Genomic DNA, 41,953 nt, shown 5'->3' with positions numbered 1-41,953 from the left:
CCCAAATTTGCCAACATGCGCGTCGCCGCGCGCGAGGCCGGCGAACCCACCGCCGAAACGGTGCCGGCCAATCGTCAAATCACGATTCAGGATCTGATGCGCCACACGTCCGGCCTGATCTACGGCGGTCGCGGCACCAGCTTGGTGCACAAGATGTATCCGGCGGGAAGCGTCGATGCGGCCCGCGACTATGATGGCGCGGCTTTTCTGGACAAGCTGGCCTCGCTACCGCTTTTGCATCAGCCGGCAACCGTGTGGGATTACGGCTTCGGGCTCGACGTGCTCGGGCTGACGATCGAAAGCATCACCAAGCAGACGCTCGGACAATATCTGCAGGCCAACCTGTTTTCGCCGCTGGGCATGACCGATACCGGCTTCTCGATTTCCGCCGAAAAGGCCACCCGCTATGCCAAACCGTTGCCTGCCGATCCCGACACCGGCAAGCCGCAAGCGCGCAGTCCGGAGCTGACCCAGCCGATCAAATTCGAATGCGGCGGCGGCTGCGCGGCTTCTACGGCCTCGGACTATTTGCGCTTCGCGATGATGCTGATGAACCGTGGGAGCGCGGGCGAAGCCCGCCTGCTCGGCCCCAAGACTATCGACTACATGTTGTCGGACCAGCTCGGGTCGAACATCAAAAATCTCGTCGGCAATGCTGACCCGACCCGCGCCGATTACGGTTTTGGACTGGGACTTGCGGTACGCACCTCTCCGGGTGTGGTTCGCATGATGGGATCGGTCGGGCAATTCTCATGGCCGGGCGCGAGCGGCACCGATTGGTGGGTCGATCCGAAAGAGCAACTTGCCGTTGTGTATCTGTCGGCTGCGCCCGGCCCGATCCGCTGGCACTACCGGCAAAAAATCAACGCGCTGGTCTACCAGGCGATCGTCGACTAGTGCGCAAAGCTTTACGAAACGCTCGCATTAACCTTTGCGTCAGCCATTGCTGAACATCCGTTCAGAATTCTCTCCTGTTTTCGGGGGAACGTTCCCTAACCTGCGCTGTTTTATTTCCGTTCATATGAGGAGGACGAAATGAAGAAGCTTGGTTATGTCATTGCAGCGCTTGGTGCGATCGCCGTCGCCGCGCCGACCATTGCAAGTGCCGAAACGGTGGTGATCAAACATCGCGATCATCATTTCGGCCCGCGCGCCGAATTCCGCATGCATCGTGATCACGGCTGGCACGAAGGCTGGCGGCATCGCGCCGACAAGAAGGTGATTATCAAGAAGCGAGAATACTGAAGGCTGACACAGGAATGGCCCCGCAAGGGGCCATTTTCTTGTTCAGTCCCACGTCGGAGCAAAACCGGGATTCACGCATCGCTTGTCTTTCGGCAATGCGGCGATGGCTTGCCGGTCCTCGTCATCGAGTTTCAGTTTCAGAGCGTCTAGATTGGCCTTCTGACTCTCACGGCGGGATGCTTTCGGAATCGCTGCAACGCCATCCTGATCGAGCAGCCATTTCAGCGCTACCTGTGCGGCAGTGCCGCCGTGCTTGCGGCCGATCGCCGATAGCGTCTGGTCGGAAGCCGCCCGGCCTTGCGCCAGCGGACAATAAGCCACCAACGGGATCGAGCTCGCTGCGAGATAGTTGGTGAGCTTCGTCTGATCCAACATCACGTGATATTCGACCTGGTTGCACGCGATCGGCGCTTTGATCTCTTCAACCACGGTCTTCAACAGCGGGATGTTGAAATTGGCGACACCGATTGCTCGGGTGCGGCCCTCCGCCTTCAGCTTCATCAACGTTTCAAATATCGCGGGCAAATCCATATGCCTGGACGGCCAGTGCACGAGGTAAAGATCGACCTGATCGAGCCTGAGCTTTTTCAGGCTGCTGTCAAAGGCTCGCCGGATTGAATCTGGCGCGAGATTTTCGTGCCATACTTTTGTGGTGACGTGCAGATCCGCGCGCGCAATCCGAGCGGCGGAGATGGCGGCGCCGATCGCATCTTCGTTGCCGTACATTTCCGCGGTGTCAATATGCCGATACCCGAGAGCGAGCGCGGATTCGACCGCAGCGCGACAGGCGTCGCCCTGCATGCGAAACGTGCCGAGGCCGAGCCGCGGCAGGCTGATGTCCTGGGTTTGCAGATATTCCATGATCAGTCCTGAATTTGTAGCGATGCGTGTCGGCGACGCTGCGCGAAAATGATAATGGGTGAAACGGCGGGTGAGAAAGCGTGGCGCGGCTTGATAATCTGCCCGTGACGCGATGTCCAACTCGAGATCAAGCCGGATGAGATCGGTCAACCCCGTCAGAAACGGCAACGCTAGTGCAACGAAGGCAAACCGGTGAGTGTTGAGACACGATCAGCCGAACCGCAGCCTGCTCATATGCACTATCACTTCCAGTTGCAGATGCCGCCTGATCTGCACGGCCAGACTTGGATTCGCGTGTCCAATGCCTGGGCGTCGAGCGGATTGCGGTGTCGGCGCGCGAGCCTGATATGCGGCGCTGGATGCGCATGCGACGCCGGCTGAGGCTTCGTGCTTACCTGCGCGAGGCGCGCCTTGGGCTTTGCATGAAGTTTGGGCTGGCTGATGGCTATCCTGGACCGGGCGACATGAACTCGGGGGTGCCTGATGTGTTCCGCCTCGGCCTGCGGTCCTTCGCTGCCGTGATCTGTCTTGGCCTCGACCGGCACCGGCGCGAACGCGGCCGGCGGGCCGAGCGGCTTTGGCGAAAGCACGGCCTTTGAAAGGTCGAGCCCCAGAAATTGTTCGGGCCGGTATTCGTCCCCCAGCGACGCACCGCTCCAGGCCAACAGCATGGTGCAGGCGCCGGCGAGGCAGACACTTTTCAGAACCATCCGAAGCCTCCCCGAATAAACAAAGGAGCAGCAACGGGTTATTTAGGAACTGCCATCGCCCAAGTCCAGCCGATGTGGCCGGCAAGATTACTGGCCAATGCGCCAAAGCTAATTTTGCACAAACTTGATCGTCGATACCGGCCACTTTCCGTCATGACCTGCGATCGAGATTCGCAGACCGTGCAGTTCGTCGAGTGAGACCGCAACGACCGTTCCCGCTTTTCCGTCGGTGAGAACGACCGCTTTTCCGATCAGCTCGGCTTCCGCTTCCTCCAACGCATGCAGGATCAATGATGCGCGAAGGTTGACCGCCGGCATGAGAACTCCGTTGGATGATGGGCAATCCAGGTGCGCGTGGTCTGGGTACATGAGAAGGATCCTCCCTCTCTCAACTCTTCCTGGCAACTGTTCGGAATCTAATCGTGCGATGCGGCCATTCTCGGGAAAGCGCCGCCATAAAGCCGTCGAAATTTTTGCCGCGGGTTCCATTCGCACCAGTCCAGCCGTTCAGTCGACAATCCGGTGGAGTGAGCAGGCGACGCAGCACGCCGTGCTAGCCGCGGCCGGTTTCACTGGCCTCGGTGGAACGGCTCGACCAGGGCATAACGCGGTTGCGCAAACCTACATAGCCAGCCCACAGCCTTGCGAACCAGCCGAGTGTCATCAACCTTGGTCGGACGACCCTGAATAGCCGTTCCAAGATCAGGAGACTGACGGCATACGCCGCAACAATCATCCCCGTTCCAGTGAGCCAATGGCCCTTGCCTGCGACGAACAAGGATACGAATTTCAACGGCTCCACAACCGCCACCGGGATCGCGAGCAGCACCATCGATTGATAGGGACCCAATCGCTGGATTCGACGGCGCACACCAGCAACCAGCGTCATTTCTCGTCGTCGGCGTGGGCGTGGAATTAGCGGCATGATGTTTCTCGTCCGACGATGACGCGCAGGCCTAACAACCTGCCGGGTTCATTCGTTCCGCGTTTCGATGCGGAACACTGCAGCAAATGACGCGTTACGGCTTCGAGGAGCACGTTATGACTTCGAAAGCAACCACGGGTTCGAACACTCAAAAAGACCCGGACGAGTGGGTCTCCGGTGACGAGCCGATGACCGGAGCTCAAGCATCTTATCTCAAAACGCTTTGCGAGCAGGCCCATCGTCCCGAGGCTTTCGATGAGAACCTCACGAAAGCCGAGGCTTCAAAACTGATAGACGAGATGCGGAAAGAGGCGGGCGTGAGCGACCGCAGATAATCGCGCCCGGCTCATCGCCGAGGAGGTCGCCGCATGCTGTAGGCATCCGGCCCGATACCGCGCTCGATATCTTTCCAGGTCACCGGAGCTGCCACAGGAAACCCCTCGCGCGCACGGGGCGAGTAGGCGCCGACCGCTGTGGTGCCGCGGCCGTTGCGCATGTAATCGAGAAAAATTCGATTGTTGCGGCGCGCCGGCACAGCCGACAGCGTGTATGCGTCCGGTTTACCGGCTGCTAGCCGCTCGGCAAGCGATCTGCAGTAGAGCCGCGCCTTGTCGTGGCTCAGGCGTCGATGCAGAGGCACCATCAGATGCAGGCCCTTTCCGCCTGTCAGTTTGGGCCAGCTCTCATGGCCTTCATCGTCGAGCAGGCGCTTGAGATCGAACGCGGTCTCAACCACGAAATCCCAGGACGCTCCCGGACCGGGATCAAGATCAAACACCAGCTGGTCGGCATGCTCGATATCATCGACCGTTGCTGACCACGGATGCAGCTCGACAGCATCCATCGCCACAAGCCCGAGCAATCCTTCGATATCATCCACCCACACGCGCACGCCCTCGCCGCCCTCCCGCTTCCGGATGCGAAGTTGATGCACGCTATCGGGAATCGGGGGCAATCTGCCCTTGTGATAAAACGTCGTGCCATAGGTATGCCGCACCAATTTCAGCGGCCGGTTGCCGAGGAAGCGAAGCGCGCGCTTGCCCACCTTCTGCCAGTAGCGCGCCAATTCTTCCTTTGAAGGCGCAACGGCATCGGGCAGCAACTGCAAAATATTTTCTCGCGGCACGCCGACGCGAGCTTGCTTGCGGGTTGGTGCGGCAGGCTGGATCGGCGGCGAAGCCACTGTCCTCAGGTCGTCGCGGACCCCTTTGAACACCGCCGCGCGCAGCAGCCCATCATCCGTAAAGCCGCTGTACTCGATTTCAGCCTCTACCGCAGGTTCAACCCATGTCGCCTTTGGCTTGTTGACGGGCTGCGAAAGCGGCGACTTCCTGACGATCAACGGATCGAGCTGTTCTCGCAATTCGCGGGCCGTGCGCTCGGTATATCCGGTACGTGCCTTGCCCGCATATACCAGCTTGCCCTGCTTGTGCCGGCCAAGATAGAGCGAGGCGATGCGGCGTGGATGGGCGCCCAATTTCTCAACAAACGCAACAATCGGGAAGTTGTCGCTCTTGCTGCACTTCAGTTTGACCCAGTCATCGGAAGGTCCCGAACGGTAGAGCGAGTTGCGGCGCTTGCCGACGACGCCCTCCAGCCCCAGGCTGCAGGCGTGCTGAAACACGCGATCGCCGTCGGCTTCAAGGTATGGGACATAGATCAGCGGCTCAGGCCCGCCGGCGAGCACCTGCTTGAGCAACTCCTTACGATCCGCATAGGCGACACGTCGCAAATCGTAGCCATTGAGATACAAGAGATCGAAAGCGTGATAGCGCAGGCCGCCCAATCGTTTTCTGCCGAGCTCTCGGCGGAGCGCCTGAAAATCCGGGAGGCCGGTCGCGCCGTAGACGACGGCTTCGCCATCAAAAACCGCTTGCCGCACCTTCAGCTGTTCGGCTGCTTCAGCGATGAGACTGAACTGGTCGGTCCAATTTAATCCCGTCCGTGAATATGCTTTGACGGACCCTGCATCGATGTGGATCTGCGCGCGATACCCATCGGCCTTGATCTCGTAGAGCCAGTCGTCGCCCGCCGGCGCGCGTTGTCGCAAAATCGGATCACATGGCTTAATGAAATCCGGAAACTCTGCCTTGCGTGAGCCCCGTGCACCAGCCAAGGCCTTTTTCGAACGCGAACGCAAAGCAACTGCACACATGCAACCTCAATGAAATCCGAGCCCTCGCGGTTCCTCTTGATCCCTGTTGGTAAGCTTATAGCCGGCGGCCGCGCGGCGCGTTGTGACCCGGTACAAACGACGGATTGCTGCGGATAGATTTACGCGAGCGTCGTCGGCCTGGGCGGATGCGCCGTTCTTGGATGCAGGTCGTGCAGGAAAATCGCCATTCGGTTTCGCAATGCCGGATCGAGCGGAACTGCCGCCTCAAACAAACTCTCCTGCACGTCGCGGGGCAGATCGGGCCAAAGCTGAAGGGCTGCGCGACCCAGCAGCAGTTCCAGTTGGTTGGCGGCAGCGTTCATTTCTTAAACTTCCTTCTCGCGGTCACCTAGCCAAACTGCACATCGCTGGCGTTTGTTCCCGTCATGGCACGGTGAAGCGAGCGGCCCGGATGTTGTTCGCAAAACCGATCAGGCGAACTATATTGTTTCAACCCGCCATCCAACCTGCCTTTATCGTGAAAAGATATTTGCTGATTTTTCTGCTTTTGATCCTCGCGCCTGTGATCGTCTCTGCTGTCAATTATGTCCTCGGCGATCGCAGAGGCAACTGGCAAACCGCGGATCGTTCAAGCGCCGGGCTTCTGCCGTCCGCCTCCGAACATCCGGAAGCCATCGTGAGAGTTTTTGCAGCGCGCACGGTACGCTGGCGCGGAATTTTTGCGGTTCACACCTGGATCGTCGTCAAGGAACGGGATGCGTCACGCTACAGCCGCTATGACTACACGGCGTGGGGCGAACCGATACGCATTGATGGTTTTGCGGCTGATGGCCGATGGTTCGGAGCCATTCCCGAAACCATCGCAAGCGCCGACGGCGATGAGGCTGAAAGACTGATCCCGAAAATCCGCGCGGTCGTCGAAAATTACAAATTCCGCGCCTATGGCGATTACAGCCCATGGCCCGGTCCGAATTCCAATACCTTTGTCCAGGCCGTGCTTGATGCGGTGCCCGAGTTGAACGCGGTGCTTCCGCCGACCGCGATCGGCAAGGACTATCCGTACGCAGGCAAGTGGTACGGCCTCACGCCATCTCGTACAGGCATATTCGTTTCGCTTGGCGGTTATGTCGGCGTGATTGCAGGCTGGGTTGAGGGCATCGAGCTTAATATCCTCGGAGGCGTGCTCGGCCTCGACATCCGTCGTCCTGCGTTGAAACTTCCAGGCATGGGACGGCTCGGCATACCCTTTGCCGAGTGAGGCCGGCCGAAACCTTAGCCGTGCCGCAACGAATGCCAGCTCGTGCTAAGGCGTTTTCGAACGAAGGCGACGGCGGTTCGCGTGAGCAAAACGCGTCAAAAAATACGCTAGAGTCCGCCTCTGATTCAATCAGAACCGGTGGGCTCTAGTCCACCTTCACCCCTGCAAACCTGACCACCTTGCCCCATTTCTCGGTTTCATCGGCCAGCAGTTTTCCGAAATCGGCGGCCGATCCCGACAGAAGAAACGCCCCGAGCTCCGCGAACCGCTCCTTCGCCGCCGGTGCTGCCAGAACGGCGTTGGTCTCCTTGTTCAGTCTGTCGATGATATCGGCCGGTGTGTTCTTGGGTACACTGATCCCGTACCAGGCGCTCGCCTCATAGCCCGGCAGGAAATCCGCCACGGTAGGCAGGTCCGGCAACACCTCCGAGCGCGTCGTGCTGGTGACCGCGAGGCCGCGCAGCTTGCCTGATTTCACGTGCTCCGCGCAGGTCGGGATGTTGTCGAACATCACATGCACCTGCCCCGCAAGCAGGTCGGTGAGCGCGGGCGCGCCACCGCGGTACGGCACATGAACCATATTGGTGCCGGTGAGCATCTTGAATAGTTCGCCCGACATATGGATCGTCGATCCATTGCCGGAGGATGCCATGTTGAGCTTGCCTGGGTTGGCTTTGGCATAAGCGATCAATTCCGGAATCGATTTGACCGGAACTGACGGATGTACCACCACCACGTTGGGAAATCGGATCAGACCTGCCACCGGTTCGCTATCGCGCAGGAAATCGAAATTGAGCTTGTTATAAAGCGTGGCGTTGATCGCGTTTGCCGGCGCGGCAAGAAGTAACGTGTAACCATCCGGCGGCGAACGTAGCGCCGCCTCGGTAGCGATATTGGTGCCTCCGCCCGGCCGGTTCTCGATGACGAATGACTGCCCTAGCCTTTCGGACAGCCATTGCCCCATAAGACGCGCGGTGAGGTCCGCCGAGCCGCCGGGCGTATAGCCGACAATCACTCGAATAGGGTGCGCGGGATAAGCCTGAGCGCGTGTGAGTTTTGAAAATGCTGGCACACCAGCCGCGCCGGCGGCCAGCTGCAAAAAGCGACGACGGGCAAGTCTCATCATGTCTCCCCCACAAATGCTCAGCGGCAAGCGATCAACTTCCAAAACATACAGTTGCTCGGAACTCCGTCGCAACCAGTCGCACGATCTCAAGATCAAAATAGTCCCGTAATCTTTTACGCGCGATGTCGGCCGCAGGCTCCCTCACCCGTCTTTCAATCAACCCTCATTTGTGGAAGCGTGGCATCATGGGAATAATCAGGACTTCGGCCTTCTCGGTCTCGATCGACGGTTTTGCCGCCGGCCTTCATCAAACCGTCGACAATCCCTTCGGGGACCGCGGAATGGCGTTGCCGGAATGGATGCTCAAGACGCGGATGTTCCACACGATGACCGGTCGGGACGGCGGCAGCACCGGTGTCGACAACGGATTCGCCGAACGTTCGATGGAAAATATTGGCGCCTGGATCTTGGGGCGAAACATGTTCGGCCCGATCCGCGGTCCATGGCCGGATGACTTGTGGAAGGGCTGGTGGGGCCCCAATCCGCCCTATCACACGCCGGTGTACGTGCTCACCCATTACGCGCGGGCGTCGATCGAGATGGAAGGCGGCACCGTCTTCCATTTCGTGACCGACGGGATCGAAGCCGCGCTGAAGCAGGCGCGCGCGGCTGCGAAGGACCGGGATATCAGGATCGGCGGCGGCGCCTCGGTGGTGCGCCAGTTCCTGCAAGCGGGGCTGCTCGATGAGATGCATCTGGCGTTGCCGGCGGTGCTGCTCGGCGCGGGCGAAAGCCTGTTTGCAGGATTAGATTTACCTGCGCTCGGCTACGCGCCGGTTGATCGCGTCACGGGCGAGAATGCGACCCACGTCAAGATCGGACGGAAGTCGGCTTAGGCGCGCGCAACGCGCGCAGCATAGTGATTGCCGTCATGGCGCAGATCGTCATCGCTTCCCTGCTTTACTACCGGCACGACCATTCGTTCATGCGCGACAGCTTGCCCGGAGACATCAGGGCGAGCGGTTTCCATGTGAAGGCGACATGCCGAAAGGAACGTAACGCGGGACGTCCCGCACGATCGGCAACGTAGTGCCGGCCTTATTGCAGGACGCAAGAAATGGCGGTAGAGCTAAGTAATTGATTTTCTTGGTCGGAGTGGCAGGATTCGAACCTGCGACCCCTGCGTCCCGAACGCAGTGCTCTACCGGGCTGAGCCACACTCCGACAAGAACGCGGCTTATAGCCTTGGGTGTCGCACACCGCAAGAAGCCGAATTGAGGACATAACCCCCGTGAATGTGGGCCTGAAAACGCCAATTCTGCCCGCCGACCAGGCCGCCGTGACCGCGGCGGCTCGCTGCCTCGCGGCGGGTGGACTGGTCGCCTTCCCGACGGAGACGGTTTACGGCCTCGGCGCCGACGCCACCAGTGCCGCGGCGATCGCCCGGCTTTATCAGGCCAAGGGCCGGCCCTCGTTCAATCCGCTGATCGCTCATATCCGGGATGGTGACGGTGCCGCGCAGATCGCCCGCTTCGATGCGGCCGCGATGGCGCTTGCGGAAGCGTTCTGGCCGGGGCCGCTGACGCTGGTGTTGCCGAAGAGCGAAAATTGCACCATCGCGGATCTCGCAACCGCGGGACTTGAGACCGTGGCGATCCGCGTGCCCGCGCATCCGGTGGCGCGCGAGATCCTCCGCGCATTTGGCGGCCCGGTGGTTGCGCCATCGGCAAATCTGTCGGGGCATGTTTCGCCAACCACAGCCGCTCACGTGCAAAGCGATCTGGCCGACCGCATCGACCTGATCGTCGATGGCGGCCCGGTGGAAGTCGGCGTCGAATCCACCATCATCGCCTGCTTCGAGCAGCCGATGCTGCTGCGGCCCGGCGGCGTGCCGCGCGCCGAGATCGAGCGCGTGCTCGGCCGAGCACTGGCGCAAGCTCCCCATACCAACCGTAGCCAGCCGCTGGCGCCGGGGATGCTGGCCTCGCATTACGCGCCGCGCACGAAAGTGCGGCTGGATGCTGAAAGCGTCGAGAACGGCGAGGCGCTGCTGGCATTTGGGTCAGGTGCAATACCGGGAGCTAATGCAGCGAACGTGGTGATGAATTTATCAATGCGTGGCGATCTCAATGAAGCTGCCGCAAATCTTTTCGGCCATCTTCGCGCGCTCGACGCCAACGGCGCACGGGCGATCGCTGTGATGCCGGTGCCGCATCATGGGCTTGGCGAGGCGATCAATGATCGGCTGCGCCGCGCCTCGGTCGAGCGGAAGTGAAAGTACGGCCGTCAAAATGAACGTTGTCCAGCCAGCAACCCAGCCGCTCTCGGCCGAACTGATCGGGCGTTTCCGAAAGATCGTCGGCGACAAATACGCGGTGACGGATACGGCCGAAATCGCGCCGTATGTTACCGAAGAGCGTGACCTGTTTCATGGAAAATCGCCACTGGTGCTGCGTCCGGGCTCAACCGAAGAAGTTTCGGCGATCTGCAAGCTTGCCAGCGAACACCGTGTGGCGCTGGTGCCACAGGGCGGCAATACCGGCCTTGTCGGCGGGCAGACCCCGCACAATGGCGAGGTGGTGGTCTCGCTGCGCCGGCTGGATCAAATACGCGACATCGATACCGCCTCCAATACCATGACCTGCGAAGCAGGCGTGGTGCTGCAGGTCGCACAGCAGCGCGCTTCCGAAGTCGATCGCCTGTTTCCGCTGTCGCTCGGTGCGGAGGGAAGCTGCACCATTGGCGGCAATCTCTCCACCAATGCCGGCGGCACCACGGCGCTGGCCTATGGAGTGGCCCGCGAGATGGCGCTCGGGCTTCAAGTGGTGCTTGCCGACGGGCGCATCCTGAACGGCCTGTCGAAACTGAAAAAGGACAATACCGGCTACGATCTGCGTAACCTCTTCATCGGCGCCGAGGGCACACTGGGCATTATCACCGCGGCGACATTGAAATTGTTTCCGAAGCCGCACGCCATTGAAACCGCGTTTGTCGGCCTCAAATCGCCGGCGGCCGCGCTCCGGCTGCTCTCGATTTCGCAGAACGAGGCCGCGGGCACGTTGACGAGTTTTGAGCTCCTGTCTGACCTAGCGGTGCATTTCAGCGTTCGCCATGGCATCGACATCCGCGATCCGCTCTCGGGCAGCTATCCCTGGTACGTGCTGATGGAGTTGTCGTCACCGCGCGACGACGCCCGCGCCGCGCTGGAGTCTATTCTGGCGCAGGGTCTCGAGAATGGTGTCGTGGAAGATGCCGTGATCGCCGCGAATTTGAGCCAGCGCAGCGCGTTCTGGAAACTGCGTGACGAGATGTCAGCGGCGCAGAAGCCGGAAGGCGGCTCGATCAAGCACGACATCTCCGTGCCCGTGGTCGCGGTGCCTGATTTCATCGAACAGGCCAATGCCGCCGTGATGAAACTCATTCCCGGTGCGCGACCGGTGCCGTTCGGCCATCTCGGTGACGGCAACATCCACTACAATGTCAGCCAGCCGGTCGGCGGCGAGGCCGCCGACTTCCTTGCGCGCTGGAATGAGGTCAACGCGGTGGTGTTCGATATCGTGCTGCGGATGGGCGGGTCCATTTCCGCCGAACATGGCATCGGCGTGCTGAAGCGTGATGAGCTGCCTCACGTCAAAGATAAAGTGGCGATTGAATTGATGCGCGGAATCAAGGCGATGCTCGATCCGCTTGGGATCATGAATCCGGGCAAGGTGCTGTGAGTATTCCTGCGGAAGCTCAAGCTTTGATCGTCACAAGCATTGAAGACGGCGATATCCCCGAAGTCGTTGGGCTGTGGCAACGTTGCGGTTCGACACGCCCCTGGAATGATCCTGCCGCAGACATCGCATTGGCGCGCCGCGAAGCAAACTCGACGGTGCTGCTGGGCCGCCATAAGGGCTCACTGGTCGCATCGGTGCTGGTCGGCCATGACGGCCATCGCGGCTGGGTCTACTACGTCACAGTCGATCCAAATCACCGCTTCAACGGCTTGGGCCGCGCAATTATGAGCGCCGCAGAAGAGTGGCTGCGCATGCGCGGCATAGAGAAGTTACAGCTCATGGTTCGCCCAGATAACGATAAGGTGCGCGCCTTCTACCAATCGCTCGGCTTTTTTGAGCAGGAACGTGTGGTATTCGCTAAATGGCTCGATGGGCGCGACCCAACACCGTAGTTGCAGATCACAGAGGTGACATGAGCGTTTCGCACCGCATCCGTATCAAGAACGTCCGCCTGCTCTCCGATGACCACTACATTTTGAAAGCCACCACCTTCGCCTGGCAGCGTTCCAACGGCGAGTGGCAGGAGCTGGAGCGCGAGACCTACGACCGCGGTAATGCAGCGACGTTGCTGCCTTACAACCTGGCGCGCCGGACTGTGGTGCTGGTCCGGCAGTTCCGCTACGCGACTTATGTCAACGGCTACGATGGTCTTCTGATCGAGGCGCCGGCCGGTGTACTGGACGAGAAGACTCCGGAGCAGCGCATTCGGGCAGAGGCGGAAGAGGAAACCGGCTATCGGCTTGGCGAGATCAAGAAAGTGTTTGAGGCGTATATGAGCCCGGGGTCGGTCACGGAGAAGCTTCACTTCTTTGTCGCCGAGTACCAACCGGAGATGAGAGTTGGTGACGGCGGCGGGATCGCCTCCGAGGGCGAGGATATCGAGGTGTTTGAATTGTCGTTCGATGAGGCGATGACCATGATCGGTGACGGCCGCATCGCGGATGCGAAGACCATTCTGCTGCTGCAATATGCGGCGATAAACATTTTTCGGTGATCGGGATACGCGCCGCCCTTAAGGCTTGATTTTCTCGTATAGGAAGTGCGCCGCTGCGCGTGCGGTCAGAACAAGCTTCCCTGCCCGTCCTCGGATGCGACCGGCGCCACCTTGCGCGCAGCCACCTTCTTGACCGGCGTCGACTGCTCGCGTTCGCGCTCCTCGTCGGTCATGGGCAGGATCAGCCGGGCGTCGTCATTGGCGACGTGGTTGACCCGTGTCGAGATCTCGTGCCACGCGAATTCGCCTTGGCGCGGCGGCTTCAGCAGCGCCATCGCCTCCTCGACATCGTGCGCGCTGCAATCCAGCCAGCGTTCGAAATCAGCAGGCGCAATCGTCACGGGAACGCGGGGATGGAGGGATGAAAGATCGTTGCTGGCGGCTGTGGTGACGATTGCTACCGTGTCCAGCTCTTCGCCGTTGGGGCCGATCCAGGTTTCGGCCAGTCCCGCCAGACCGAGCGGCAACCCGTCGCGACGATGGATGAAATAAGGCCTTTTCCGGCTTCCGGCGGTTTGCCACTCGTAATAGCCATCCGCCGGTATCAGACAGCGGCGCCGCTTCATCGCATTCTTGAAAGCAGGTTTTTCATCAACGGTTTCGGCGCGCGCGTTTATCAATAGGGCGAAGTCCCTCGAGTCCTTGACCCAGCCTGGCACCAGCCCCCAACGCATCAGCCGGAAGTGCCTGCCGCCGTTCTCGAGAATGACAACCGGGATCGGCTGCGTCGGCGCGACATTGTGCCTGGGCGGGAAATTAGGCTGCTCGGCATAGCCGAACATCTGCCGCAAGGCCGCCGGTGGCGAGGTTATGACGAAGCGTCCGCACATTGTATTGTCCAGATAGGGATCTGTTCAGTACCTTTTAACCCCGACCATCAAGACTGCGGAAGATGAAATCAGGAAACGCAAAATCCACGCCAACCAATCGTAGGACGCGCAAGGAGCAGCCTGATCCGGCCCAAGCTGCCCGGCTGCGTGCCGCGAATATCAATCCGCGCACCGGGTTGGCCACTGACTATCTGAATCATTTCAACGAAGCCATTATGCTGCTCGAAATGGTTCCTTCAATGCCTGAATGCGCCAAGGATTTCATGAGCTGGCGACCTCTGACGTATAGCGAGCATTTCATGGCCTCCCATTTCAAGCGGCGCGATCTCGCAATCGAGGCTTACAATTCGGCCGACGTCATCATCCGAGCCGAGTTCGACAACATAACCTCGGCGATGACCTCGATCCTGATGGCCGTCGGCGCGGCAATGCGTCAAGCCACCAAGCACAAGACCCGGGCCATTCTGGCCGAACAGGCCACCGGCTGGGTCAAGCCGCTGGTTGCATTGGCGGGCGGCATCATCAATGGCGGCTCCGAGGCAGACGTCGATTACATCATGACGCATTGATGCCAGCATCATCAGCGCTTCAACCATCTCACCCTCAGCTGGCCGTCAGTGCGGCGATCTTTCGCGGCGACAAGGTCCTGCTAGTGCGCCGTGCACGCGCGCCGGCCAAAGGGTACTATTCCTTTCCGGGTGGCCGGGTGGAATTCGGCGAAACCTTGCACGCGGCCCTGCATCGCGAGATCCGCGAGGAAACCGCATTGACGGTCGAGATCATCGGGCTTGCCGGATGGCGTGAGGTCGTGCCGGAAAGTTCGGGGCTTGGCCATTACCTCATTATGTCCTTCGCGGCGCGCTGGACCGCGGGCGAGCCGGTCCTCAATGATGAGCTGGACGATGCACGCTGGCTCCGCCCGGGCGCGCTGGGCGACCTCAAAGTGACCAGCGGCCTGCCGGAGGTCATTCAGGCGGCCTGTCAGCTGGTCTGCGCCTGCGAGGCTGGTTCGTCGGCGTGACTGGGCGTCGCCTTGCCACCGGCGCATTGAAAAGGCATATCACGGGCATCCATGTCCAAGCGCATTCTCGCCGCACTCATTCTCATCTCGGCATGCATCGGTGGCCCTGCGCGGGCCCAGGATGCGGCGGCGCCGTTCGATGGTGACTTGCAGCGGCTGGCCGAGATCCTCGGCACACTGCACTACCTCAGGGGCATTTGCGGCAGCAATGAAGGCCCGAAATGGCGCAACCAGATGCAGGCGCTGATCGATGCGGAGACTCCGTCCGGCGAGCGGCGCGCTCGCATGATTGCGGGTTTCAACCGCGGCTATAATGGATTTCAGCAGACCTATCGTAGCTGCACGCCTGCGGCTTCGGTTGCGATCCGTCGCTACATCGAGGAAGGCTCAAGAATTTCGCGAGATCTCACCGCCCGCTATGCCAACTAAGGCGTTGCGCGGCGTGTTCCAGAAACACTCGTTCCGAACCACGACCGTTAACCTTTCTTAAAGAACTGGCTAGGCGTCCCGCCGGCGCATGCTAAACGTCACGCATTCGAGCGATCCGCCCTGGACCGCGCATAGTGTTGTCGAGTTTCATGAGCGACCCAGCATTCTTCGCCGCCGCCCGCCCGCCGCTGCGCGATCATGAACAAAAACAGACGGCGCTCAGCTATCTGAACGAAGCGTGGGCGGAGGCGCGGCACGACGGCGTCGACGGTGACTGCCTCGCGCAGGCCAGCCTGTTTGCAGCGTTCGCCGAACTGGTCGGAACCTATGGCGAGGAAGCAGTGGCCAAATTCGTGGAAGGTCTTGCGGCGCGGGTTCGCAACGGCGAATTTTCAATCACGCTCGCCAAGCAATAATCTCACGGCCTCAACGTCTCAAGAAACCGCACCGGCTCGCCCGTCGAGGCTGTCTCCAGCCTGCCCTGCCACATGACGCGGCGGCCACGCACAAAAGTGCCGACCGGCCAGCCGGTGACACGCAGGCCATGATAGGGCGTCCAACCCGCACGTGAGGCTACCCATTCATTCGTAATCGTCTCCTTCCGTTTGAGATCGACCACCGTGAAGTCTGCGTCATAACCGGCCGCGATCCGGCCCTTGCAGGCGATGTTGAACAGCCGCGCCGGACCTGCGCTGGTGAGATCGACCAAACGAGCTAGCGATAATCGGCCGGCATTGACGTGATCCAGCATCAACGGCACCAGCGTTTGCACCCCGGTCATGCCTGATGGCGATGCCGGATAGGGTTTGGCCTTTTCTTCCAGCGTATGCGGCGCGTGATCGGAGCCGAGCACGTCGACGATGCCCTGCGTGATACCGTCCCAGATGCCATCGCGATGATCGGCGGATCGGACCGGTGGGTTCATCTGGGCGCGGGTGCCGAGCCGCTCGTAGCAGTCGGGTGCGACCAGGGTGAGGTGATGCGGCGTCGCCTCGCAGGACGCGACGTCCTTGTGGTCCCGCAAGAACTCGATTTCCTGTTTGCTCGAGATATGTAGCACGTGAATCCGTTTGCCGCTTTCACGGGCAAGCTTCACGAGGCGCTGTGTCGCAATTAGCGCCGCGGGCTCATCGCGCCACACCGGATGCGAACGCGGATCACCCTCTGCGCGCAGACCTTTCCGTTCGTTGAGACGGTACTCGTCCTCGGCGTGAAAAGCCGCGCGACGTCTGATCACCTGAAAAATCCGCCGCAGGCTGGGGTCGTCCTCCACCAACAACGCGCCGGTGGATGAGCCGATGAAAACCTTGACGCCTGCGCAGCCCGGGGAGCGCTCCAGCTCCGGCAAATCCTGCACATTTTCGCGAGTACCGCCGATGAAGAATGCGAAGTCGCAGTGCATGCGGTGGTGAGCGCGCTTCACTTTGGCGGTGAAATTATATTCCGTTACGGTCAGTGGATCCGTATTCGGCATTTCGAATACGGCGGTCACCCCGCCCATCACGGCGCTGCGCGAACCCGTCTCCAAATCCTCCTTGTGAGTCTGTCCAGGTTCGCGAAAATGCACCTGCGTGTCGATCACGCCGGGCAGGATGTGAAGACCGTTGCAGTCGATCACCTCGCCGGCAGAACGGGCCGCAAACGTGCCAATGGCGGCGATGCGGCCGTTGGAGACGGCGATATCGCGCACGCCCTCGCCATCCTGGTTGACGACGGTGCCGGACTTAAGAATCAGATCGAAGCTCTGGCTCATGATTCCTCGTGTTCGGTTTGCCCTCACGGCTGGAAGGCCGTTAGCCTACTCAAAGCAAAGAGTGTGAACTTCTGGCCATCGAAACGTGGCCGTTCGGTTCTCAGTACGGGCGAGGTGGTCGCATGCGCGTGCGGGTCTTGTCGTTTATGACTTGGCGGCTTACGTTCCGCTGCAACATGTCGCAAGAGATTTTTGCATGAAAGCAGCGTTCCTCCCCGACCGGGGCGTGGTCAAGGTTAGCGGCGAAGCTGCCCGCGAGTTTCTCAACGGCCTTGTGACAACTGATGTGATGCTGCTGCGGCCCGGTCTCGCCCGATTTGGGGCGTTGCTGACGCCGCAGGGCAAGATAGTTGTGGATTTTTTGCTCGCCGAGGCGCCTTCCGAAGGTGGCGGATTCCTGATCGATTGCCCGCGCGCATTGGCGCAGGCGCTGACTGACAAGCTAGGCTTCTACAAGTTGCGCGCCAAGGTCACGATCGAAAATCTCTCCGACAGCCTCGGCGTGCTCGCGGCATGGCACGGTGAACTCGCGACCAAGCCCGACCTGGCGTTCGCCGATCCGCGTCAGCCGGCGCTCGGCTGGCGAATTCTTGTAGCCGGGCCGCTCGCGCAAAAAGTCGCCGATCTGATCGGCGCCGAAATGGTCGACAGCGCAGCCTATGAGGCGCATCGCATCGCGTCGGGCGTTCCGCGCGGTGGTCTGGATTTCATTTACGGTGATGCCTTTCCACACGAAACCAACATGGACCGTCTGCATGGAGTCGACTTCGACAAGGGATGTTACGTCGGGCAGGAAGTTGTCTCGCGCATGCAGCACCGGGGCACCGCAAGGACGCGAACGGTTCGCGTGATCGTCGACGGCCCCTCCCCCGAACCGGGCGCAACGGTTCTTGCCGGCGACAAGGCTGTCGGCACGATGGGCTCGAGCGCGATCCCTCACGGGCTCGCACTGATGCGCACTGATCGTGTCGCAGATGCCCTGCAGGCCGGATTGCCTTTGACCTCAGGTGGCATTGCCATCCGGCTTGGCGACCCTGATGAGCTTCTGAGATCATCGAAGCAGACCGTGGCATGACCAGGTCCGCACGCCTACATGCCGATGGGCTCACGCGGTGTCCCTGGCCCGGTGACGACCCGTTCTACGTCGCCTATCACGACACCGAATGGGGAGTCCCGGAACATGATGATCGGGCGTTGTACGAGAAACTCATCCTCGACGGTTTTCAGGCCGGGCTTTCCTGGATCACCATTCTGCGAAAGCGGGAAAATTTCCGCCAGGCGTTTGATGATTTCCAGCCAGAGAAGATCGCGCGCTACAATGCAAAGAAGATTCACGCGCTGATGAACGATGCCGGGATAGTTCGCAACCGCGCCAAAATCGAGGGCGCAATCAATAGTGCCAAATCCTGGCTCAAGATCATGGAGGAGGGTCCCGGATTTTCGAAGTTGTTGTGGGATTTCGTGGACGGCAAGCCGAAGGTCAATCATTTCAAGACCACCGCGAGCGTGCCGGCATCCACTCCGCTCTCGATCAAGATTTCAAAGGAGCTGGCGGCGCGAGGATTCAAGTTCGTCGGGCCTACGATCGTATATGCCTTCATGCAGGCTACCGGCATGGTCAACGACCACCTGGTGACATGTTTCTGCCACGACGCTTGCGCCGGCAAGCATCGCGCGCCGCGCCTCAAACCAAAATGACGCTGAAAGCGCCGTTCGCAAAACAGATCTCCACCCGGGTCTGGCAACGGATGCTGTCGGGTCGGCGGCTTGATCTGCTGGATCCCTCGCCGCTGGATATCGAGATCGCGGATATCGCGCATGGGCTGGCGCGGGTCGCGCGCTGGAATGGTCAGACCAGCGGCGCGCACATCTTTTCGGTGGCGCAGCACACGTTACTGGTCGAGGCCGTCATGATCGAGCAGGTGCCGCGGATCGACGCCAAGGTGCGGCTGGCGGCGCTGCTGCATGATGCTCCGGAATATGTGATCGGTGACATGATTTCGCCCTTCAAAGCGGTCCTCGGCGGCGATTACAAGCAAGTCGAGAAGCGACTGCTCGCGGCGATCCACATCCGCTTCGGGCTGCCGCCGGTACTGATCTCGGATATCGAGCGCCGGATAAAAGATGCCGATCGGGGCGCGGCCTACCTCGAGGCAACCCAGCTTGCCGGTTTCGCGCAGGCCGAGGCGAAACGCCTGTTCGGCCGCGATCCAGGCCTGCCGCGGCCGATCCAAGAGGACTATCTCACGCCGTGGACGGCGGCCAAGGCCGAGAAGCGATTCCTGATGCGGTTCGAGACCTTGCACACGTAAATGCGCTCTCACGGAGCTTTCACTGCCCGTTACGGGGCTCTATAATTGGCAGAGAAGGAACCCAATGATTCACGTTTGCTCGCTCGCCGCGCTTCCGGATACCGTCAAGTCCACGGGCGCCAGCCACGTGCTCACAGTGATGGCCAATGTCGATCAGGTGCAGCGCCCGGTCTCGGTACTGCCTGCCAACCATCTCAAAGTGCAGATGGACGACATCACCGAGCAGATGGATGGATTTGTGGCGCCCTGCAATATGCATATCGAGCAGGTGCTGAACTTCGTACGTAGCTGGGACCGCAGCGCGCCCCTTGTCGTGCACTGCTATGCCGGTATCAGCCGCTCGACCGCGAGCGCGTTCGCCGCCGCCTGCCTGCTTAATCCGCACCGCGATGAAACCTCCATTGCGCGACAGATTCGCGCGGCCTCGCCGGTCGCCGCACCGAACCGCCTGATCGTCAGTCTCGCGGACGAGGCACTGGGCCGCGAAGGTCGGATGCTACGCGCGCTGGACGAGATGGGGCCGGGCAGCATGAACGTTGAGGGCCGGCCGTTTCGTATCGATCTCGAGTGAGCCGCGCGCTTCATGCGGCACGAACCGACTCCAGGAATTTACCGAGCTCGAGCTTGAGCCGGTTGCTCTCCACCGACAGTGATTGAGCCGAAGCCAGCACCTGCGAGGATGCAGAGCCGGTCTCGCTCGCCCCCCGCTGCACCTCGCCGATGTTGACGCTGACCCGCGAGGTTCCCTCCGCTGCCTGCTGCACGTTCCTGGAAATCTCGTGCGTTGCCGCGCCCTGCTCTTCTACCGCCGCGGCAATCGTCGAGGATATCTCGGACAGTTTTCCGATGGTGTCGCTGATTTCCTTGATCGCCCCGACCGACTGCTGGGTCGCGCTCTGGATGCCGGCGATCTGTTGGCCGATCTCGCCAGTAGCTTTGGCGGTCTGTTCCGCCAATGCTTTCACTTCGGAAGCAACTACCGCGAAGCCCCGACCGGCCTCTCCGGCGCGCGCCGCCTCGATCGTGGCGTTCAGAGCCAACAGATTGGTCTGTCCGGCGATTGTGCTGATCAGTTCGACCACGTCGCCAATGCGACTGGCCGCCTTCGAAAGTTCACCAATCCGATCGTTGGTCTCGTGCGCCTGAACGACGGCGTCATTGGCAATGCGCGCCGATTCCTGAACCTGGCGGCTGATTTCATTGACCGAGGAGCCCATTTCTTCCGTAGCGGATGCAACCGACTGCACATTGCTGGAGGCCTCCGCGGATGCAGCCGCGACGCTTGTGGTGACCTGCTGAGCCCGCTCTGCGGTTGAGGTAAGCGTCGCGGCGGACGCCTCAAGTTCAACCGAGGCGGCTGAAACGGTCTCCACGATCTCACCAACGGCGGATTCAAACGTGTCAGCGAGCTTGATCATGTCTTGCTTGCGCTGCCCAGCCGCGATCTGATCCTGCCGGAGCTTGGCTTCCGCTTCATCGCGCGCTCTTTGCTCCGCCGTAACCTTCAAGCTTTCGACAGCTTGGGCGATCTCACCGATTTCGTCGCTCCGACCAAGCCCGGGCAGCACAATCGAGAAATTGCCTTTTGCTAGATCGACCAAAGCTCGGCTCATCTGCGCCAACGGCCGGGAGACCGACCTGCCGATGAAAAAGCCGGCTGCCAGCACCAGCGTTGCAATTAGCAGAATGGCGACCGCCATCTGCCATTGAATCGTATCTCGCACCTCGATCCGCGATCGATCGGCGGCGACCCTCAGGGCGTTCACTTCGCTCGATATGGCTTCGATCACCGGCTCGATGGTCGCAAATGAGTCGGACATCGCCTTGGTGTCGTTCGACAGAGCCAGCGAGGTTTCCATCCAGGCAAGGAAGTCGCGTTGATAGTCCGCGAGCTTTTCCTTCAGTTCGGCCTTTGCGGGACTCGGAATGTCCGTGCTTCCGAGCGCGGTCACGAATTCGGACGCGCGCTTCTTCATTTCGTCGCCGTACTTTTGAGCATGCCGAAGCATGAAGTCCTTCTCGTGACGTCGCATCATGAGCATCGTCACCAGAAGTCCGGTCTCATGAAGTTGCTCGACCCTGGACTCCATTTCATGCACGGAAGTTCGCAGACGCCCTTCCAGGCCGGAATTCTCATCCAGCCCCAGTTTCTGCTTCTGCTGCACGATCGTCAGAAAATGTGCTTGATATTGCTTTAACGAGGCACTCACGGCCTCCACCTTGCGCGCCAGTTCCGGCTTCCCCGCCGCGGCGATTTTTTCGCGCAAGCGATCGATGTCGGATGCGACGGATTTGCCGATCTCAAGCTGCCTGTCGACCTTTTTGAGATCGCCGCGCAGGAGAAAATCCTTTTCCGCACGCCGGCTCTCGAGCACTTCGATCTCGATCTTGCGATTCAAATCGAAGATGTCTCGCGCGCCTTCGGATGCGTCGCGGTGTACAGCGGTGGCGGCCTCTCCGTACAAGTGAATGCCGCCGGTCAAAAGGACGCCGGCGAGCCCCACGATCCCGATGCCCGTAATCTTATGAACCAGCCGCAGCGAGAATATGCTCATTCATATGTCCTTCGCGGTCGCTGCGCTCGACCGATGTACCGCGCTTCAATCAATCGAGGAAATAGCCGAGCGTATCTAGCGTCGGGTTAACTGACGGACCGTAATAATACCAAGCATGGAATCCGCGACCGAACGGATCGGAGAGCGGGCGCCAGTGCCAGCGCCTGCAATCATCAAGCGCACGAGGACGCGAGCGGACGTTCACCGCAGGACTAATATGAAGGCAGTTATACGTGACCCGAACAGCGGAGACGGCTATTCGGTTGAGCGGCGAAGCTCCGGAGCGCCTTCGGCTTTCGAAGACTCGGATCGACTTTCAGAGCTAACGGGCGGGATGCTGCCAACGCTCTCGATCCGCGGAGTTTCGACGCGAGCGGTTATCTCCGTACGTGACGCGTCAGCCGATCGCGCGTGCTCCCGCGGATGCAATGATCGAGGCCGGGCCGCGGCGCGGGCCAGCAACATCTGCGCTGCTCCCTGATGGCGGAAATCGCAATAAGCGAAACCCATGCCGGAAACTGAACCACGGAAGCTGCGGTCGTCTCTCTTGTCGAGATTAAAGCATGGCTCGAAAGGAATGCCCTTGATCGAGGCGCACACCGCCTGGCCGCGGACCTGGAGCGTATTTCCCGGCAGCCGAAGGTGACGAACGGGACCTGAGCCGCTGAACTGCACCGCGCCGGCCGCGCCCATGTCATCGAGGATCCGGCCTGCGCCGCGGGTGCCATCGAAGCAGGTAAATGCGAATACCTTTCCGGCTACGAACTTGCGCGCCTCATCGGCATTCATCATTCCGGCCATCGCGGGCGCGATCACCGCACCGGCCGTGACCGCCCCCACCACGAAACGCGCAAGCATGCTGGACTCCCACTCTACTCAAGGCGGGCAACGCCTGGTCCCTTTACCCGCTGCTTACCATACGAACCGTGGCAACATTGGAGCAGCTTGGTTGGTAAAGTCTGAACGGGCTAGGGAATTTTTACCACGATCCTGCCCCGAACCTGCCCGGCCAGGATTTTGGGGCCGGCCCCAATCACCTGCTCAAGATCAATTTCGTGAGTGATTTCAGCCAGTCTTGCCGGGTCCAGATCAGTGGCCAGCCGCCGCCAAGCCGCTTTCCGCCGCTCGATAGGACACATTACCGAGTCGATGCCGAGAAGGCACACACCACGCAAAATGAACGGCGCCACCGACGAGGGTAGGTCCATGCCGCCAGCGAGACCACAGGCGGCGATTGCGCCGCCGTATTTCGTCATCGAGAGAAGGTTGGCAAGCGTGGTTGAGCCGACGCTGTCGATGCCCCCCGCCCACCGCTCCCGAGCCAGCGGCTTGGCAGGACCGGATAACTCATTGCGATCGATCACCTCAGCGGCGCCGATTTCCTTGAGGTAGGCCGCCTCGGACATGCGACCAGTCGACGCGATCACGTGATAGCCGAGCTTGGACAACACGGCCGTTGCGACCGACCCCACACCACCGGCCGCCCCGGTCACGACGATGGGCCCATGCTTCGGCGTCAGCCCGTGCGCTTCCAGCGCGAGCACCGCGAGCACCGCGGTATAACCGGCAGTGCCGATCGCCATCGCGTCGCGCGCCGACATCCCCTCCGGCAAACGCACCAACCAGTCGCCCTTAACGCGCGCTTTTTCGCCGTAAGCACCAAGATGCGTCTCACCCATGCCCCAGCCGTTGCAGATCACCTTGTCGCCGGCCTTCCATTGCGGATTTGACGATTGCTCGACCGTCCCTGAAAAATCAATGCCGGCGATCATCGGAAACCGCCGCACCACTGGCGCCCTGCCGGTGACCGCGAGACCATCCTTGTAATTCAATGTCGACCATTCAACCCGTACGGTGACGTCGCCCTCCATCAGTTCGGCTTCGTCGAATTGGGTGAGCGCGGCTGTCGTGCCTTTTTCCGCCTTGTCGATCCGGATGGCCTTGAACGTTCCCAACGTAGACTCCTGGCGCTTCTTGTTGGATTTGCCGACTGTGAACGGTCTAGGCGGGCTCTGCAACCGGGCGCGGCACCGGAGCTTCGACGATTGGCAAGTTGATCAGCGCCGAGAGGACGCCGAACGTGACCGAGAGCCACCAAATCGGCGTGTACGATCCGAATTGTTCGAACACGACCCCGCCGAGCCAAACGCCCAGGAACCCTCCCACCTGATGGCTGACAAATGCAAATCCATACAGCGTCGCGAACCAGCGCGTGCCGAACATCACCGCGACCAGCGCCGAAGTCGGAGGGACAGTCGAGAGCCAGGTCAGGCCGGTGATCGCCCCAAACATAATCGCGGAGAATGTCGTGATCGGCACCGAGATAAAGGTGACGATCGACACCGCCCGGACAAAATAAATTGTCGAAAGGATGTAGCGCTTTGGAACGTGATTTTGCAGCCAGCCGACACCCAATGAGCCCATAATGTTGAACAAACCAATAGCGGCGATCACCCAGCCGCCCGTTTGCGCCGATATACCGCGATCGGACAGATAAGCCGGCAAATGCACGGTGATAAATGCCAGTTGAAAGCCGCAGGTAAAGAAGCCCAGCACCAGCAGCACGTAAGAGCGATGGCCGAACGCTTCCGCCAGCGCGGTCTTGAACGACTGCTGGTCCGCAGCCGCCACTTCTTTCGTTGTGGCCGCCGGTGTAGCGAGGGCGAGCGACAGCGGGACGATCAGCAGCATCAGACCAGCGAATACCATCAGGGTCGTCTGCCAGCCGAAATTACCGATCAAGGCCACCCCGAATGGCGCGAACAGGAATTGGCCGAATGATCCGGCCGCGGTGCCTGCGCCGAGTGCCATTCCTCGTCGCTCCGGCGGCAGCAACTTGCTGAACGCCGAAAGGACCAGATTGAACGAGCAGCCTGACAGGCCGAACCCGATCAAGACGCCGGCCCCGAAATCCAGCGACAACGGCGTGGCTGCATAGCGCATCACCACAAGACCCGCGGCGTAAAGAATGGCGCCGACGCACATCACGCGAAAAACGCCAAAGCGATCAGCGATCGCGCCGGCCAACGGCTGGCCCAGTCCCCACAACAGATTTTGAATGGCGAGCGCCAGGCCAAAAATGTCGCGCCCCCAAGCAAACTCGCCGCTCATCGGCTGGATAAAGAAGCCTAGAGTTGAGCGAGGGCCGAAGCCCAACAGTCCGATCGCGCAACCGCAAATCATGATGACCAGCGGCGTCCGCCAGCTCGCGAGCGAGGGAAGCAGACGATCGCTTTGCATTCTGGCCATTCAAATTCCTCGGGTTCATGCGGATGATCGAAGCCGGACGCGCAAGGCACCAAGCCGAAAGCAGCTATGAGCGGGGGAAGTTAATGCAAGAGCATTGAAAACCCAACGGCGATCTACGCCTGCAATACAGCCTTGCAGCCGTGCGCGTCCGACTTTGAAGCTTTTTGTGGCCTGTAGCGAACTACCCGGCCCTGCTCTGCAGTTTGATTTCCACAATGAGGGGCAACAACGTGTGCCCTGGGCGCTCGAGCCGAGGCGAGGGTTGGGCGCGCTACCTGCGGATCGTCGTCCCGGACATCTCCGCCGAGCTATGGGCTTGCTCAGCCAGCTCTGCTGAAATTTCCGCCGTCTGCGCCGGCGTTCCCCAACTCGGCGCGTCGCTTCCGTCACCCCAGGCGCGCGGCCGATAGAAAGTGTGCACGCCGAACCGGTACGTCTTCCGCATTTCGCTAACCCAGGATGGGTGCACCCAATACGCGTGGTAGTGCGTCGACTTGGCGACTTCGGGCAGCCAAAGTTGACCGTCCAGCATCGCCTTTGCGATTTTTTTGGCGCGGTCCCACATGTCGGGTTCGCGCACGGTATCGGCGACGTTGTCGCAGGCGAAGGTGAATTGGCATGCATAGTGCCGGTGCTTGTTCTGGTAGACCACGCCGCATACGGTGTTCGGGTAGAAGCCGGAGAAGGTGCGGTTCATCACCACCTGTGCCACTGCGATCTGACCGCGCACGGCTTCGCCGCGGGCCTCGAAATAAACTGCTTCGGCTAGGCATTTCTCTGATTTAGCGCGTGCCTTGTCATCGAACAGGCCGAGGCGCTGGGCCGGGGTTTTGGCGCGCTGATTGTCAGAATTGACCTCTCCCTTGGCTGCAATGCTCTGAGCATTTTCAGTGGCGGTGGACGGATCCTCGCCAGAGGACGGTAGTGTTGCCATCGCTTTCATGTCCGGATCGGGCAACACGATCAGCGGTTCTTCGCCGGGCTGCCAACGTTCGATCCTTTCTGCAGCGGCACCGAGGGAGGAGCTGCCGAAAAACAGGCTCGCTGTTTTCACCGAGAAGCCGTCACGAGACGGCGCGGGCTCGAGCGGAGAAGCGTCGCGGCTCAGCTTCAAATCGTCAGCCGGCACGGAAGCGTCATATTGCGCAAGCGGCGGAGCGCTCAGAGCGGCCTGAAGTTCAGCATCGAGCGGTGCGTGCTCTAGCTGCGGTGATGAAGCCGCCGTCTTGGCGCCGGCCACTGAGGCATTGGATGTTGCCGGGTCCTCAATCGCGGGCGTGACACTGACGGGTGCCGGCATCTGCGGTGGCGGGACGACAAGGCGATCGCCTTTCACCGTCCGATCGACCTTCGGAAAGTCGGAGGCCTGATAGCGTAGTGGAGCCTTCACGAGCGGATTGCGAGTCACAGATGACGTAATATCGCTGCCTTGGCTGTCGAGGCTGGCCAGCAGCAGCCTTGGGGCGCGCGGGACCGAGGTCCCGATCGGACGGCCGAGGCTGTAGGTGGCTACCTGAATAGTGCTGGCGGCGGAGAAAACGCGCTTCTGCCAGCGCTCGGCTACGCCGGGCTGGCGCGCCAACAGCGACGCAATATCCTGGTATCCGATCTCTGTCGGGATCAATGCGAAGGCGCAAAGACCAAGACCGAAAGACGCGAAACGTGCGCCCTTCGGCCGGTTACGCAGTACTGACATCGATACGCTCACACAACGCCACACTCGATCGAACTCAGTGCATCCGTGCAATTCGATCTTTGTTGTTAATATCGAATTTAGGTTGCGAGGGAGTTAATCCGCGTTGCGCGCGAAATACACGCAAGCAATCGTTCGCATTGCTCTCGTCACATCAAAAAGCTTGGTAAACAGGTGCTCGTCGAGAGTGGTAAATATCCGGTCAACGAAAACGAGGAAGAAAATTTTGCGCGTTGATTGCGGTTCCAGTCGGGTAGAGCCTTGAAGAGTATTCGTTCTCGATGACGATCGCCGATCATCATCGCCCAACATGAACTCTTCTTCAGGATCTGCGCGGAGCCGAATTCACGCCTGACTGGCGACGGTCTTGCCAAGCGCGGCTTGAGCTGCGGCCAACCGCGCGATCGGAACGCGGTAGGGAGAACACGAAACGTAATCCAGCCCGATCCTGTGGCAGAACGCGACGGATGCCGGATCGCCGCCATGCTCACCGCAAATGCCGACCTTGATGTCAGGACGTGTCTTGCGTCCGCGCATCACGCCAATCTTCACCAGTTCGCCGACCCCGTCTGGATCGACCGAGATGAACGGATCGATCTCCAGAATGCCCTTGGCAATGTAGGTGCCAAGAAATCCGGCGGCATCGTCGCGGCTGATGCCATAGGTGGTCTGAGTCAGGTCGTTAGTGCCGAACGAAAAGAACTCGGCCGTTTTTGCGATGTCCCCGGCCATCAGGCAAGCGCGCGGCAATTCGATCATGGTACCGACCTGGTAGCTTAGTTTGGCGCCGGTCTCTTTCATCACCGAATTTGCGGTCGCGTCGATCCGTGCCTTGACCAGATCGAACTCCATCTTGGTCGCAATCAGCGGCACCATGACTTCGAGCCCCACCGCCTTGCCGGTGCGTTTGCCGGCTTCGACGGCGGCTTCGAAGATCGCGCGGGCCTGCATCTCCGCGATCTCCGGATAGGCGATAGCAAGGCGGCAGCCGCGGAACCCGAGCATGGGATTGAATTCCGCGAGGTCGCGGGCGCGGTCAGCGAGCCGGCGCGGATCGGTATTCATGGCTCGCGCGACTTCCTCGATCTCGGCCTGGGTATGCGGGAGAAATTCATGCAGCGGCGGATCGAGCAGCCGAATGGTGACCGGCAGCCCCTTCATGATCTCGAACAGCTCGACGAAATCGGCGCGCTGCATCGGCAACAGCTTGGATAGCGCAGCGCGGCGGGCCTGCTCGTCCTCCGCGAGGATCATCTCGCGCACCGTTCGGATTCGAGTTTCCTCGAAAAACATGTGCTCGGTGCGGCAAAGCCCAATGCCCTCGCCGCCAAACTTGATCGCGGTGCGCGCATCATCCGGCGTATCCGCGTTGACGCGAACGCCGAGTTTGCGGACCGAATCAGCCCACCCCATCAACGTGCCGAACTCGCCCGACAACTTAGGTTCGATCATCGGCATCCGTCCCGCAAGCACCTGACCAAGCGAGCCATCGATGGTGATGACGTCGCCGGTCTTGAACGTGCGCGACCCGATGCTCATGGTGCCCCGGCCATAATCGACCCGAATGCTGCCGCAGCCGGAGACGCAGGGCTTGCCCATGCCACGCGCGACCACAGCGGCGTGCGAGGTCATGCCGCCGCGCGTGGTGAGGATGCCTTCGGCGGCGTGCATGCCGTGAATGTCTTCGGGGCTGGTCTCGATTCGCACCAGGATGACCTTGCGCCCATCCGTCTGCAGTTTCGCCGCCTCGTCGGAGGAGAACACGATTTCGCCGGATGCAGCGCCGGGAGAGGCCGGCAAGCCTGTTGCGATGACATCGCGCTTGGCGGAGGGATCAATCGTCGGATGCAGCAATTGATCGAGCGATGCAGGGTCGATCCGCATCACCGCATCCTTCTTGGAGATAAGACCTTCAGTCGCGAGTTCGACGGCGATCCGCAACGCTGCCTTGGCGGTGCGCTTGCCGCTGCGGGTCTGCAGCATCCAGAGCTTCCCCTGCTCGACCGTGAACTCCATGTCCTGCATGTCGCGATAATGCTTCTCAAGCAGCGTGTAGATGCGCTTCAATTCCTGGAACGCCTCGGGCATGGCGGTTTCCATGGAAGGCTTGTCGGAGCCGGATTCCTTGCGCGCGTCTTCGGTGATGTCTTGCGGGGTGCGGATGCCCGCCACCACGTCTTCCCCTTGCGCGTTGATGAGGAATTCGCCGTACAGCTTGCTCTCGCCGGTGGATGGATTTCGGGTGAAGGCAACGCCGGTCGCCGAGGTCTCACCCATATTGCCGAACACCATCGCCTGAATGTTAACCGCGGTGCCCCACGACTCCGGAATGTCATGCAGCCGGCGGTAGGTCACCGCGCGCGAATTCATCCACGACGAAAAAACCGCACCGATTGCGCCCCACAACTGATCGTGCGGATCCTGCGGGAAATCCCTGCCCGTTTCGCGCGCGACCGCGTCCTTGTAACGTCCGACCAGATCTACCCAGTCGTCGCCGGTCAGGTCGGTGTCGAGCGTATATCCCTGACTGTCCTTGAAGGTATCCAGAATGTCCTCGAAATGCGAATGCTCGAAGCCGAGTACCACGTCCGAATACATCGTGATGAAGCGTCGATAGCTGTCATAAGCAAAACGACGGTCGCCCGACATCTCGGCCAACGCATCCACCGTGACATCGTTGAGGCCGAGGTTGAGGACAGTGTCCATCATTCCAGGCATCGAGGCGCGGCCGCCGGAGCGCACCGAGACCAGCAGCGGATTTTTCGAATCGCCGAATGCTTTGCCAGTCAGCCTGCCAACATGATCCAGCGCCTTTTCGACCTGTACCTTCAAATCCTTCGGATAGGATTTGTCATGCGCATAAAAATACGTGCAGACCGACGTCGGAATCGTGAAGCCGGGCGGCACCGGCAAACCGAGATTTGCCATCTCGGCGAGATTGGCGCCCTTGCCACCGAGTAAATCGCGCATTTCCGCTTTGCCTTCGGCTTTGCCATCGCCAAAGGTGAAGACCCATTTGCCGGATTTCGCAGTGGACTTCTCCGTCACGGATTTGCTGGCCGGCTTCGGCGCTGGCTTGGCGGTACTTTTCTTGAGCGCCTTGCGGGCAGAAGTCGAGGAAGCCGTTTTTGACTGGCTGGGCGTGGAGACCTTTGATTTCGCTGTAATTTTCTTGGTCTTTGCTACGGCTTTGGCCATGACTGCAAATCACCCGCAAGATGAAGGGAGGTTGCGCGCCTTACACCACTTTGGCGGGTTCCGCGCAAGCCGCAGGCCGGTTCGAAATGTTACAAGTGAAGCCATTTGAGAAGTCCCAGTCCGATCAATCCGACGCAAATCAGATAGATCGCAACCACCCAATTGAGCAGGCGCGGCATAATCAAGACGAGAATTCCTGCGATGAGCGCCACAATCGCTGGGACGTGGGCAGTCGTGATGGTCATGAAATTTCTCCGGTACGAAGTTTGTGGGAAATCGAATCGCGACTGACATTTTATCGTCCCCGCCGTTTGCACGATAGGAGACGCGCGGGGTTGCGCGCGGTTCCGACGTACATAAAAAATGCCGAAAATTGCCACGTATGAGGCCGCGCTTTTGCGGGAACGATGCTAGGCGCGATGCATTGGCTGGTCACGCACGCCGTCGTGCAGCGACGGCCAGTTATCGTCAAGGAGCAGGAAACATGCGTAGCAACATAGTAGCGGTTGCGGCGATCGCCGCCGCTATTGGCGCGCCGATAGCAGCACAAGCGCAGGGCGTCACAGTCACGACGGGCGCCGCTGGCGGTGGTCCGGTGGTGATAGGCGACGCTGAAGGGATCGCAATCGATCAACGGCCGGCGTTCCGCGAATACATTGTTCGCGAGCGCGTGCCTAACTACACGGTATCTGAACGCATAACGGTTGGAAGCGTGCTGCCGGAAGTCGGAGTGACGTATTACGACGTCCCGCAGACGTTTGGTGTCACGCCCTATCGCTACACCGTTGTGAACGGCCGTACTGTGTTGGTCGAACCTCGTTCCCGTCGAATCGTTCAGGTGGTCGAGTAAGTACAACTCCCGCCTGAGCGAACTTGTCCGGAGTAGCAAGCGTCCGGACAATCAGGCCTCGCCCAGTCTCCCCGCTGGGCGGGGCTTCGCTTTCGTCTGTAGCGCTCCTCGCCTTGTCAGTCCTGTATCTTGGAAAAATCGGCCACCGCCCTCGTCGCGGCCCGGATTTCATTGAGCAGTTTCAGGCGATTGTCGCGCACTTTCGGATCGTCGTCGTTGACCTTGACCATATCGAAGAAGGCATCCACGGCCGGCCGCAAGTTCGCCATTGCGCTCATCGCTCCGGCGAAATCCTCTCGGGCGACAGCGGTGCTCGCCTCCGCCTTCACCTGATCGATGGCTTTCGCAAGTGCCTTCTCTTCAACGAGCCTGTAAAGCGAAACAACCGGCGGGCCGTCATAGGCCTTGCCGTCCTTTTTCTCCTCGATACGCAGGATGTTCGCAGCACGCTTGGTGCCCGCCAGAAGATTCTTGCCATCTTCGGTATCGAGGAATCTGCCGAGCGCCTCGACGCGGCGGACCACCATCAAAAGATCATCCTGGCCCTCCAGCGCGAACACGGCGTCGACCAGATCGTAGCGCGCGCCCTGCTCTCGAAGCTGAACTTTCAGCCGGTCTGCGAAGAACGCGAGAAGGTCGATGCATTTCCGATCGATATCCATCGATCCTTGTGCGTTAGCAAACGCCGCTATGTGCCTGGTGGCCAACGGTATTAAATTGAGCCGGATTTTGTTTTCAAGGATCAGCCTGATGACGCCCAACGCCGCCCTGCGCAGCGCGTAGGGATCCTTTGATCCCGTCGGCTTTTCGTCGATCGCCCAGAAGCCCACCAAGGTATCGATCTTGTCGGCCAGCGCGACCGCAACAGAAATCGGATCAGTTGGCACCCGGTCGTTCGGCCCTTGCGGTTTGTAGTGCTCTTCGCTGGCCGCGGCGACGGAAGCATCCTCGCCCTCAGCCAACGCGTAGTATTTTCCCATCAAGCCTTGCAACTCCGGGAATTCACCCACGACTTCGGTGAGCAAATCGGCTTTCGCCAGATGCGCGGCCCGCTTGGCCTTGTCCACATTTGCGCCGACCAGCGGCGCGATCTGCGCGGCCAGTTGTCCGATCCGCTTGATGCGCTCGGCCTGGGTGCCAAGCTTCTCGTGGAAAACGATTCTGTCGAATTTCGGCAGCCGATCTTCGAGCTTTACCTTCAGGTCGCTCTCATAAAAGAACTTCGCGTCGGACAAACGCGCGCGAATCACGCGTTCATTGCCGGCGACGATCGCTTTGCCACCATCGGACGCGTCGATATTGGCGGTGAGGATGAATTTGTTCGTAAGCTTGGCGGTATTGGACTCGCTGACGACAAAACACTTCATGTTGTTTCTTATCGTTGCGCGGATCACCTCAGACGGAATCGACAGGAACTTCTGCTCGAACGAACCCATCGCGATCACAGGCCATTCGACCAGACCTGCGACCTCATCAAGCAGTCCGGGATCCTCGACCAGATCGTAGCCTTGCGCGAATGCCAACTGCCTGGCATCGGTCAGGATGGCGTCCTTGCGGCGTTCGGCGTCGAGCACGACCTTCGCTTCCAGCAGCTTCGCTTCATAATCCTCGAAGCGGCGCACCGAAATCGGCCCTGGCGCCATGAAGCGGTGGCCGAAGGTGGTTTGGCCGGCTGCGATGCCGTCGACGCTGAAATTGACGATATCAGGCTGCTCAGTCTCCAAGCCGAAACTGGCAACGATGGCGTGCAGTGGACGCACCCATTGCAGAGCGCCCGGTCTCGCCGACCGTTCGCCCCAGCGCATCGACTTCGGCCACGGAAAAGTCCTGATGATGACCGGCAGGATATCGGCGAGCACGTCAAGCGTAGCGCGGCCAGGCTTTTCGATCAGCGCCACGTAGAAATCGCCCTTCTTCGGATCGCGCTGGATAGCGGCCTGATCAAGCGAGGCAAGTCCGGTCGCCTTGAGAAAACCCGCGATCGCCGCATCAGGCCCACCGATGCGGGGTCCTTTGCGTTCTTCCTTCAGATCGGGCTGCCGGGCCGGAATGCCGTGCACGGTGAGCGCCAGCCGGCGCGGGGTCGCGAAAGCCTTTGCCCCTTCATACACCAGGCCTTCGGCTACCAGCCTGTCGGTGACCATGCGGCGCAGATCGTCGGCTGCCTTTGCCTGCATCCGCGCCGGAATTTCTTCCGAGAAAAGTTCAAGAAGGAGATCAGGCATTTAAATGCGCTCCTTGCGAGAATGGATGCGCCCTCCACTCCTCCGCCGCAAGCGATGGAAGGGGAGCAGGTTTGTGCCTGCAAAAATCCAGTTCAAGATCAGCTTCACGAGAGGCTGTCCGCAGCCGCCCCGCCCGCCTCGGTATGCACCCAGGCTTCGCCGCAGGCTTTCGCAAGTTCGCGGACGCGCATGATGTAGCTTTGCCGCTCCGTCACCGAGATTACGCCGCGCGCATCGAGCAGGTTGAAGACGTGGCTTGCCTTGATGCATTGATCATAGGCCGGCAGCGCCATCAGGTGCTCTTTGCGATTGCTGCCGCCCTTCCAGCCCGCCTCAAGATATTTCTTGCAGGCCTCCTCGGCCATGGCGAATTGCTTGAACAGCATGTCGGCATCTGAATATTCGAAATTGTGCCGCGAGTATTCCTGCTCCGCCTGCAGGAAGACATCGCCATAACTCACGCGTTCGGCGCCGTTGCGGCCGTTGAAATTAAGATCGTAGACCCGATCGACGCCCTGCACATACATCGCGAGCCGCTCGAGCCCGTAGGTGAGTTCGCCCGCGACCGGCGCGCATTCAACACCTGCGACCTGCTGAAAATACGTGAACTGTGAGACCTCCATGCCATCGCACCAGCACTCCCAGCCCAATCCCCAGGCGCCAAGCGTCGGGCTTTCCCAATCGTCTTCGACAAAGCGAATGTCATGCAGATGCGAGTCAACGCCGATTGCGCCGAGCGATTTCAGATAGAGTTCCTGAATGTCCGTCGGCGACGGCTTCAAGATCACCTGAAATTGGTAGTAGTGCTGCAGGCGGTTCGGGTTTTCCCCGTATCGTCCATCCTTCGGGCGGCGCGATGGCTGAACATAGGCGGCATTCCAGCGTTTCGGACCAAGCGCGCGCAAGGTGGTAGCGGGGTGAAAGGTTCCTGCGCCAACTTCCATATCGTAGGGCTGCAGGATCACGCAGCCGTAATCCGCCCAGTAGCGCTGCAGCGCCAGGATCAGTCCCTGGAACGAATGTTCCGGTCGCATGTGTGCGGGCAAGGAATCCATTCGGAAGTCGTGTACTCGCTGGTTGATTAGGCGCGCGGACCGTATCGGCGGAGGGAACTGGAATCAAGGCGATCGCTAGCAGGATTTGCGGCGAAAAGGCCGCCGCGCGGCAGGATTGCACGGCACCCCAATAATGCGTCGCCCGGATGAAGTCGCAATCGGCCGCTATCGAATGACGGATGTCTCTGACTTGAACTCTCAGCTCTCCCGTTCGTGATCACTCTCGATTGGATTGTGAGTAACGAGAGTTCGAGCGCTCGCTAAAACGGAATCGACTCCAAGCTTGCTCGCCGGCCCTCTGGGGTAATGCCCTACCCCGAGGCCGGCCCGAGTGTTCAGCGATGAGATCCAAAAATCAGTCTGGCCGGTACGCACCGGTGCTCGGATCGCGCCGCAATGTCGGGATATCGCCGGCCCGCGCTGCTTCCGCGCTTCGTGCCAGACGCGCTTCTTCCAATTCCTGGTTCACCCGCAGCGCTGTGCGGTAGGCCCAGCGGACCACGGCCAGTCCACCCAAAGCTCCCGCAAACGCGATCAGCGGCGGCATCGGTCGATCCCTGTCGTTCATTCGTCGCGCCCCCGAACCATTCTCGCGCAAGCCGGGCAAAGGTGCAATCGCCATCTCGGGGCCAAATGGCGCGGGTCGTCCCACCTCCGTCAAAATCCGAATTTGGCCCAAATCGCCCTGCTCTCCAGCGCGGAAATCAATTCGTCGGGCCACGCGGCGATGCCGTCCAGCGAGGCGATCGTGCCTGCGCCGGCCGATTTGCGGCCGAGGAGGCTGGACAACAAGCCTGTCGGCGGCGCGACCACCGGTGTCAGTACCTTGTCGCCATATCGTGAGCGCAGCGTCGAACGCAGGTCACCAATCGCATCTGCCAGGCCGAGCGAAACGGACGTTTCTCCCGCCCAATATTCACCGGTGAACAGAACCTCGTCGGCGCCTTTCAGGCGAGTGCCCCGGCTTTGTTTCACGAGCGCAATGAAGATGGCGTGGATTTCGCGCTGAAGGGCCTTCACACGCGCCACGTCGTCGGGATCCTCCGGCAAGAACGGATCCAGCATCGCCTTGTGCTCGCCTGCCGTATAGAGCCGCCGCTCGACTCCGATCTTCCTGATCAGTTCCTGGAATCCGAAGGAGCCGCCGACCACACCGATCGAGCCCATGATCGAGGAGGGATCACAAAAGATCTCATCACCCGCGCAGGCGATCATGTATCCGCCGGATGCCGCGACATCCTCGACGAATACCAGCACCGGCAGTTTCTTTTCCGCCGCCAATTGTCGAATCCGCGTATAAATCTGGCGCGACTGCACTGGCGAACCGCCCGGCGAATTGATCACCAGCGCCACGGCCTTGGCCTGCTTCATGCCAAATGCGCGTTCCAGCGTCCTCGCCACGCCGGCCAGCGTCATGCCAGGCCTTAGCGGCGTCACCGACCCGATCACCCCGGATAGCCGGACCACAGGGACGACTGCCGTTCCCGGCTGCAAGCGTGCAGGAATCCATTCCATCAGCTTGTCGCGCCATCGGCGGCGATCGCCGGTTTGCTCGCTCATCCCGTTACCTCAACATTAAACATTTTTTATCTCACGAGTGTCATGAACCGACTGGAATGCGTTTTGCATTGCGTCCGGTGTGGGGCTGCGATGATGCAGCGGAGAAAGACATGAAAATCTATCTGCTGATGGTGCTATTCGGTACTCTCTTGGCCGCCATTCACTTCACTTCAGCGCAAGAACGCAGATCGAAATCGCTGCAGCAGTAGACATCTCTGCACAAAGCTTGAGCCATCGGCTCCGATGCTTCAGGGATTCGCCGGCGTAAGTGCTCTCCTCCCGGCCAGAATCTCCTGGACCTGTTTATTGGGCAGGGCTGACTCATCATTGAGCATCAGCCCAGCGTGGATTTGCGTGGCCGCCCTTCCCCCCTTGATTGCGCGGATCAGCACGCGAATGGCGGGAGTTGCCCGATCGCCATGGACCGGCAAGATTTCGAGGCTGCCGAAGCCGCGCTCAAGCGCCACCAGCACCTGCGCCAATCCATCGGCGCGCCAGATCAAGCTCAGAACGCCACCGGATTTCAGAATTCGCCTGCCCGCGCGAACCCAGCTCTCCAAGGTCGCATCGCCGGCCATATGCGCGAGCTCGCGGGCTTTATCCGGTGAGGCGCGGTGCCGCGTGGAATCATTGAACGGCGGATTCATCAGCACGACATCGACACTGTCCGGGGACAGACCCGCGCTAGCGAAGGCGCCGGGTTCGGAAGTGACATCCAGCACGACAACATCCGCGGCAACGGCATTCGCAGCCGCGTTACCGCGGGCAAGCGCTGCAAGCGCGGGATCGATCTCAACGAGCACAAGCGCTATTCCGCCAACCCGCGTGGCGAGCGCCAGACCGGCAGCCCCGATGCCCGCGCCAAAATCGACAACGCGGTCGCCTGCACGGGCCGGGGTCGCGGCTGCCAACAGCATCGCATCGTGGCCGGCGCGATGCCCCGACTTTGGTTGCCGCAGCCGCAATTTACCGCCGAGAAACGCGTCATGCGTGAATTGGCCGGGATCAATCATCGGCTCGCAATTCGTGGGCGAGACCCGCGTCGACAAGAATTTGGCGCGCCTCCCGGTTGTCATCCTCATGGACCAGAATCCGCCGCGGCAGCACGCCGAGCGAGCCCTCGATAATGCTCATATTCTGGTCCAGCACTAAATGATGGATGTTCGCGCCATCGAGCAGCGCGCCGACGGCGGAAACCAACACTATGTCATTGGTCCGAACCAATTCTCGCAATTTCGGCTCTCCTTTCGGCCTGTTAGTCGCTGCAGCCATCCTGTCAACCGGATCGTGCCCTTGCCGCGTTCCCCGGCTCTTTCTATTGTCATAACAAGCATAGTGCGAACTGGGCAAAAGTGGAGACCAGCGTGGCGGTTATTGTACCCTTCGAGAGCCCGGCTGGCGCCTCAATTGATCAGCTGGTCGCGTTGGTGGCTGCCGATATGGAACGCGTCAACGCCACCATCCTGTCGCGAACCGGCTCTGAGGTCACGATGATCCCCGAGGTTGCCAACCACCTGATCTCGTCAGGGGGAAAGCGGTTGCGGCCGATGCTGACGCTCGCCATGGCCGGTCTCGCCGGGTATTCCGGCGAGGGCCACATCAAGCTCGCCGCCTCGGTCGAGTTCATGCATACCGCGACTTTGTTGCATGACGACGTGGTCGACGAAAGCGAGCTGCGGCGAGGCAAACTGTCCGCGCGCATGGTTTGGGGCAACGAAGCCAGCGTTCTCGTCGGCGATTTCCTGCTCGGCCAGGCTTTCCGCATGATGGTTGAGGTCGGGTCACTGCGGGCGCTTGACATTCTCTCCGCTGCCGCAGCGACGATCGCCGAAGGCGAAGTCATGCAACTCGCGGCGGCGAAGAATACCGCGACCACGGAAGACGAATATCTTGCGGTCATCCGCGGCAAGACTGCGGAGCTATTTGCCGCGGCGTGCGAGGTCGGCCCGGTGATCGCTAATCGGCCCAAGGCCGAGCAGACCGCGTGCCGCTCCGTTGGCATGAATTTGGGGATCGCATTCCAGTTGGTGGATGACGTACTCGACTATGGCGGCAAGGCCGCAAAGCTTGGCAAGAACGTCGGGGACGATTTCCGCGAGGGCAAGATCACGCTTCCGGTGGTGCTGGCTTTCCGGCGCGGCAATGCCGGCGAACGCGCATTCTGGATCAAGGCGCTGGAGCAAGGCGAAATCCGCGATGGCGATCTCGATCACGCCATCGGGCTGATGACCAAGCACCGCGCGCTCGAGGATACGATCAACCGGGCCCAGCATTACGGAGCTATGGCGGTTGATGCATTGGCGCTGTTTCCGGCCTCGCCGATGAAGAGCGCGCTTGAGCAGGTTGTAGCGTTCTGCCTGGCAAGATCGTATTGACCTGCTGAGCATTGGCCAGCTTTGGCTACTTGATCTTAGCTCAGCGTCCCCGCATGCACCCACCATTCGGGATGATCCAGCTGAATTTTCTGCGATGCGCGGAGCGCATCGGCGCTGTTTTCAAATAGCGCAAAGCAGGTCGCGCCCGATCCCGACATCCGCGCCAGAGCCGCTCCGTAAGCCTTCCTGAGGGACGATAAGACCTCGCTCACAACTGGCTGAATGCGGACCGCCGGCGCCTCGAGATCATTGCGGCCAATGGCGAGCGTTTCGAGCCAGTCGCGGATCGATGTGCCGCCTTCCGGCCATTCGGCCGCCTCGATCATCACATCCGCCGCACCGACAAGCAATTCGCCATTTCGCAAACCCAGCTCTTGAAAGACATCCTTGGTGGACACGGCGACGCGCGGATTGACCATCACGCACGGCAGGTTCGGGACAGCAACCGGCATCAGTGTCTCGCCGATCCCTGTCATGACGCAGGCGCGCGATGCCAGGCAAACCGGCACATCGGCACCCGTCATTTCCGCCGCCTCGATGATGCGGGCGTCGTCGATCGGGAGGCCATTCGCCCGTGCCAATACCCGCAACGCCGCCGCTGCGTCCGCGGAGCCGCCGCCAATCCCGGCCGCCACCGGCAGAACCTTTTCCAGAGTAAATTCGCCGAACTGCAGGTTCGGCACGCGTTCGCCGAGCACCCGGGCAGCCTTCAACACCAGATTATCAGCGGTGTCGCCGCAGGACTGCGCCAAAGGCCCGACCGTATTGAGATGCAGTGGCGCGCCAGGCACCATTGTAAGCCGGTCGGCGCAATCGGCAAACGCGACCAGACTCTCAATTTCGTGATAGCCGTCCGTACGCCGCCCCACTACCCGAAGCGTCAAGTTGACCTTGGCACGTCCGGTCTCAATCAGCGGTGGTTCGGTGAATATGACATCCGCTTGGGTGTTTTCACGGCTAATCATGGCGAGGTGTCAAATCCATTAATCCGCAGGAAACGCAATTGCCCACGGTAAACTGCTCCACCCGCAAGTGAGCCGGCCAGAACAGGCGCAATGTTAGCACGGACGAAGCAGCGATAGGATCAGCCGCCCTTGCCATCTTCCTTTTTCTTGTCCGCCGAAGCCGCCGAGGAGGTGTCGTCGGGCAGCCCGTTCTGGATCTTGGCCTCGATCTTGGGCAACTCTTCCGGCTCCGGCTTCAGGTCGCGCGCATGCGCCCATTGGAATTTGGCTTCGAGCGTGCGGCCAGTACGCCAATAGGCGTCGCCAAGGTGGTCGTTGATGGTCGGATCCTCAGGCTTGAGATCAATGGCGCGCTCCAGGTTCTTTACCGCGTCCTCGTAATTGCCGATCCGGTAATAGGCCCAGCCCAGCGAGTCCACGATATAGCCGTCGTCCGGGCGCTGATCCACGGCCCGCTTGATCATCTTCATGCCTTCATCAAGATTGATGCCCTGATCGATCCAGGAATAGCCAAGATAGTTCAGGACGTGAGGCTGTTCGGGCTGCAGTTGAAGCGCCTTGCGCATATCGGCTTCCGCCTTGTTCCACTGCTTTGAGCGCTCCTCGCAGATGCCGCGGTAATAATAGTAAACCCAATTATTTTTCTCGTTGGCATCCGGCAAGGCCGCGATGCCTTGGGAGTAGGTTTCCGCGCAATCGGCAAATTTCTTGCGGCCCCGCTCGATATTGCCGAGCGCCATGATTGCCTCAATATCCTTCGGATCCTCAGCTTTAACGCCCTTGAGGATTTTGATGGCCTCCTCGCTGCGGTCCGCGGCATCGAGATTGGTCGCTAGCTGAATTTGCGCGTTGCGCTTGAGGACCGAATTGGCCGGCATCCGCTCGTACACCTTGATGGCCATCGCCGGTTTCTTCACCGACTCGTAAAGATCGGCAAGTGACAACAGCGCCAACGGATGATTGGGCGCGAGATACAGTGAAAGCTGCAGATATACCAACGCGAGATCCTCGCCGCCCCGCCGTGTCAGCGTCGCGCCGATGCCATAGAGCGCCTCGGCGGCGCCGCTTTGCGGCGAATCGACTAGCGGCGACATCTTCTTGCCGGCCTTGGTCTGGCGCAAAGCTTCCTGCACCAGCGGATGGCGCGGGAGTTTCTTTTCAAAAGCCCGATAGATCGCAGTCGCCGCCGCATCGTCCTTGTTGCGCGTCAACCAGCGGGCATAATCGTCCGCGACGCGCAGCATGGAATCGTCGAGCTTGTAGGCTCGCTCCAGACGCACGCCTGCTTCCTTTTCCTTGCCCGCGAGCTCGAGGATCATGCCGGAATGCAGGTCCTTGAAGATCGGATACCACTCCGGGCCGGTGAGTTTGTCGATATTGGCTACCGCCGCTTTGGTATCGCCGGCGCCATAACTGGCCCAGCCGGAGAGAAGCGTCGCCACAAGGTCGGTGATCGGTCCCCGAACCGATTGATTGATGTTCGATTGCGCGGCCGAGTATTTCTTCATCTTCAGATCGCGCACGCCAACCACGAGACGGGCAACGCGATTGGACTTGTCGATTGTCAGAATCCGATCGGCAAGCTTAACGGCCTCATCGATGTCGCCGTCCGCGAGCGACGAAATGAAGGCACGATCCAATAGCTCATTGTTCTTGGGATCGATTCGAAGCGCCGAGCGGTAGAACGCTGCTGCCGAAGCCGAGTCCCGTTCCACGCTGGCGTGGCGGGCGGCAAGATAGCTGCCCGACATGGTCATCGCTTTCAGGTCATGCGGCGTCGGAAAATGCGCCGAGTTGTCGGCGGGATGATCCGGCGTCTGCGCCAAAAGCGAACCCGGCAATGCCAGCAGCGAGAACGCGAATGCGGCAACGGCCGAGCGATTGAATCGAATGAAAAGCATCACGGTTCGCCCTAAGCTCCAGGATTTCACGGCAAGATCTTGCGATCATTCTCGAATGCGAACCCAGCCGACATGATCAAGCGTGTGACAATGCCGCGTTTGGAGTCCGACCGCAAGGATGTGGGGGTGGCCAATCGATCGATGGAAACGCAGGGATGGTCGCCCCTTGCCTGAAAACGCTTTCAGTGTGGCCGTATCGTGGCCGGGATCGCTGGCTGGCGGGAGCGGCTCACGCAATCGTGGTTACATGGCTTCGTAGTTGGGTCCACCACCGCCCTCCGGCGGAACCCAAGTGATGTTGCCATTCGGGTCCTTTACGTCACAGGTTTTGCAGTGAACGCAGTTCTGAGCATTGATCACAAAACGTGGTGCGCTCGCCTCTTCAACCCATTCATAAACAGCGGCAGGGCAATACCGATAAGACGGTCCGGCGTAGACGTCATATTCCGAGGTCTTCTGCAGGTTCATGTCGGCGACCTTCAGATGCACCGGCTGGTCTTCTTCGTGATTGGTATTGGAAAGGAACACTGAGGACAGCCGATCGAAGGTTAGTTTGCCGTCCGGCTTCGGGGCTGAAATTGGCACATGTTCTTTCGCCGGATCCAGCGTCTTCCGGTCGGGCTTGGCATGCGACTGGGTCCCGAACAGCGAGAAACCGAACGTGTTGCACCACATGTCGATCCCGCCAAGAGCCACACCAATGACCGTGCCGAACTTAGACCACAACGGTTTGACGTTACGAACGGGGTAGAGGTCCTTCCCGACCCGAGAGTCGCGCCAGGCGTTCTCGTACCCGACCAGTTCATCATTGGCGCGGCCGGCGCCGAGCGCGGCGTTAACATGTTCGACCGCCAACATCGCGCTGCCGATCGCGTTGTGGACGCCCTTGATGCGCGGCACGTTCACAAAACCTGCCGCGCAGCCGATCAGCGCGCCGCCGGCAAAGGCCAGGCGCGGGACCGATTGATATCCCCCTTCGGTGATGGCCCGCGCACCATAGGCCAGCCGCTTGCCGCCCTCGAGTAGGT

General features: G+C 60.5%; 46 protein-coding genes and 1 tRNA gene. 21 read left to right on the top strand and 26 right to left on the bottom strand.

Going from position 1 to position 41,953, the window contains the following annotated elements; all coding sequences use genetic code 11:
* Both VJV58_RS22245 and VJV58_RS22240 read left to right on the top strand, forming a co-directional pair.
* Nucleotides 1-897: serine hydrolase (locus tag VJV58_RS22245; RefSeq protein WP_324139527.1), on the top strand; the 897-nt coding region annotated here is incomplete at its 5' end.
* 138 nt (nucleotides 898-1,035) lie between these two features.
* Nucleotides 1,036-1,245, top strand: coding sequence for a hypothetical protein (locus VJV58_RS22240; protein ID WP_324139526.1), 210 nt, complete (start codon nucleotides 1,036-1,038; stop codon nucleotides 1,243-1,245).
* 42 nt (nucleotides 1,246-1,287) lie between these two features.
* Here VJV58_RS22240 and VJV58_RS22235 read toward each other — a convergent pair whose 3' ends face one another.
* The 4 genes from VJV58_RS22235 to VJV58_RS22220 form a co-directional block, all read right to left on the bottom strand.
* Nucleotides 1,288-2,106, bottom strand: a complete 819-nt coding sequence (locus VJV58_RS22235; protein WP_324139525.1) for an aldo/keto reductase — start codon at nucleotides 2,104-2,106, stop codon at nucleotides 1,288-1,290.
* A 242-nt stretch (nucleotides 2,107-2,348) separates the two neighbouring features.
* Nucleotides 2,349-2,816, bottom strand: coding sequence for a hypothetical protein (locus tag VJV58_RS22230; protein WP_324139524.1), 468 nt, complete (start codon nucleotides 2,814-2,816; stop codon nucleotides 2,349-2,351).
* A 108-nt stretch (nucleotides 2,817-2,924) separates the two neighbouring features.
* Nucleotides 2,925-3,134 carry a PRC-barrel domain containing protein gene (locus VJV58_RS22225; RefSeq protein WP_324139523.1) on the bottom strand — a complete coding sequence of 70 codons (210 nt, stop codon included), beginning with the start codon at nucleotides 3,132-3,134 and terminating at the stop codon, nucleotides 2,925-2,927.
* 235 nt (nucleotides 3,135-3,369) lie between these two features.
* Nucleotides 3,370-3,705 carry a hypothetical protein gene (locus VJV58_RS22220; protein WP_324139522.1) on the bottom strand — a complete coding sequence of 112 codons (336 nt, stop codon included), beginning with the start codon at nucleotides 3,703-3,705 and terminating at the stop codon, nucleotides 3,370-3,372.
* A gap of 152 nt (nucleotides 3,706-3,857) precedes the next feature.
* Here VJV58_RS22220 and VJV58_RS22215 point away from each other — a divergent pair, with 152 nt between their 5' ends.
* Nucleotides 3,858-4,076 (top strand): DUF3072 domain-containing protein, encoded by a 219-nt coding sequence (locus VJV58_RS22215; protein ID WP_324139521.1) that lies wholly within the window; start codon nucleotides 3,858-3,860, stop codon nucleotides 4,074-4,076.
* A gap of 11 nt (nucleotides 4,077-4,087) precedes the next feature.
* Here VJV58_RS22215 and ligD read toward each other — a convergent pair whose 3' ends face one another.
* A complete protein-coding gene (gene ligD, locus VJV58_RS22210) occupies nucleotides 4,088-5,896 on the bottom strand; it encodes a DNA ligase D (protein WP_324139520.1) in 1,809 nt (602 codons plus the stop codon).
* A gap of 119 nt (nucleotides 5,897-6,015) precedes the next feature.
* The gene (locus tag VJV58_RS22205; RefSeq protein ID WP_324139519.1) at nucleotides 6,016-6,219 is read right to left on the bottom strand and encodes a hypothetical protein; all 204 of its coding nucleotides are present in this window, start codon (nucleotides 6,217-6,219) and stop codon (nucleotides 6,016-6,018) included.
* Between the two features lie 167 nt (nucleotides 6,220-6,386).
* Between VJV58_RS22205 and VJV58_RS22200 the strand changes: the two genes are divergently transcribed.
* On the top strand, nucleotides 6,387-7,115 hold the full coding sequence (locus VJV58_RS22200) for a DUF3750 domain-containing protein (protein WP_324139530.1): 729 nt from the start codon (nucleotides 6,387-6,389) through the stop codon (nucleotides 7,113-7,115).
* A 145-nt stretch (nucleotides 7,116-7,260) separates the two neighbouring features.
* On the opposite strand, the gene VJV58_RS22195 is transcribed toward VJV58_RS22200, so the two are convergent.
* Nucleotides 7,261-8,238, bottom strand: coding sequence for a tripartite tricarboxylate transporter substrate binding protein (locus tag VJV58_RS22195; protein ID WP_324139518.1), 978 nt, complete (start codon nucleotides 8,236-8,238; stop codon nucleotides 7,261-7,263).
* A gap of 188 nt (nucleotides 8,239-8,426) precedes the next feature.
* Here VJV58_RS22195 and VJV58_RS22190 point away from each other — a divergent pair, with 188 nt between their 5' ends.
* Entirely contained in the window at nucleotides 8,427-9,077 is a 651-nt protein-coding gene (locus VJV58_RS22190; protein ID WP_324139517.1) for a dihydrofolate reductase family protein, read from the top strand.
* Nucleotides 9,078-9,112: 35 nt separating this feature from the next.
* The gene (locus tag VJV58_RS22185; RefSeq protein ID WP_324139516.1) at nucleotides 9,113-9,271 is read left to right on the top strand and encodes a hypothetical protein; all 159 of its coding nucleotides are present in this window, start codon (nucleotides 9,113-9,115) and stop codon (nucleotides 9,269-9,271) included.
* A 57-nt stretch (nucleotides 9,272-9,328) separates the two neighbouring features.
* On the opposite strand, the gene VJV58_RS22180 is transcribed toward VJV58_RS22185, so the two are convergent.
* Nucleotides 9,329-9,405, bottom strand: a tRNA-Pro gene (locus VJV58_RS22180).
* A gap of 67 nt (nucleotides 9,406-9,472) precedes the next feature.
* Here VJV58_RS22180 and VJV58_RS22175 point away from each other — a divergent pair.
* Genes VJV58_RS22175 through VJV58_RS22160 form a run of 4 tightly spaced genes read left to right on the top strand, consistent with a single transcriptional unit; the run spans nucleotide 9,473 to nucleotide 12,954 of the window.
* Nucleotides 9,473-10,456, top strand: a complete 984-nt coding sequence (locus tag VJV58_RS22175) for an L-threonylcarbamoyladenylate synthase (protein ID WP_324139515.1) — start codon at nucleotides 9,473-9,475, stop codon at nucleotides 10,454-10,456.
* A 16-nt stretch (nucleotides 10,457-10,472) separates the two neighbouring features.
* Nucleotides 10,473-11,900: an FAD-binding oxidoreductase gene (locus VJV58_RS22170; protein WP_324139514.1), complete on the top strand. Its 1,428-nt coding sequence runs from the start codon at nucleotides 10,473-10,475 to the stop codon at nucleotides 11,898-11,900.
* A complete protein-coding gene (locus VJV58_RS22165; protein ID WP_324139513.1) occupies nucleotides 11,897-12,352 on the top strand; it encodes a GNAT family acetyltransferase in 456 nt (151 codons plus the stop codon). The genes VJV58_RS22170 and VJV58_RS22165 overlap by 4 nt, the downstream gene beginning before the upstream one ends.
* Before the next feature lie 20 nt (nucleotides 12,353-12,372).
* Nucleotides 12,373-12,954 carry an NUDIX domain-containing protein gene (locus VJV58_RS22160; RefSeq protein ID WP_324139512.1) on the top strand — a complete coding sequence of 194 codons (582 nt, stop codon included), beginning with the start codon at nucleotides 12,373-12,375 and terminating at the stop codon, nucleotides 12,952-12,954.
* A 65-nt stretch (nucleotides 12,955-13,019) separates the two neighbouring features.
* Here the strand turns inward: VJV58_RS22160 and VJV58_RS22155 are convergent, their stop codons facing one another.
* Nucleotides 13,020-13,784 (bottom strand): SOS response-associated peptidase, encoded by a 765-nt coding sequence (locus tag VJV58_RS22155; protein ID WP_324139511.1) that lies wholly within the window; start codon nucleotides 13,782-13,784, stop codon nucleotides 13,020-13,022.
* A gap of 62 nt (nucleotides 13,785-13,846) precedes the next feature.
* Between VJV58_RS22155 and VJV58_RS22150 the strand changes: the two genes are divergently transcribed.
* The 4 genes from VJV58_RS22150 (at nucleotide 13,847) to VJV58_RS22135 (ending at nucleotide 15,650) form a co-directional block, all read left to right on the top strand.
* Nucleotides 13,847-14,353, top strand: coding sequence for a hypothetical protein (locus VJV58_RS22150; RefSeq protein WP_324139510.1), 507 nt, complete (start codon nucleotides 13,847-13,849; stop codon nucleotides 14,351-14,353).
* Complete coding sequence (locus tag VJV58_RS22145; protein WP_324139509.1) at nucleotides 14,353-14,805, top strand: NUDIX hydrolase; 453 nt, start codon at nucleotides 14,353-14,355, stop codon at nucleotides 14,803-14,805. The genes VJV58_RS22150 and VJV58_RS22145 overlap by 1 nt, the downstream gene beginning before the upstream one ends.
* Nucleotides 14,806-14,856: 51 nt before the next feature.
* Nucleotides 14,857-15,234 carry a TIGR02301 family protein gene (locus VJV58_RS22140; protein ID WP_324139508.1) on the top strand — a complete coding sequence of 126 codons (378 nt, stop codon included), beginning with the start codon at nucleotides 14,857-14,859 and terminating at the stop codon, nucleotides 15,232-15,234.
* Nucleotides 15,235-15,383: 149 nt separating this feature from the next.
* A complete protein-coding gene (locus VJV58_RS22135) occupies nucleotides 15,384-15,650 on the top strand; it encodes a hypothetical protein (RefSeq protein WP_324139507.1) in 267 nt (88 codons plus the stop codon).
* 2 nt (nucleotides 15,651-15,652) lie between these two features.
* On the opposite strand, the gene VJV58_RS22130 is transcribed toward VJV58_RS22135, so the two are convergent.
* Entirely contained in the window at nucleotides 15,653-16,987 is a 1,335-nt protein-coding gene (locus tag VJV58_RS22130) for a dihydroorotase (protein WP_324139506.1), read from the bottom strand.
* Nucleotides 16,988-17,183: 196 nt separating this feature from the next.
* Here VJV58_RS22130 and VJV58_RS22125 point away from each other — a divergent pair, with 196 nt between their 5' ends.
* The 4 genes from VJV58_RS22125 (at nucleotide 17,184) to VJV58_RS22110 (ending at nucleotide 19,870) form a co-directional block, all read left to right on the top strand.
* Entirely contained in the window at nucleotides 17,184-18,062 is an 879-nt protein-coding gene (locus VJV58_RS22125; RefSeq protein ID WP_324139505.1) for a folate-binding protein, read from the top strand.
* On the top strand, nucleotides 18,059-18,685 hold the full coding sequence (locus tag VJV58_RS22120; protein WP_324139504.1) for a DNA-3-methyladenine glycosylase I: 627 nt from the start codon (nucleotides 18,059-18,061) through the stop codon (nucleotides 18,683-18,685). Before VJV58_RS22125 ends, VJV58_RS22120 begins: the two co-directional genes overlap by 4 nt.
* The gene (locus VJV58_RS22115) at nucleotides 18,682-19,299 is read left to right on the top strand and encodes an HD family hydrolase (protein WP_324139503.1); all 618 of its coding nucleotides are present in this window, start codon (nucleotides 18,682-18,684) and stop codon (nucleotides 19,297-19,299) included. Before VJV58_RS22120 ends, VJV58_RS22115 begins: the two co-directional genes overlap by 4 nt.
* Before the next feature lie 64 nt (nucleotides 19,300-19,363).
* The gene (locus tag VJV58_RS22110) at nucleotides 19,364-19,870 is read left to right on the top strand and encodes a tyrosine phosphatase family protein (RefSeq protein WP_324139502.1); all 507 of its coding nucleotides are present in this window, start codon (nucleotides 19,364-19,366) and stop codon (nucleotides 19,868-19,870) included.
* A 10-nt stretch (nucleotides 19,871-19,880) separates the two neighbouring features.
* On the opposite strand, the gene VJV58_RS22105 is transcribed toward VJV58_RS22110, so the two are convergent.
* The 7 genes from VJV58_RS22105 to VJV58_RS22075 form a co-directional block, all read right to left on the bottom strand.
* Nucleotides 19,881-21,854, bottom strand: a complete 1,974-nt coding sequence (locus VJV58_RS22105) for a methyl-accepting chemotaxis protein (RefSeq protein WP_324139501.1) — start codon at nucleotides 21,852-21,854, stop codon at nucleotides 19,881-19,883.
* Between the two features lie 255 nt (nucleotides 21,855-22,109).
* Complete coding sequence (locus VJV58_RS22100) at nucleotides 22,110-22,712, bottom strand: hypothetical protein (protein ID WP_324139500.1); 603 nt, start codon at nucleotides 22,710-22,712, stop codon at nucleotides 22,110-22,112.
* 110 nt (nucleotides 22,713-22,822) lie between these two features.
* Nucleotides 22,823-23,809: an MDR family oxidoreductase gene (locus tag VJV58_RS22095; RefSeq protein WP_324139499.1), complete on the bottom strand. Its 987-nt coding sequence runs from the start codon at nucleotides 23,807-23,809 to the stop codon at nucleotides 22,823-22,825.
* Between the two features lie 46 nt (nucleotides 23,810-23,855).
* A complete protein-coding gene (locus tag VJV58_RS22090; protein ID WP_324139498.1) occupies nucleotides 23,856-25,103 on the bottom strand; it encodes an MFS transporter in 1,248 nt (415 codons plus the stop codon).
* A 271-nt stretch (nucleotides 25,104-25,374) separates the two neighbouring features.
* Nucleotides 25,375-26,799 (bottom strand): cell wall hydrolase, encoded by a 1,425-nt coding sequence (locus VJV58_RS22085; RefSeq protein WP_324139497.1) that lies wholly within the window; start codon nucleotides 26,797-26,799, stop codon nucleotides 25,375-25,377.
* Nucleotides 26,800-27,141: 342 nt separating this feature from the next.
* Nucleotides 27,142-29,994, bottom strand: coding sequence for a pyruvate, phosphate dikinase (ppdK, locus tag VJV58_RS22080; RefSeq protein ID WP_324139496.1), 2,853 nt, complete (start codon nucleotides 29,992-29,994; stop codon nucleotides 27,142-27,144).
* A gap of 89 nt (nucleotides 29,995-30,083) precedes the next feature.
* Entirely contained in the window at nucleotides 30,084-30,239 is a 156-nt protein-coding gene (locus VJV58_RS22075) for a DUF3096 domain-containing protein (RefSeq protein ID WP_324139495.1), read from the bottom strand.
* Between the two features lie 239 nt (nucleotides 30,240-30,478).
* Here VJV58_RS22075 and VJV58_RS22070 point away from each other — a divergent pair, with 239 nt between their 5' ends.
* Nucleotides 30,479-30,844, top strand: a complete 366-nt coding sequence (locus VJV58_RS22070) for a DUF1236 domain-containing protein (RefSeq protein WP_324139494.1) — start codon at nucleotides 30,479-30,481, stop codon at nucleotides 30,842-30,844.
* Between the two features lie 116 nt (nucleotides 30,845-30,960).
* Here the strand turns inward: VJV58_RS22070 and glyS are convergent, their stop codons facing one another.
* From glyS to VJV58_RS22050, 4 genes are all read right to left on the bottom strand, one after another.
* On the bottom strand, nucleotides 30,961-33,069 hold the full coding sequence (glyS, locus tag VJV58_RS22065; protein WP_324139493.1) for a glycine--tRNA ligase subunit beta: 2,109 nt from the start codon (nucleotides 33,067-33,069) through the stop codon (nucleotides 30,961-30,963).
* A 104-nt stretch (nucleotides 33,070-33,173) separates the two neighbouring features.
* The gene (locus VJV58_RS22060) at nucleotides 33,174-34,124 is read right to left on the bottom strand and encodes a glycine--tRNA ligase subunit alpha (RefSeq protein ID WP_324139492.1); all 951 of its coding nucleotides are present in this window, start codon (nucleotides 34,122-34,124) and stop codon (nucleotides 33,174-33,176) included.
* Between the two features lie 355 nt (nucleotides 34,125-34,479).
* A complete protein-coding gene (locus VJV58_RS22055; protein ID WP_324139529.1) occupies nucleotides 34,480-34,671 on the bottom strand; it encodes a hypothetical protein in 192 nt (63 codons plus the stop codon).
* A gap of 110 nt (nucleotides 34,672-34,781) precedes the next feature.
* Nucleotides 34,782-35,684, bottom strand: a complete 903-nt coding sequence (locus tag VJV58_RS22050) for a S49 family peptidase (RefSeq protein ID WP_324139491.1) — start codon at nucleotides 35,682-35,684, stop codon at nucleotides 34,782-34,784.
* A gap of 56 nt (nucleotides 35,685-35,740) precedes the next feature.
* Here VJV58_RS22050 and VJV58_RS22045 point away from each other — a divergent pair, with 56 nt between their 5' ends.
* The gene (locus VJV58_RS22045) at nucleotides 35,741-35,893 is read left to right on the top strand and encodes a hypothetical protein (protein ID WP_324139490.1); all 153 of its coding nucleotides are present in this window, start codon (nucleotides 35,741-35,743) and stop codon (nucleotides 35,891-35,893) included.
* A gap of 39 nt (nucleotides 35,894-35,932) precedes the next feature.
* Here VJV58_RS22045 and VJV58_RS22040 read toward each other — a convergent pair whose 3' ends face one another.
* Together VJV58_RS22040 and VJV58_RS22035 are read right to left on the bottom strand one after the other, a co-directional pair.
* Nucleotides 35,933-36,697 (bottom strand): tRNA1(Val) (adenine(37)-N6)-methyltransferase, encoded by a 765-nt coding sequence (locus tag VJV58_RS22040; RefSeq protein WP_324139489.1) that lies wholly within the window; start codon nucleotides 36,695-36,697, stop codon nucleotides 35,933-35,935.
* Nucleotides 36,690-36,917 carry a DUF2007 domain-containing protein gene (locus VJV58_RS22035; RefSeq protein ID WP_324139528.1) on the bottom strand — a complete coding sequence of 76 codons (228 nt, stop codon included), beginning with the start codon at nucleotides 36,915-36,917 and terminating at the stop codon, nucleotides 36,690-36,692. The genes VJV58_RS22040 and VJV58_RS22035 overlap by 8 nt, the downstream gene beginning before the upstream one ends.
* A gap of 131 nt (nucleotides 36,918-37,048) precedes the next feature.
* On the opposite strand from VJV58_RS22035, the gene VJV58_RS22030 reads away from it, so the two are divergent.
* Entirely contained in the window at nucleotides 37,049-38,059 is a 1,011-nt protein-coding gene (locus VJV58_RS22030; RefSeq protein ID WP_324139488.1) for a polyprenyl synthetase family protein, read from the top strand.
* A 35-nt stretch (nucleotides 38,060-38,094) separates the two neighbouring features.
* On the opposite strand, the gene VJV58_RS22025 is transcribed toward VJV58_RS22030, so the two are convergent.
* The 3 genes from VJV58_RS22025 to VJV58_RS22015 form a co-directional block, all read right to left on the bottom strand.
* Nucleotides 38,095-39,024: a 4-(cytidine 5'-diphospho)-2-C-methyl-D-erythritol kinase gene (locus VJV58_RS22025; protein WP_324139487.1), complete on the bottom strand. Its 930-nt coding sequence runs from the start codon at nucleotides 39,022-39,024 to the stop codon at nucleotides 38,095-38,097.
* Between the two features lie 119 nt (nucleotides 39,025-39,143).
* Nucleotides 39,144-40,925: a tetratricopeptide repeat protein gene (locus VJV58_RS22020; protein ID WP_324139486.1), complete on the bottom strand. Its 1,782-nt coding sequence runs from the start codon at nucleotides 40,923-40,925 to the stop codon at nucleotides 39,144-39,146.
* A 243-nt stretch (nucleotides 40,926-41,168) separates the two neighbouring features.
* Nucleotides 41,169-41,953, bottom strand: a 785-nt coding sequence (locus tag VJV58_RS22015; RefSeq protein WP_324139485.1) for an electron transfer flavoprotein-ubiquinone oxidoreductase, incomplete at its 5' end; no start/stop codon positions are given.

The sequence above is a fragment of the Bradyrhizobium sp. genome, from assembly GCF_035273305.1.
GTDB lineage: Bacteria > Pseudomonadota > Alphaproteobacteria > Rhizobiales > Xanthobacteraceae > Bradyrhizobium.
The sequence above is the reverse complement of the archived record's forward strand: the minus strand, read 5'-3'. Positions and strand labels throughout refer to the sequence as shown.

What these genes read in the sequence shown, in the direction of transcription:
- VJV58_RS22240 (WP_324139526.1), top strand. Translation starts at nt 1,036, where the DNA reads ATGAAGAAGCTTGGTTATGTCATTGCAGCGCTTGGTGCGATCGCCGTC.
- VJV58_RS22235 (WP_324139525.1), bottom strand. Translation starts at nt 2,106, where the DNA reads ATGGAATATCTGCAAACCCAGGACATCAGCCTGCCGCGGCTCGGCCTC.
- VJV58_RS22230 (WP_324139524.1), bottom strand. Translation starts at nt 2,816, where the DNA reads ATGGTTCTGAAAAGTGTCTGCCTCGCCGGCGCCTGCACCATGCTGTTG.
- VJV58_RS22225 (WP_324139523.1), bottom strand. Translation starts at nt 3,134, where the DNA reads ATGCCGGCGGTCAACCTTCGCGCATCATTGATCCTGCATGCGTTGGAG.
- VJV58_RS22220 (WP_324139522.1), bottom strand. Translation starts at nt 3,705, where the DNA reads ATGACGCTGGTTGCTGGTGTGCGCCGTCGAATCCAGCGATTGGGTCCC.
- VJV58_RS22215 (WP_324139521.1), top strand. Translation starts at nt 3,858, where the DNA reads ATGACTTCGAAAGCAACCACGGGTTCGAACACTCAAAAAGACCCGGAC.
- ligD (WP_324139520.1), bottom strand. Translation starts at nt 5,896, where the DNA reads ATGTGTGCAGTTGCTTTGCGTTCGCGTTCGAAAAAGGCCTTGGCTGGT.
- VJV58_RS22205 (WP_324139519.1), bottom strand. Translation starts at nt 6,219, where the DNA reads ATGAACGCTGCCGCCAACCAACTGGAACTGCTGCTGGGTCGCGCAGCC.
- VJV58_RS22195 (WP_324139518.1), bottom strand. Translation starts at nt 8,238, where the DNA reads ATGAGACTTGCCCGTCGTCGCTTTTTGCAGCTGGCCGCCGGCGCGGCT.
- VJV58_RS22190 (WP_324139517.1), top strand. Translation starts at nt 8,427, where the DNA reads ATGGGAATAATCAGGACTTCGGCCTTCTCGGTCTCGATCGACGGTTTT.
- VJV58_RS22185 (WP_324139516.1), top strand. Translation starts at nt 9,113, where the DNA reads ATGGCGCAGATCGTCATCGCTTCCCTGCTTTACTACCGGCACGACCAT.
- VJV58_RS22170 (WP_324139514.1), top strand. Translation starts at nt 10,473, where the DNA reads ATGAACGTTGTCCAGCCAGCAACCCAGCCGCTCTCGGCCGAACTGATC.
- VJV58_RS22160 (WP_324139512.1), top strand. Translation starts at nt 12,373, where the DNA reads ATGAGCGTTTCGCACCGCATCCGTATCAAGAACGTCCGCCTGCTCTCC.
- VJV58_RS22155 (WP_324139511.1), bottom strand. Translation starts at nt 13,784, where the DNA reads ATGTGCGGACGCTTCGTCATAACCTCGCCACCGGCGGCCTTGCGGCAG.
- VJV58_RS22150 (WP_324139510.1), top strand. Translation starts at nt 13,847, where the DNA reads ATGAAATCAGGAAACGCAAAATCCACGCCAACCAATCGTAGGACGCGC.
- VJV58_RS22145 (WP_324139509.1), top strand. Translation starts at nt 14,353, where the DNA reads ATGCCAGCATCATCAGCGCTTCAACCATCTCACCCTCAGCTGGCCGTC.
- VJV58_RS22140 (WP_324139508.1), top strand. Translation starts at nt 14,857, where the DNA reads ATGTCCAAGCGCATTCTCGCCGCACTCATTCTCATCTCGGCATGCATC.
- VJV58_RS22135 (WP_324139507.1), top strand. Translation starts at nt 15,384, where the DNA reads ATGAGCGACCCAGCATTCTTCGCCGCCGCCCGCCCGCCGCTGCGCGAT.
- VJV58_RS22130 (WP_324139506.1), bottom strand. Translation starts at nt 16,987, where the DNA reads ATGAGCCAGAGCTTCGATCTGATTCTTAAGTCCGGCACCGTCGTCAAC.
- VJV58_RS22125 (WP_324139505.1), top strand. Translation starts at nt 17,184, where the DNA reads ATGAAAGCAGCGTTCCTCCCCGACCGGGGCGTGGTCAAGGTTAGCGGC.
- VJV58_RS22120 (WP_324139504.1), top strand. Translation starts at nt 18,059, where the DNA reads ATGACCAGGTCCGCACGCCTACATGCCGATGGGCTCACGCGGTGTCCC.
- VJV58_RS22115 (WP_324139503.1), top strand. Translation starts at nt 18,682, where the DNA reads ATGACGCTGAAAGCGCCGTTCGCAAAACAGATCTCCACCCGGGTCTGG.
- VJV58_RS22110 (WP_324139502.1), top strand. Translation starts at nt 19,364, where the DNA reads ATGATTCACGTTTGCTCGCTCGCCGCGCTTCCGGATACCGTCAAGTCC.
- VJV58_RS22105 (WP_324139501.1), bottom strand. Translation starts at nt 21,854, where the DNA reads ATGAGCATATTCTCGCTGCGGCTGGTTCATAAGATTACGGGCATCGGG.
- VJV58_RS22100 (WP_324139500.1), bottom strand. Translation starts at nt 22,712, where the DNA reads ATGCTTGCGCGTTTCGTGGTGGGGGCGGTCACGGCCGGTGCGGTGATC.
- VJV58_RS22090 (WP_324139498.1), bottom strand. Translation starts at nt 25,103, where the DNA reads ATGGCCAGAATGCAAAGCGATCGTCTGCTTCCCTCGCTCGCGAGCTGG.
- VJV58_RS22085 (WP_324139497.1), bottom strand. Translation starts at nt 26,799, where the DNA reads ATGTCAGTACTGCGTAACCGGCCGAAGGGCGCACGTTTCGCGTCTTTC.
- ppdK (WP_324139496.1), bottom strand. Translation starts at nt 29,994, where the DNA reads ATGGCCAAAGCCGTAGCAAAGACCAAGAAAATTACAGCGAAATCAAAG.
- VJV58_RS22075 (WP_324139495.1), bottom strand. Translation starts at nt 30,239, where the DNA reads ATGACCATCACGACTGCCCACGTCCCAGCGATTGTGGCGCTCATCGCA.
- VJV58_RS22070 (WP_324139494.1), top strand. Translation starts at nt 30,479, where the DNA reads ATGCGTAGCAACATAGTAGCGGTTGCGGCGATCGCCGCCGCTATTGGC.
- glyS (WP_324139493.1), bottom strand. Translation starts at nt 33,069, where the DNA reads ATGCCTGATCTCCTTCTTGAACTTTTCTCGGAAGAAATTCCGGCGCGG.
- VJV58_RS22060 (WP_324139492.1), bottom strand. Translation starts at nt 34,124, where the DNA reads ATGGATTCCTTGCCCGCACACATGCGACCGGAACATTCGTTCCAGGGA.
- VJV58_RS22055 (WP_324139529.1), bottom strand. Translation starts at nt 34,671, where the DNA reads ATGCCGCCGCTGATCGCGTTTGCGGGAGCTTTGGGTGGACTGGCCGTG.
- VJV58_RS22050 (WP_324139491.1), bottom strand. Translation starts at nt 35,684, where the DNA reads ATGAGCGAGCAAACCGGCGATCGCCGCCGATGGCGCGACAAGCTGATG.
- VJV58_RS22045 (WP_324139490.1), top strand. Translation starts at nt 35,741, where the DNA reads ATGCGTTTTGCATTGCGTCCGGTGTGGGGCTGCGATGATGCAGCGGAG.
- VJV58_RS22040 (WP_324139489.1), bottom strand. Translation starts at nt 36,697, where the DNA reads ATGATTGATCCCGGCCAATTCACGCATGACGCGTTTCTCGGCGGTAAA.
- VJV58_RS22025 (WP_324139487.1), bottom strand. Translation starts at nt 39,024, where the DNA reads ATGATTAGCCGTGAAAACACCCAAGCGGATGTCATATTCACCGAACCA.
- VJV58_RS22020 (WP_324139486.1), bottom strand. Translation starts at nt 40,925, where the DNA reads ATGCTTTTCATTCGATTCAATCGCTCGGCCGTTGCCGCATTCGCGTTC.